The organism is Limnohabitans sp. Bal53 (genome assembly GCF_003063355.1).
Taxonomy (GTDB): Bacteria; Pseudomonadota; Gammaproteobacteria; order Burkholderiales; family Burkholderiaceae_C; genus Limnohabitans_A.
This window is the reverse complement of sequence record NZ_NESH01000005.1, coordinates 225,687-281,781: the sequence shown is the minus strand read 5'-3', so window position 1 is coordinate 281,781 and position 56,095 is coordinate 225,687. Positions and strand designations below refer to the sequence as shown.

57 protein-coding genes (2 of these 57 only partly in view) are annotated in these 56,095 nt (G+C 62.1%); 28 read left to right on the top strand and 29 right to left on the bottom strand.

Features of this window, described 5'->3' with window-relative positions; genetic code table 11:
* From B9Z50_RS14270 to B9Z50_RS14250, 5 genes are all read right to left on the bottom strand, one after another.
* Positions 1–639, bottom strand: the 5' portion of a protein-coding gene (locus tag B9Z50_RS14270) for a geranylgeranyl diphosphate reductase (protein ID WP_108365410.1). It extends 570 nt beyond the left edge of the window; 639 of the gene's 1,209 nt are visible here — the first part of the coding sequence; it begins with the start codon at positions 637–639; its stop codon lies off the left edge, out of view.
* A complete protein-coding gene (locus B9Z50_RS14265) occupies positions 636–2,018 on the bottom strand; it encodes a BCD family MFS transporter (protein ID WP_108365409.1) in 1,383 nt (460 codons plus the stop codon). Before B9Z50_RS14265 ends, B9Z50_RS14270 begins: the two co-directional genes overlap by 4 nt.
* Positions 2,015–2,971, bottom strand: a complete 957-nt coding sequence (gene chlG / locus B9Z50_RS14260; protein WP_108365408.1) for a chlorophyll synthase ChlG — start codon at positions 2,969–2,971, stop codon at positions 2,015–2,017. The genes B9Z50_RS14265 and chlG overlap by 4 nt, the downstream gene beginning before the upstream one ends.
* Before the next feature lie 73 nt (positions 2,972–3,044).
* Positions 3,045–4,433, bottom strand: coding sequence for a transcriptional regulator PpsR (gene ppsR / locus B9Z50_RS14255; protein ID WP_108365460.1), 1,389 nt, complete (start codon positions 4,431–4,433; stop codon positions 3,045–3,047).
* Between the two features lie 131 nt (positions 4,434–4,564).
* A complete protein-coding gene (locus B9Z50_RS14250; RefSeq protein WP_108365407.1) occupies positions 4,565–5,371 on the bottom strand; it encodes a B12-binding domain-containing protein in 807 nt (268 codons plus the stop codon).
* Positions 5,372–5,619: 248 nt separating this feature from the next.
* Here B9Z50_RS14250 and bchF point away from each other — a divergent pair, with 248 nt between their 5' ends.
* The 18 genes from bchF to B9Z50_RS14160 all read left to right on the top strand — a co-directional run bounded on the left by bchF (position 5,620) and on the right by B9Z50_RS14160 (position 24,568).
* Positions 5,620–6,123, top strand: a complete 504-nt coding sequence (gene bchF, locus B9Z50_RS14245) for a 2-vinyl bacteriochlorophyllide hydratase (RefSeq protein WP_108365406.1) — start codon at positions 5,620–5,622, stop codon at positions 6,121–6,123.
* Complete coding sequence (locus B9Z50_RS14240; RefSeq protein WP_108365405.1) at positions 6,120–7,403, top strand: ferredoxin:protochlorophyllide reductase (ATP-dependent) subunit N; 1,284 nt, start codon at positions 6,120–6,122, stop codon at positions 7,401–7,403. Before bchF ends, B9Z50_RS14240 begins: the two co-directional genes overlap by 4 nt.
* 16 nt (positions 7,404–7,419) lie before the next feature.
* Complete coding sequence (gene bchB, locus B9Z50_RS14235; RefSeq protein ID WP_108365404.1) at positions 7,420–9,048, top strand: ferredoxin:protochlorophyllide reductase (ATP-dependent) subunit B; 1,629 nt, start codon at positions 7,420–7,422, stop codon at positions 9,046–9,048.
* A complete protein-coding gene (locus B9Z50_RS14230) occupies positions 9,023–12,853 on the top strand; it encodes a magnesium chelatase subunit H (RefSeq protein WP_108365403.1) in 3,831 nt (1,276 codons plus the stop codon). The genes bchB and B9Z50_RS14230 overlap by 26 nt, the downstream gene beginning before the upstream one ends.
* A complete protein-coding gene (gene bchL / locus B9Z50_RS14225) occupies positions 12,850–13,761 on the top strand; it encodes a ferredoxin:protochlorophyllide reductase (ATP-dependent) iron-sulfur ATP-binding protein (protein WP_019429120.1) in 912 nt (303 codons plus the stop codon). The genes B9Z50_RS14230 and bchL overlap by 4 nt, the downstream gene beginning before the upstream one ends.
* A 21-nt stretch (positions 13,762–13,782) precedes the next feature.
* Positions 13,783–14,490: a magnesium protoporphyrin IX methyltransferase gene (bchM, locus tag B9Z50_RS14220; protein WP_108365402.1), complete on the top strand. Its 708-nt coding sequence runs from the start codon at positions 13,783–13,785 to the stop codon at positions 14,488–14,490.
* On the top strand, positions 14,487–15,944 hold the full coding sequence (locus tag B9Z50_RS14215) for a BCD family MFS transporter (RefSeq protein WP_108365401.1): 1,458 nt from the start codon (positions 14,487–14,489) through the stop codon (positions 15,942–15,944). The genes bchM and B9Z50_RS14215 overlap by 4 nt, the downstream gene beginning before the upstream one ends.
* Positions 15,945–15,971: 27 nt before the next feature.
* On the top strand, positions 15,972–16,736 hold the full coding sequence (gene puhA, locus B9Z50_RS14210) for a photosynthetic reaction center subunit H (protein WP_108365400.1): 765 nt from the start codon (positions 15,972–15,974) through the stop codon (positions 16,734–16,736).
* Positions 16,733–17,422: a photosynthetic complex putative assembly protein PuhB gene (puhB, locus tag B9Z50_RS14205; protein WP_108365399.1), complete on the top strand. Its 690-nt coding sequence runs from the start codon at positions 16,733–16,735 to the stop codon at positions 17,420–17,422. The genes puhA and puhB overlap by 4 nt, the downstream gene beginning before the upstream one ends.
* Positions 17,419–17,901 carry a photosynthetic complex assembly protein PuhC gene (gene puhC, locus B9Z50_RS14200; RefSeq protein ID WP_108365398.1) on the top strand — a complete coding sequence of 161 codons (483 nt, stop codon included), beginning with the start codon at positions 17,419–17,421 and terminating at the stop codon, positions 17,899–17,901. Before puhB ends, puhC begins: the two co-directional genes overlap by 4 nt.
* Before the next feature lie 29 nt (positions 17,902–17,930).
* Positions 17,931–19,013, top strand: coding sequence for a magnesium-protoporphyrin IX monomethyl ester (oxidative) cyclase (gene acsF, locus B9Z50_RS14195; RefSeq protein ID WP_108365397.1), 1,083 nt, complete (start codon positions 17,931–17,933; stop codon positions 19,011–19,013).
* Positions 19,007–19,792: a putative photosynthetic complex assembly protein PuhE gene (puhE, locus tag B9Z50_RS14190; protein WP_108365396.1), complete on the top strand. Its 786-nt coding sequence runs from the start codon at positions 19,007–19,009 to the stop codon at positions 19,790–19,792. Before acsF ends, puhE begins: the two co-directional genes overlap by 7 nt.
* An 8-nt stretch (positions 19,793–19,800) precedes the next feature.
* On the top strand, positions 19,801–21,372 hold the full coding sequence (locus B9Z50_RS14185) for a phytoene desaturase (RefSeq protein ID WP_199221750.1): 1,572 nt from the start codon (positions 19,801–19,803) through the stop codon (positions 21,370–21,372).
* A complete protein-coding gene (locus B9Z50_RS14180) occupies positions 21,359–22,453 on the top strand; it encodes a phytoene/squalene synthase family protein (RefSeq protein WP_108365395.1) in 1,095 nt (364 codons plus the stop codon). The genes B9Z50_RS14185 and B9Z50_RS14180 overlap by 14 nt, the downstream gene beginning before the upstream one ends.
* Positions 22,450–22,893 (top strand): BLUF domain-containing protein, encoded by a 444-nt coding sequence (locus B9Z50_RS14175; protein WP_108365394.1) that lies wholly within the window; start codon positions 22,450–22,452, stop codon positions 22,891–22,893. Before B9Z50_RS14180 ends, B9Z50_RS14175 begins: the two co-directional genes overlap by 4 nt.
* 139 nt (positions 22,894–23,032) lie before the next feature.
* The gene (locus tag B9Z50_RS14170; protein WP_199221749.1) at positions 23,033–23,680 is read left to right on the top strand and encodes a LysE/ArgO family amino acid transporter; all 648 of its coding nucleotides are present in this window, start codon (positions 23,033–23,035) and stop codon (positions 23,678–23,680) included.
* 223 nt (positions 23,681–23,903) lie between these two features.
* Positions 23,904–24,155: a hypothetical protein gene (locus B9Z50_RS14165; protein ID WP_146183222.1), complete on the top strand. Its 252-nt coding sequence runs from the start codon at positions 23,904–23,906 to the stop codon at positions 24,153–24,155.
* A 119-nt stretch (positions 24,156–24,274) separates the two neighbouring features.
* Complete coding sequence (locus B9Z50_RS14160; RefSeq protein ID WP_062403242.1) at positions 24,275–24,568, top strand: RNA-binding protein; 294 nt, start codon at positions 24,275–24,277, stop codon at positions 24,566–24,568.
* Positions 24,569–24,800: 232 nt separating this feature from the next.
* Here B9Z50_RS14160 and B9Z50_RS14155 read toward each other — a convergent pair whose 3' ends face one another.
* From B9Z50_RS14155 to B9Z50_RS14070, 18 genes are all read right to left on the bottom strand, one after another.
* Complete coding sequence (locus B9Z50_RS14155) at positions 24,801–26,198, bottom strand: PucC family protein (RefSeq protein WP_108365392.1); 1,398 nt, start codon at positions 26,196–26,198, stop codon at positions 24,801–24,803.
* Positions 26,199–26,252: 54 nt separating this feature from the next.
* Complete coding sequence (locus B9Z50_RS14150; protein WP_108365391.1) at positions 26,253–26,447, bottom strand: light-harvesting protein; 195 nt, start codon at positions 26,445–26,447, stop codon at positions 26,253–26,255.
* 12 nt (positions 26,448–26,459) lie between these two features.
* The gene (pufB, locus tag B9Z50_RS14145) at positions 26,460–26,612 is read right to left on the bottom strand and encodes a light-harvesting antenna LH1, beta subunit (protein WP_019429105.1); all 153 of its coding nucleotides are present in this window, start codon (positions 26,610–26,612) and stop codon (positions 26,460–26,462) included.
* A 104-nt stretch (positions 26,613–26,716) separates the two neighbouring features.
* Positions 26,717–27,580, bottom strand: coding sequence for a carotenoid 1,2-hydratase (locus B9Z50_RS14140; RefSeq protein ID WP_108365390.1), 864 nt, complete (start codon positions 27,578–27,580; stop codon positions 26,717–26,719).
* Positions 27,577–29,109: a 1-hydroxycarotenoid 3,4-desaturase CrtD gene (gene crtD / locus B9Z50_RS14135; RefSeq protein ID WP_108365389.1), complete on the bottom strand. Its 1,533-nt coding sequence runs from the start codon at positions 29,107–29,109 to the stop codon at positions 27,577–27,579. Before crtD ends, B9Z50_RS14140 begins: the two co-directional genes overlap by 4 nt.
* Positions 29,102–29,962, bottom strand: coding sequence for a hypothetical protein (locus B9Z50_RS14130; protein ID WP_233249884.1), 861 nt, complete (start codon positions 29,960–29,962; stop codon positions 29,102–29,104). The genes crtD and B9Z50_RS14130 overlap by 8 nt, the downstream gene beginning before the upstream one ends.
* Before the next feature lie 37 nt (positions 29,963–29,999).
* Positions 30,000–31,088 (bottom strand): photosynthetic reaction center cytochrome PufC, encoded by a 1,089-nt coding sequence (gene pufC / locus B9Z50_RS14125; protein WP_233249883.1) that lies wholly within the window; start codon positions 31,086–31,088, stop codon positions 30,000–30,002.
* Positions 31,085–32,062, bottom strand: a complete 978-nt coding sequence (gene pufM / locus B9Z50_RS14120; protein WP_108365387.1) for a photosynthetic reaction center subunit M — start codon at positions 32,060–32,062, stop codon at positions 31,085–31,087. Before pufM ends, pufC begins: the two co-directional genes overlap by 4 nt.
* Before the next feature lie 49 nt (positions 32,063–32,111).
* Positions 32,112–32,948, bottom strand: a complete 837-nt coding sequence (gene pufL, locus B9Z50_RS14115; protein WP_108365386.1) for a photosynthetic reaction center subunit L — start codon at positions 32,946–32,948, stop codon at positions 32,112–32,114.
* A gap of 83 nt (positions 32,949–33,031) precedes the next feature.
* Positions 33,032–33,241 carry a light-harvesting antenna LH1, alpha subunit gene (gene pufA, locus B9Z50_RS14110; protein ID WP_108365385.1) on the bottom strand — a complete coding sequence of 70 codons (210 nt, stop codon included), beginning with the start codon at positions 33,239–33,241 and terminating at the stop codon, positions 33,032–33,034.
* A gap of 10 nt (positions 33,242–33,251) precedes the next feature.
* On the bottom strand, positions 33,252–33,476 hold the full coding sequence (locus tag B9Z50_RS14105) for a hypothetical protein (RefSeq protein ID WP_090045565.1): 225 nt from the start codon (positions 33,474–33,476) through the stop codon (positions 33,252–33,254).
* 44 nt (positions 33,477–33,520) lie between these two features.
* Positions 33,521–33,664: a light-harvesting antenna LH1, beta subunit gene (gene pufB, locus B9Z50_RS14100; RefSeq protein WP_019425952.1), complete on the bottom strand. Its 144-nt coding sequence runs from the start codon at positions 33,662–33,664 to the stop codon at positions 33,521–33,523.
* 140 nt (positions 33,665–33,804) lie between these two features.
* Positions 33,805–35,331, bottom strand: a complete 1,527-nt coding sequence (gene bchZ / locus B9Z50_RS14095) for a chlorophyllide a reductase subunit Z (RefSeq protein ID WP_108365384.1) — start codon at positions 35,329–35,331, stop codon at positions 33,805–33,807.
* A complete protein-coding gene (gene bchY, locus B9Z50_RS14090) occupies positions 35,328–36,881 on the bottom strand; it encodes a chlorophyllide a reductase subunit Y (protein ID WP_108365383.1) in 1,554 nt (517 codons plus the stop codon). Before bchY ends, bchZ begins: the two co-directional genes overlap by 4 nt.
* Positions 36,882–36,914: 33 nt before the next feature.
* The gene (locus B9Z50_RS14085) at positions 36,915–37,922 is read right to left on the bottom strand and encodes a chlorophyllide a reductase iron protein subunit X (RefSeq protein ID WP_108365382.1); all 1,008 of its coding nucleotides are present in this window, start codon (positions 37,920–37,922) and stop codon (positions 36,915–36,917) included.
* Complete coding sequence (bchC, locus tag B9Z50_RS14080) at positions 37,919–38,872, bottom strand: chlorophyll synthesis pathway protein BchC (protein WP_108365381.1); 954 nt, start codon at positions 38,870–38,872, stop codon at positions 37,919–37,921. The genes B9Z50_RS14085 and bchC overlap by 4 nt, the downstream gene beginning before the upstream one ends.
* A gap of 37 nt (positions 38,873–38,909) precedes the next feature.
* Positions 38,910–40,121: a methyltransferase gene (locus B9Z50_RS14075; RefSeq protein WP_108365380.1), complete on the bottom strand. Its 1,212-nt coding sequence runs from the start codon at positions 40,119–40,121 to the stop codon at positions 38,910–38,912.
* 32 nt (positions 40,122–40,153) lie between these two features.
* The gene (locus tag B9Z50_RS14070) at positions 40,154–41,068 is read right to left on the bottom strand and encodes a polyprenyl synthetase family protein (RefSeq protein WP_108365379.1); all 915 of its coding nucleotides are present in this window, start codon (positions 41,066–41,068) and stop codon (positions 40,154–40,156) included.
* Positions 41,069–41,183: 115 nt separating this feature from the next.
* Between B9Z50_RS14070 and B9Z50_RS14065 the strand changes: the two genes are divergently transcribed.
* Positions 41,184–41,381, top strand: a complete 198-nt coding sequence (locus B9Z50_RS14065) for a hypothetical protein (RefSeq protein ID WP_108365378.1) — start codon at positions 41,184–41,186, stop codon at positions 41,379–41,381.
* A 144-nt stretch (positions 41,382–41,525) separates the two neighbouring features.
* On the opposite strand, the gene B9Z50_RS14060 is transcribed toward B9Z50_RS14065, so the two are convergent.
* The 3 genes from B9Z50_RS14060 to B9Z50_RS14050 form a co-directional block, all read right to left on the bottom strand.
* Complete coding sequence (locus B9Z50_RS14060; RefSeq protein ID WP_108365377.1) at positions 41,526–43,277, bottom strand: ABC transporter transmembrane domain-containing protein; 1,752 nt, start codon at positions 43,275–43,277, stop codon at positions 41,526–41,528.
* Between the two features lie 135 nt (positions 43,278–43,412).
* Positions 43,413–44,399, bottom strand: a complete 987-nt coding sequence (locus tag B9Z50_RS14055) for an NADPH:quinone reductase (RefSeq protein WP_108365376.1) — start codon at positions 44,397–44,399, stop codon at positions 43,413–43,415.
* Between the two features lie 32 nt (positions 44,400–44,431).
* The gene (locus B9Z50_RS14050) at positions 44,432–45,187 is read right to left on the bottom strand and encodes a sulfite exporter TauE/SafE family protein (protein WP_108365375.1); all 756 of its coding nucleotides are present in this window, start codon (positions 45,185–45,187) and stop codon (positions 44,432–44,434) included.
* A 238-nt stretch (positions 45,188–45,425) separates the two neighbouring features.
* Between B9Z50_RS14050 and B9Z50_RS14045 the strand changes: the two genes are divergently transcribed.
* Positions 45,426–45,800 (top strand): DUF2237 family protein, encoded by a 375-nt coding sequence (locus B9Z50_RS14045; RefSeq protein WP_108365373.1) that lies wholly within the window; start codon positions 45,426–45,428, stop codon positions 45,798–45,800.
* A 22-nt stretch (positions 45,801–45,822) separates the two neighbouring features.
* On the opposite strand, the gene B9Z50_RS14040 is transcribed toward B9Z50_RS14045, so the two are convergent.
* On the bottom strand, positions 45,823–46,317 hold the full coding sequence (locus tag B9Z50_RS14040) for an Rrf2 family transcriptional regulator (protein ID WP_108365371.1): 495 nt from the start codon (positions 46,315–46,317) through the stop codon (positions 45,823–45,825).
* Between the two features lie 128 nt (positions 46,318–46,445).
* Here B9Z50_RS14040 and B9Z50_RS14035 point away from each other — a divergent pair, with 128 nt between their 5' ends.
* The 4 genes from B9Z50_RS14035 to B9Z50_RS14020 are packed head-to-tail and all read left to right on the top strand — an operon-like array spanning position 46,446 to position 50,934.
* Positions 46,446–47,033, top strand: coding sequence for a hypothetical protein (locus B9Z50_RS14035; protein ID WP_108365369.1), 588 nt, complete (start codon positions 46,446–46,448; stop codon positions 47,031–47,033).
* Positions 47,030–48,628: a cryptochrome/deoxyribodipyrimidine photo-lyase family protein gene (locus tag B9Z50_RS14030; RefSeq protein WP_108365367.1), complete on the top strand. Its 1,599-nt coding sequence runs from the start codon at positions 47,030–47,032 to the stop codon at positions 48,626–48,628. Before B9Z50_RS14035 ends, B9Z50_RS14030 begins: the two co-directional genes overlap by 4 nt.
* A gap of 3 nt (positions 48,629–48,631) precedes the next feature.
* The gene (locus B9Z50_RS14025; protein ID WP_108365365.1) at positions 48,632–49,951 is read left to right on the top strand and encodes a DASH family cryptochrome; all 1,320 of its coding nucleotides are present in this window, start codon (positions 48,632–48,634) and stop codon (positions 49,949–49,951) included.
* Between the two features lie 11 nt (positions 49,952–49,962).
* Complete coding sequence (locus tag B9Z50_RS14020) at positions 49,963–50,934, top strand: DMT family transporter (protein ID WP_199221748.1); 972 nt, start codon at positions 49,963–49,965, stop codon at positions 50,932–50,934.
* Positions 50,935–51,040: 106 nt separating this feature from the next.
* Here the strand turns inward: B9Z50_RS14020 and B9Z50_RS14015 are convergent, their stop codons facing one another.
* Positions 51,041–53,251 (bottom strand): OsmC domain/YcaO domain-containing protein, encoded by a 2,211-nt coding sequence (locus tag B9Z50_RS14015; protein ID WP_108365363.1) that lies wholly within the window; start codon positions 53,249–53,251, stop codon positions 51,041–51,043.
* 365 nt (positions 53,252–53,616) lie between these two features.
* On the opposite strand from B9Z50_RS14015, the gene B9Z50_RS14010 reads away from it, so the two are divergent.
* The 4 genes from B9Z50_RS14010 to B9Z50_RS13995 are packed head-to-tail and all read left to right on the top strand — an operon-like array spanning position 53,617 to position 55,364.
* Entirely contained in the window at positions 53,617–53,901 is a 285-nt protein-coding gene (locus B9Z50_RS14010) for a hypothetical protein (RefSeq protein ID WP_146183221.1), read from the top strand.
* 9 nt (positions 53,902–53,910) lie between these two features.
* Positions 53,911–54,705, top strand: a complete 795-nt coding sequence (locus tag B9Z50_RS14005) for a DUF2145 domain-containing protein (RefSeq protein WP_108365456.1) — start codon at positions 53,911–53,913, stop codon at positions 54,703–54,705.
* A gap of 50 nt (positions 54,706–54,755) precedes the next feature.
* Entirely contained in the window at positions 54,756–55,052 is a 297-nt protein-coding gene (locus B9Z50_RS14000) for a type II toxin-antitoxin system RelE/ParE family toxin (RefSeq protein WP_108365359.1), read from the top strand.
* Between the two features lie 6 nt (positions 55,053–55,058).
* Positions 55,059–55,364 carry an addiction module antidote protein gene (locus tag B9Z50_RS13995; protein WP_199221747.1) on the top strand — a complete coding sequence of 102 codons (306 nt, stop codon included), beginning with the start codon at positions 55,059–55,061 and terminating at the stop codon, positions 55,362–55,364.
* Positions 55,365–55,517: 153 nt separating this feature from the next.
* Here the strand turns inward: B9Z50_RS13995 and msrA are convergent, their stop codons facing one another.
* A protein-coding gene (msrA, locus tag B9Z50_RS13990) for a peptide-methionine (S)-S-oxide reductase MsrA (RefSeq protein ID WP_233249882.1) crosses the window boundary here: on the bottom strand, positions 55,518–56,095 show its 3' portion. The gene runs 109 nt beyond the window's last position; the window shows 578 of its 687 coding nt (coding positions 110–687); the start codon falls outside the window, past its right edge; the stop codon is at positions 55,518–55,520.

Genomic DNA, 56,095 nt, shown 5'->3' with positions numbered 1-56,095 from the left:
ATAAAAGTCGGGCGAGACCTCACCTTGGTAGTACACGTCGCAGCGTGCTGCGTCGTAGCCGGGTTGGCCCACGGGCGACTCGATGATCTCGTGGTACGCAAAGACATACTTGGTTTTGTGCGCATTGGGAATGGCTTGGCGCGCCACTTCCGAGCGTGCGCCGTCGGCCCCCACCACCATGCGGGTCGACACCTTGACGGGCTGCGCGTGCTCTAAAGCCGCGTGTTCTTTGGGCGTGACCGGGGTGTAGTGCACCCACAACTGGCCACTGTCGTCGTGCTGCAACTTGTCAAAAATCGCCTGGCAACGCACCGCACCCGACTGGGCGGCGCGGTCGCGCAAATACTCATCAAACTCGTCGCGGTCCACCATGCCGACAAAGCCGTTGTCGATGGGGATGTCGACCTTGTTGTCGGTGGGTGAAATCATGCGGGCACAACGCACCTTGGCCACCAGCAGGTGGTCGGGGATGTCGAAGTCCTGGATCAGGCGAGGCGGGATCGCGCCGCCGCAGGGTTTGGTGCGGCCCTGGCGGTCGAGCAACAACACACGCCAGCCTTGGCGCACCAAATCGTGTGCAGCGGTGGCCCCCGAAGGACCTCCGCCCACCACCACAAAATCGTAATCGGTTTGGTTCATGAGCTTGACCCACCTTTGAGCAATACGGGACCGTCAAAACGCAAAGGCGCTCGCTGCCTTGCTGGCCCGGAGCGCAGGCGCGAAGCCACCGCCGCCGAGACCGCAAACATGAGCGCTTGCATGCCAAACACGGCGGCATAGGCCGTGCGTTGTTCCCCCAATAGGGCGTGGGCCAGGTCGCTGGCAGCGGTGCCGAGCAATCCCCCCAAACCAAAGGCCGCCGCTTGCGCCGCGCCCCACAAACCCATGCGTGTGCCTTCGCGGCCCTTGACGCTCCCATCCTCGCCTTCACCGGCCAGGCGCATCATGGTGGCAATCGCCGCGATCGAGAAAGCGCCGTTGGCCACACCCAAGAACACCACATTGGCCTTCAAAGGCCAATCAGCCGAGAGCGCCGAGCTGACCAAGCCAACCGTGGCCAGCGCCGACACCAGGCACCCGCCCACCATCCAGGCTTGCACCGAGCCCAAGCGCCCAGCCACCCAGCGCGAACCGGCACCGGCCACTGCCAGCATGCCCACCAGCACGCCCATGTGGTGCCAGCCCGACAGCTGAGTGGTCTGTCCCGGCGTGAAGCCGTGCACCGCGCCCGCGAAGGGCTCCAGAATCAAGTCCTGCGCGCTGTAGGCCAGCATGGACATGAACACAAACACGGTGAAAGTGCGCGCTGCAGGTTCGGCCCACACCTCTTGGAAAGCCTCTTTGAAATTTTGTTTTTGCAAGCGCTCGGTGCTCGCGCTCGGTGCCACGGCCAGCGAGGGGGCACCGTCTTTTTCCAAGCCCCACAAACACAGCGCCGTGATGCAGGCGGTGACCAGGCTCAGACCGGCAGACACCTGCAGCAGCACCTGTGGGCTGTAAGGGTCAATCAGCTTGCCCACCACCCCGGCAGTGACGGCAAAACCCACAATCATCATCAGCCACACGGTGGTGGCCGCGGGGGCCCGACGCTCTTCGGGCACGCGCTTGGCCATCAGCGCCAGCAGCGATGTGCCGCAGGCACTCACGCCCAAGCCAATCAGGCTGAAAGACAACCAGGCCAGCAGCGCGCCATAAAAAGGCTGAGAGGCCATCCACACGGTGGCCCAAGCGGCCATCACACCGCCCACGCCCAGCACCAACATGCCGCCCATCATCCAGGGCGTGCTGCGCCGCCCCTTGTCTGCGCCAAAACCCATGCGCGGACGCACCATTTGCACCGCGTAATGCCAGGCCACCAAAAAGCCCGGCAACAAAGCGGGCAGCGCCAGCTCGACCACCATGATGCGGTTGAGCGTGGACGTGGTGACCACCACCACCGCGCCCAGGCAGGCCTGGATCAGGCCCAAGCGGATGATTTGGAACCAGCCAAAAACCTGTGCATTCATCGGTGTGTTCATAGAACCCCCACGCTGCTGTGCAAGCCACTCAACTGGCGCAGGCCCCAGGCGCTGACCATCATGCCGCTGACGAACAGCGGCACGCCAAAGGCCGAGACATGCAAGGCGCGCTCAATGGGTTGGCGCAAAAATTTGAGCATCAAAGGCCCTTGCAACACCGCCAAAGCCAAGACCGCTGCCGCGTGCCATGGCAGCTGCCAGTGCAGCAGCAAAGCCGCCACCGCCATTTGCGGCACCAGCATGAACACACAGGCCATGCGCGCTGCGCCGTGTGCGCCCAGCTGCACCGGCAACGAAGCCACGCCCATGCGGCGATCACCTTCGATGGCCTTGAAATCGTTGAGCGTCATGATGCCGTGGGCACCCACGCTGTAAAGCAGCGCCAGCGCGACCGAATGCGGCCCCGGCCAGGCCCCGCCCAGCATCACGGCCGTGCCGGTCAGCCAGGCCAGACCTTCGTAACTCAAGGCGCACGCTGCGTTGCCCCACCAGCCGTTGTTTTTGAGGCGCACAGGTGGCGCGCTGTAGGCCCACGACAGTGCAATGGCCAAGCCGCAGGCCGCAAAACCCCAAGGCCCCATGAGCGTGGCCCAGACCAGCGACAGCGCGGTCCAGGCAATGGCAATGCCCAAACCCCAACGACCGGGCATGCGGCCCGAGGGAATGGGGCGGTTCGGTTCGTTGATGGCGTCCACATGGCGGTCAAACCAGTCGTTCACCGCCTGGCTGCTGGCGCACACCAGCGGGCCTGTCAGCACCAAACCCAAGAGCAGCAAAGCCCAGTGGGCACCCAAATCTTGACCCGAGGCCACCACCCCGCAGGCAAAAGCCCACATGGGCGGAAACCAGGTGATGGGTTTGAGGAATTCGGCCACCGTGCGCAAGGCGGGCCGTCTCAGCGACGGTGCAATGGCCTGGTTGTGTGGCACATGGGCCAAGGGTGGGGTGTCCATGCCCCCATTGTGAAGAGAGTTTTTAAAATGTCAACTAGGATTGACACTTAATGTCAATCCAGCATGACAACCCTCACGGTGCGTCGGTTTCTGCCTCGGCCACCATGCCAAAGCGGCGCAGTTTGACGTACAGGCTTTGGCGCGACAAACCCAGCATTTCCGCAGCCGAGGCGCGGTTGTTGTGGGTCAGCTCCAGGGCCGCTTCGATGCACAGGCGCTCGATGGTGTCCACGGTCTCGCCCACGATGTCTTTGATGGGACGGCGACCCACCAATTGCGACAGGTCGGCAAACGGGTTGCTCTGGCTTTGGGCCACCGACGCGCCGCCTTGCAAGCGGCGGTCCATGTCGCGCACAAAAAAGGCGTACATCGGCTCAGGCCGCGCCAAGCACACGGCCGACACCTCAACGGGCAAGGTCATGCCGGACAGGGTGCGCACCTCGGTGGCGAAATTGCGCACCGGCAACTGCTGGCGCAAGCTGGTGTTGAGCACCCCCCAGTCGACCGCACCGCGCAAGAGCCAGCGCTCCAAGCTTTGGCCCACCACTTGGGAAGAAGCCGTCAGGCCCAGCAAGGCCATGCCTTCTTCGTTCACACTTTTGACCAGGCCCGTGGTGTCAGTGAGCAGCCAGCCGTCTGGGAAGCGCTCCATCGCTTCGCTCAACGCGGCCGAAGTTCCGACGGTTTGCAGGGGGGTGGATACGGCCTCAGGGGTGACCAAGCGCACCAAAAACTGAGCACCGCCCTCTTGACGGAACACCGTGGCCGACACCGTCCAGGCCGAGGACAAGCCCGCGATGCGGGCAGCGCACATCTCGATGCGGCCCGTGGCCAGCGCCGTGCGCAACAAAGACTGCACCTCGCCTTGGCTTTCGCCTTCAAAACATTCGCGCACATCGCGGCCCACCAGGCGTTTGCCCGCGTCTTTGAGCAGAGACTGCGCGCCCACATTGGCCTCCAGCACGCGCTGGGTGCTGGCGTCGACCATCAACACCGCCTCGGATGAGGTGTCAAACAGCACGCGGTAGCGCGCCTCGATGTGGCGCAGGCGCAAATAGTCGCGCTCCATGGACTGCTGGGTTTCGACCAAGCGGCGCTGCAACTCGGCCAGGCTTTCCAGATCGCGGCCCATGGCCAGCAGCTTGCCGCCGGCCAGTGGCAACACCACATATTGAATGGCCACCTCGTTGCCCACTGGCGAGAGGTGGTTCACATGCCGCCAGCGCAGCACATCGGGGGCACCTTGCGAAGACAGCATTTCCTGGATCTTGCTGCGGCTTTCGCTGGTCACGGTGTCAATCCAGCGGCGGCCCACCCAAGATTGGCAGCCCAAAGCGGCCAGGGTGTCGCGCCCGGTCGACACGTCCTCGATCACCCCCAGCGGGTCCATGACCAAGGTGACATCAGACACCACCCCCAGCAACTGGGAAAAGGTGGAGGAGTCCAAAGATGGAAGCTTCATGTTGTAAACCAAACGAGTTTGAGCATCAGGAAGTTGACACTTGAATTTGTCATACAAGTATAGGCTTATATGTCAGTAAAAACGGATGGCCTTGTGGTTTCAATGTTAAAAAACGTACACAACAGGCCATATCAGCTCGCTCGAGCCGCTGCGCCAAGCATGGCTTGGGTGATGCGCGCCACGGTGGCAGGCGCATCTTCAGCCAGCACCTCGGCGGCCAGGCCCTGCAAGCGTTCGGGTGCAATAAAGGCCATGGGCCCACCGACAAACACCTGCAGCCCCAAGTTGTCCGAGCCCTCGCGCAGCTTGGGCAGCAAGGCCGCCAAGGTGTCCAGGTGTCGGTCGCTGCTCACCGAAATGCCCACCGCATCAAACCAATCCGACTGGAACAGGCGTTTGAACTCGGTCACATCCTGCGGCACGCCCACCGTCACAAGCCAGCCGGCACGCTTGAAAAATTCACTGAGCATGAGCAAGCCCATGCTGTGCTGAGCCCCTGGCTCGGTCAACAAGAGCAGGCTCCAGGGTTGGCGCTGCGAGGGAGTTTCCTGCAAAAACTCGCTGCTGAAGTCGTGCAGCAGCTGCTGCAAATGGGCCGACGCGATGGTGGACATGGCGAAATCGAGCCGGTCGGAACACCACCAGTCACCCAGCAAACGGGCACAAGGCGTGATGCCTTGCAAATAAATGTCTTCCAAGGACTTGCCTTGTCGCTGCCAGCCAAACACCACTTGCCGCGCCGCGTCCAAGCCCTGCAGGCAGGCCTGGGCCAGAATTTGGATTTGCGCCAGGTCAAGTGCCGATTTGCCGGTGAAACTGGTGCCCCCTACCAAACGGGGACCGACCGGTGCACCTTGACGCAAGGCTTCGGGCAAGGCATGACGCACACCCTCAGCCAAGGGCGGGGACTGTGCGGTTTCCAAGTTGAATTGCGCCATGACAAGCACCGATCATCAGGAGGGATACACCAGCGGCAGGCTCCGGGGCGTCGGAGTGCTCGTCGCAAGAAGTGCGTGGTGTGAGACCCAGTGAAAGCCCCCACAGAACACAGTTCCAAGTGTGATTCGCTTTTGGGTTCCTGTATCTAGTGTAAACCCTGACAAAACAAATATATGTCAATTTGTGTTGACACACTGTATATCCAGACTTACATTCATTCCAAGTCTTCGCACACACAAGGTCCCCCATGCCCGCTTCCAGCCCCCAGGTCTTGTACACGCCAGCGCAACGCGCCCGGCGTGACGCGACCGCCTGGACTTTGGTGCAAGGCATCTTGGCCCCGGTGCAATTCCTGATTTTTGGCATCAGCCTGTATTTGGTGATCAACAGCCTGCAAACCGGCGAGCACACCGACTGGGCCTTGGCCTCGGTGGTGATCAAGACCGTGGTGCTCTACGCCATCATGGTCACCGGCGCCATCTGGGAAAAAGTGGTCTTCGGCCAATATCTGTTTGCACCCGCTTTCTATTGGGAAGACGTGGTCAGCATGGGGGTGATGGTCCTGCACACCGCCTATGTCTGGGCTTGGTGGCAAGGCGCTTGGAGCGCCAACGACTTGTTGTGGCTGGCCCTGGCCGCGTATGGCAGCTACGCCATCAACGCCGCGCAATACATCCGCAAGCTGCGCATGGCGCGCCTGCAAAAAACCACCCACACACTGCCCGACACGGGCGCACAGGCCAGCACATGAGCACTGTCATCCCGATCCGAGCCGAAACTTCTGGTTGCACCGACGTTGTGCCTTTGGTCGAACGCGGCCAGCGCGAGGTGTTTTGTGGCCTGACCGGCATCATCTGGCTGCACCGCAAAATCCAAGACGCTTTCTTTTTGGTGGTGGGCTCACGCACCTGCGCCCACCTGATCCAGTCAGCGGCGGGCGTGATGATCTTTGCCGAGCCCCGCTTTGGCACCGCCATCATCGACGAGCGCGATTTGGCCGGCTTGGCCGATGTGCACGAAGAACTCGACCGCGTGGTCGGCCAGTTGCTGGCCCGCCGCCCCGACATCCGTTTGTTGTTTTTGGTGGGCTCTTGCCCTTCGGAAGTCATCAAGCTCGATCTGTCGCGCGCCGCCGAGCGCCAAAACCAAATTCACCACCCCAAAGTGCGCGTGCTCAACTACTCGGGCAGCGGCATCGAAACCACCTTCACACAAGGCGAAGACGCTTGCCTGGCGGCCATGGTCCCCGGCCTGCCCGCCAGCGCACCCGACACCGCCCCCGCCCTGATGGTGGTCGGCACCTTGGCCGATGTGGTCGAAGACCAGATGCGCAACTTGTTTGATCGCATGGGCTTGCAGGTCAGCTTTTTCCCACCACGCAACAGCCAGGCCATGCCCGTGGTCGGCCCGAACACACGCTATTTGTTGGCCCAGCCCTTTTTGGCCGATACCGCACGCGCCTTGCAGTCGCGCGGCGCACAGCATTTGGCCGCACCCTTCCCGCTCGGCGTGGAAGGCACCACCGCCTGGCTGCAAGCGGCCGCCAACGAGTTTGGCGTGGCCACCGAGGTGTTTGAACAAGCCACCGCTGCCCCACGCCAGCGCGCCGAAAAAGCCCTGGCCGTGCAGCGCCAAATGCTGCAAGGCCAGCGCATCTTCTTCTTCCCCGACTCGCAGCTCGAAATCCCTCTGGCGCGCTTTGTGCACCGCGAACTGGGCATGGATTTGGTGGAGGTGGGCACGCCCTATTTGCACCGCCAGCACATGGCCGCCGAACTCGCGCTCATCCCCGAAGGCACCCGCATCAGCGAAGGCCAAGACGTGGACCTGCAGCTCGACCGCTGCATCGCCGACGCCCCCGATTTGGTGGTCTGCGGCCTTGGTTTGGCCAACCCGCTGGAGGCGCAAGGCATCACCACCAAGTGGGCCATTGAGTTGGTCTTCACCCCCATTCAAGGCTACGAACAAGCGGCCGATTTGGCCGGTCTGTTCAGCCGCCCCCTCAAACGCCGCCTGAAGCTGGCGGCATAAGGCGCAGGAACACCCCATGCAACTGACGCTCTGGACTTACGAAGGACCGCCCCATGTGGGCGCGATGCGCGTGGCCACCGCCATGACGGATGTGCACTACGTGCTGCACGCCCCACAAGGCGACACCTACGCCGACCTGCTGTTCACCATGATCGAGCGCCTGCCGCGCCGCCCCCCCGTCACCTACACCACCTTCCAGGCGCGCGACTTGGGCGGCGACACCGCCGAACTCTTCAAAGACGCTGCACGCCAAGCCATGGCGCGCTTCAACCCTGCGGCCATGTTGGTGGGTTCGTCCTGCACGGCCGAGCTGATCCAGGACGACCCGGGCGGTTTGGCCCAAGCCCTGAAGCTGACCATTCCCGTCGTGGCCCTGGAGCTGCCCTCTTACCAGCGCAAAGAAAACTGGGGCGCGAGCGAGACCTTCTACCAACTGTGCCGCCACCTGGTGCACAAGCCTGACAGCGGAAAACCCGCCAAGGCCCGCCCCACTTGCAACATCTTGGGCCCCAGCGCCTTGGGCTTTCGCCACCGCGACGACGTCAAGGAAATCACCCAGCTGCTCAACCAACTCGGTGTCGATGTCGCCGTGGTCGCGCCTTTGAGCGCCAGCGTAGCCGACGTGCAAAAACTGGCCGAGGCTGACTTCAACGTGGTGCTCTACCCCGAAATTGGCCTGGCCGCCGCACAGTGGTTGCAGCGCCAGTTCGACCAGCCCTACACCAAGACCGTACCCCTGGGCAGCCACGCCACACGCGACTTCATCACTGAAGTCTGCGCGCTGACTGGCCTGCCCCAGCCCGCACAAGACCCGAGCAACGCACACGCCCACTGGTACGCCAAGTCGGTCGACTCGACCTACCTGACCGGCAAGCGGGTCTATATTTTTGGCGACGCCACCCACGTCGTGGCCGCCGCCCGCATCGCCAGCCAGGAGATGGGTTTTGAGGTGGTGGGGCTGGGCACATACAGCCGCGAATTTGCCCGCGAAGTGCGCGACTGCGCCAAGCGCTACGGCGTTGAAGCGCTGATCACCGACGACTACCTGGAAGTCGAAACCCAAATCAACGCGCTGCAGCCCGAGCTGATCTTGGGCACACAAATGGAGCGCCACATCGCCAAGCGCCAAGGCATTCCTTGCGCGGTGATTTCGGCCCCAGTCCATGTGCAGGACTTCCCCGCCCGCTACGCGCCACAGATGGGTTTTGAAGGCGCGAACGTGCTGTTCGACACCTGGGTGCACCCCCTGATGATGGGCCTGGAAGAACACCTGATCGGCATGTTCCGCGAAGACTTCGAGTTCCATGCCGGGGCTGCGCCCTCGCATTTGGGCAGCACGCGGCCTGCGGCAGAAAACGTGGCACCCACAGTGGCCGCACCCGTTGCTACACCTGTTGTTGTTTCAGCAGCACCGGCCCCCACCGACACACTGATCACCCACAGCGTTCAAAAGATCGCTGTCCCCGCCCAAGCCGCTTCGAACCAGGCCACCTGGAGCCCCGAGGCCGAAAAGGAGCTGGGCAAGATCCCGTTCTTTGTGCGGGGCAAAGCGCGCCGCAACACCGAGCGATTTGCCCAAGACCAGGGCGTGGCGACCATCACCGTGGAGACGCTCTACGATGCCAAAGCCCACTTCAGCCGGTAAACAGGCCTCTTCCAACACACCCCGCATGAGCGTGGTGCTGTTGACCATGGACAGCCACCTGGCCAGCGCCGCCGAAAGCGCGGCAGAGCGCCTGGCCCGTGACCTGCCCGGCCTGCACTTGCAAACCCACAGCGCCTCGGCCTGGCGCGACAGCGACAAGGCATTGGCTGCGTGCTTGGCCGCCGTGGCACAAGCCGATTTGGTCATCGTCACCATGCTCTTCATGGAAGACCATTTCCTGCCGGTGCTCGACGCCTTGCAGGCGCGCCGCGAACACTGCGACGCCATGGTCTGCATCATGTCGGCCCCGCAAGTCACGCAGCTCACCCGCATGGGCAAGCTGGTCATGGGCCGCGAATCGAGTGGCCTGATGGCCTTGCTCAAAAAACTGCGCCCCAGCGCCAAGAACAAAGACACCGGCTCCGAGACCGGCGCGCCGTCCAGCGCCGGCGCCAAGCAAATGGCCATGCTGCGCCGCCTGCCCAAGCTGCTGCGCTTCATCCCCGGCACTGCGCAAGACCTGCGCCTTTTCTTCTTGACCATGCGCTACTGGTTGGCGGGCTCTGAGCACAACATCGAGCACTTGGTCAAAACCCTGGTGCACCGCTACGCCCAAGGCCCGCGCGAGTCGCTGCGCGCCTTGGCCCAGCCAGAAGACCCGAACGAATACCCCGAGGTGGGCCTGTACCACCCGCAGATGAAAAACCGCATCAGCGAACAGCTGAGTGACCTGCCCGGCCACGGCCGCAAAGACCAGCCCGCCGTGGGCTTGCTGCTGCTGCGCTCGTATTTGCTGGCGGGCAACACCGCGCATTACGACGCGGTCATCCATTCGCTGCAAGCGCGGGGCCTGCGCGTCATTCCCGCCTTTGCCAGCGGCTTGGACGCACGTCCGGCCATGGACCGTTTCTTCAAGCAAGGCACGGGCACCAAGATCCAATCCTTGGTGTCGCTCACCGGCTTCTCGCTGGTCGGGGGCCCGGCCTACAACGACGCCAGCGCCGCCGAAGTGGCGCTCAGCGAACTCGATGTGCCCTACATCGCCGCGCACCCGCTGGAGTTCCAGTCGATCGAGCAATGGGGTGACTCGACCCGTGGCCTGCTGCCGGTGGAAAACACCATCATGGTGGCCATTCCCGAACTTGACGGTTCGATCTTGCCCATGGTCTACGGTGGCCGTCCCGGCCCTGCCGGTCAAACCTGCCACGGCTGCGACAAGCGCTGCACCTTCCCCAGCGGCCCGCGCAGCCAGGACATGTTCACCTGCAGCGAGCGCACCGAAATGCTGACTGCCCGCGTCGAGCGCCTGGTGCGCCTGCGCGATAAACCACGCGCCGACCGCAAACTGGCCATCGTGCTGTTCAACTTCCCACCCAACGCGGGCAGCGTGGGCACGGCCGCTTACCTGTCGGTGTTCCAGTCGCTGTTCAACACCTTGCAGCGCTTGTCACTCGAAGGCTACCAAGTCTCATTGCCAGACAGCGTAGACGACCTGCGCAACCGCCTGCTGCACGGCAACGCCAGCCAATACGGCACGCAGGCCAATGTGCTGCACGCCATCGACACCGGTCACCACGTCAAACACGAGCGCTGGTTGAACGAGATCGAAGCGCAGTGGGGCCCGGCCCCCGGCAAGCACCTGACCAATGGCCAATCCATCTTTGTGCTCGGCGCAGACTTTGGCCAGGTGGTGGTCACGGTGCAACCAGGCTTTGGGTATGAGGGCGACCCGATGCGCCTGCTGTTTGAAACCGGCTGCGCCCCCACCCACGCCTTCAGCGCCTTTTACCGCTATTTGCGCGACGACTACGCGGCCGACGCGGTGCTGCACTTTGGCACGCACGGCGCACTCGAATTCATGCCCGGCAAACAAACCGGCCTGTCGGCCCAGTGCTGGCCCGACCGCCTGATCGGCGCGCTGCCCAACATCTACCTGTATGCCGCCAACAACCCGTCCGAAGGTGCATTGGCCAAACGCCGTGGCGCGGCCACGCTGGTGAGCTACCTCACCCCCTCGCTCACGCATTCGGGCTTGTACAATGAACTGGTCAGCCTTCAGCAGTCGATTGAGCGCTGGCAGCAAATGGGCCCGGACCAAGCGCAGGACCGCGAGAGCCTGACCGCACTGATCCGCGAACAAGCGCAGAGCATCGACCTGGCCGTGCCGGCCACGCTGACCGATGACCCCACTGCTTGGATCGAGCAGCTGCAAAACCAGCTGCTTGAACTCGAATACGCCCTCATCCCCGAAGGCCTGCACGTCATGGGCCAAGCCCCCACCCGCGAGCAGCGCTTGGGCACCCTCAAAGTCATGGCCGACGCCATGGGCCTGACCGGCGCTCAGAACACTGCCCTGATGGAAGCCCTGGTCGACGGAGCCAGCGAAGCGCAACTGAACGCACAGTTCAGCACCGAACTGAATGCCAGCGACAAAGCCCAGGCCGAAACCCTGCGCCAGCTGGTGCGCAGCAACCGCCTGCTGGGCGAAGACCACGAAATGCAAGGCCTGATGCGGGCTCTGGACGGCCGCTATTTGCAACCCGCCCCCGGCGGCGACCTGATCCGCAATGCCAACGTGCTGCCCACCGGTCGCAACCTGCACGGCCTCGATCCGTTTCGCATGCCGTCGGCCTTTGCCGTGCGCGATGGCATGCGCCAGGCCGACAAACTCTTGGCCCGTTACCAGCAAGACCACCAGGCACTGCCCGAGACCGTGGCCATGGTGCTGTGGGGCACCGACAACCTCAAGACCGAAGGCAGCCCCATGGCGCAAGCCCTGGCCTTGATGGGCGCAGCCCCGCGTTTTGACAGCTACGGCCGCTTGGCTGGCGCGCAGCTGATTCCCTTGGCCGAGTTGGGCCGCCCCCGCATCGATGTGGTCATCACCTTGTCGGGCATCTTCCGCGACCTGCTGCCCATGCAAATTCGCTTGCTGGCCGAAGCCGCGTTTTTAGCGGCCAGTGCCGACGAACCACTCGATCAAAACTTTGTGCGCCAACATGCGCTGGCTTACCTGGCCGAGCACGAAGGCAGCACCTTGGAATGCGCCGCGCTGCGCGTGTTTGGCAACACCGAAGGCGCCTACGGCGCGAACGTGAACCAGCTGATCGACAGCAGCTGCTGGGAAAACGAAAACGAACTCGGCGACGCCTTCACCCAGCGCAAAGGCTTTGCCTACGGCCGCGAAGGTCGCCCGGTGCGCAACACCTCGGTGCTGCAAAGCGCGCTGGCCAGTGTCTCGCTCACCTACCAAAACCTCGACTCGGTGGAGCTGGGCGTGACCAGCATCGACACCTACTTCGACACCCTGGGCGGCATCAGCCGCGCCGTGCTGCAGGCCAAACACCAGCGCGACGGCAACGCGGCCGAAGCCCCGCCCGTTTTCATTGGCGACCAAACCCAAGGCGAGGGCGTGGTGCGCAGCCTGACCGAACAAGTGGCCCTGGAAACCCGCAGCCGCATGCTCAACCCCAAGTGGCACGAAAGCATGTTGCAGCACGGCTACGAAGGCGTGCGTCAAATCGAATCGCACCTGACCAACACCATGGGCTGGTCGGCCACCACGGGCCAAGTTCAGCCCTGGGTCTACCAACAACTGGCCCAGACCTTTGTGCTGGACCCTGCCATGCGCGAGCGCATGGCCCAGCTCAACCCCACCGCATCGGCCAAAGTGGCCAACCGTCTGCTGGAGGCCACCCGCCGCCAGTACTGGCAACCCGACGCCGAGACCATGACAGCCCTGCTGCGTGCCGGTGAAGAACTTGAAGACCGCCTTGAAGGCATACAAGAAGGACTCCCAGCATGATCGAAACCACCAGCATCCCTGTGAACAGCATCCAGAGGGTACGCGGCGCAGACGGCGAAGGCAGCGTGCAGTTCCAAATGGACCCCACCGTCAAGATCGGCACCGCCAAGGTGTTTGCGGTCTACGGCAAGGGCGGCATTGGCAAGAGCACCACGTCCTCCAACCTGTCGGTGGCCTTCAGCAAGTTGGGCAAACGCGTGCTGCAAATCGGCTGCGACCCCAAGCACGATTCGACCTTCACGCTGACCAAAAAACTCATGCCCACCGTGATCGACGCGCTCGAAACAGTGGACTTTCACGCCGAAGAGCTGCGCCTCGATGACTTTGTCTTCAAAGGCTACAACGGCGTGATGTGCGTGGAAGCCGGTGGCCCACCCGCTGGCACCGGCTGCGGCGGTTATGTGGTCGGCCAGACCGTGAAACTGCTCAAGGAACACCACCTGCTCGAAGACACTGACGTGGTGATTTTTGACGTGCTGGGCGATGTGGTGTGTGGCGGTTTTGCCGCCCCACTGCAACACGCCGATCGCGCACTCATCGTCACCGCCAACGACTTCGACTCCATCTTTGCGATGAACCGCATCGTGCAAGCCATTGGTGCCAAGGCCAAGAACTACAACGTGCGTTTGGGCGGTGTGATCGCCAACCGCAGCGACGCGACCGACCAGATCGACAAATACAACGCGGTCACCGGTCTCAAAACCATGGCGCACTTTCCCATGCTCGACGAGATCCGCAAGAGCCGTTTGCAAAAGTGCACCTTGTTCGAGCTGGAGCCCACACCCGCCGTCAAAGCCGTGCAAGACGAGTACATGCGCCTGGCCGCAGCCCTGTGGCTGGGGGCCGACCCGCTGCCGTCCATCCCGATGAAAGACCGCGACATTTTTGACCTGCTGGGTTTCGATTGAACGCCCTCCAGAAAGCACACCATGAACACCACCGCCTACGAACAACGCCGCAGCCAGATCGAGCACTACTTTGACCGCACCGCGGCCGATGCCTGGGCGCGATTGACCTCGAACGAGCCGGTGGGCCGCATCCGCGCCACCGTGCGCGCAGGGCGCGACACCATGCGCGAGACCCTGCTGTCTTGGCTGCCACAAGACCTCAGCGGCCTGCGCGTGTTGGATGCCGGCTGCGGCACCGGCGCGTTGGCCCTGCAAGCGGCGCTGCGCGGGGCCGAAGTGGTGGCGATTGATTTGTCACCCACCTTGGTCAAGCTCGCTGCCGAACGCATGGCCGCCGAGCACCCTACCCTGCCCGGCTCGGTGGAGTTTTTGTCGGGCGACATGCTCAGCCCCGACCTGGGTCACTTTGACCATGTGGTCTGCATGGACTCGCTCATCCACTATGACAGTGACCAAATTGCCGAAGCGCTGGCCGGTTTGGCCCAACGCACACGCGGCTCCATGGCCTTCACCTTTGCGCCGCGCACACCGCTCTTGGCCCTGATGCACAGCGCCGGCCGTTTGTTTCCGCGCAGCGACCGCTCGCCTTCTCTGTCACCCGTGGCGCACGCCGACTTGTTGCAGCGCATGCAAAACCATGTGGATTTGCAAGGCTGGCAAGGCGCGCGCATGCAGCGCGTGGCCAGTGGGTTCTACACCTCTCAAGCCTGGGAGTGGACACGCTCATGAAACTGCGCGTCCCCATGCCCCGCTGGTTCACGGCCTACGGCACGCGCTTCATGCCGTTTGCCGATGCGGCCTCGCCTGAGCTGCCCATGGCGCGCTTGCTGCGCCTGTCGCTGTTCCAGGTGGTGATCGGCATGGTGACCGCACTTTTGGTGGGTACGCTCAACCGAGTCATGATCGTGGAGCTGCAAGTGCCCGCATGGTGGGTGGCTTTGGCGGTCGCCATTCCCATGGTGTTTGCGCCGCTGCGCACCCTGATCGGTTACCGCAGCGACACGCACCCATCGGCACTGGGCCTTCGCCGCATCCCGTATTTGTGGACCGGCACCTTGCTGCTGTTTGGCGGCCTGTCCATCATGCCGTTTGCCTTGTTGCTCTTGTCCGAGCCCGAGGCTGCCAACCTGTGGGTGGGCCAATTGGGCGCATGCCTGGCTTTTGTTTTGGTGGGCGCGGGCATTCAAGTCACTCAAACTGCCGGCATGGCGCTGGCGCACGATTTGGCCAGCGACGACAAACGCCCCCGCGTCGTGGCCTTGCTCTACAGCATGCTGCTGGTGGGCATGATCGCCAGCAGCGCGGTGTTCGGCCTGTTGCTGGCCGACTTCAGCCCGCAAAAACTCATCCAATTGGTGCAAGGCTGCGCCGTCATGGTGGCGGTGATGAACCTGGCCTCGCTGTGGAAACAAGAGGCCCGGAGTGCCAAACGCGGACGCCGCGAAGCCGGGGGATTTGCCAGCAGCTGGCGTGACCTCTTGGCGCAACCGCAGATGCGCCGCTTTTTGTGGACCCTGGCCCTGGGCACTTTTGCCTTCAACATGCAAGACATCGTGCTGGAGCCTTATGCGGCCGAGATCCTGAAGCTTGACGTGGGCGCCACCAGCGCCCTCACGGCTTTGAGTGCCGGTGGCGCTTTGTTGGCATTTCTGTTGTCAGCACGCTGGTTGTCGGGTGGCATGCATGCCTGCCGCCTGGCCAGTTTGGGTGTGCTGCTGGGCTTGCCCGCATTTGCCATGGTGATTTTTTCGGGCCCGCTTGAAGCGGCCTGGATGTTTCGCATCGGCGTGGGCCTGATCGGTTTCAGCGGCGGTTTGTTTTCGGTGGGCATGCTGGTCACGGCCATGGGCATGGCAACAGACGGCAGCCCGCTGGGCCACTTGGGCGGTCTGGTCATCGGCACCTGGGGCGCGGTGCAAGCCACCAGCGCAGGCGCGGCCATGGCGCTGGGCGGGGCTTTGCGCGACGGCGTGTCGGTGCTGGCCATGTCGGGCGCTTTGGGCGAGGTGCTGGTCACCCCCATCACCGCCTACAGCTTCGTTTACCACTTGGAAATGTATTTGTTGTTTGTTGTGCTGGTGGCCTTGGGCCCGATGTTGCGCGCGAGCCGTTTGGCCGCGCGGGCAGAGGTCTTGAAAACCGGCACCCCCCAACCCTTTGGCCTGGCGCAACTGCCGGGCTGATGCACCGATTTTTTGAAGGAGACAGCCATGGAAACAGGCGCAATCACCCAGTACATCGATGTGGCCCAAATCGTGTTGTACATGTTTTGGGCATTCTTTGCGGGTCTGATTTACTACCTCTTGCGTGAAAACCACCGCGAGGGTTACCCCATGGATTCGGGCCGCGAAAACGGCCCCAAGATCGATGGATGGCCCCCCGTGCCAGAGCCCAAGGCGTTCAAAACGCAAGACGGTCACACCTACTTGTCGCCCGACTTGGCACGCCCCGATGGTGAGTACAGTGCGCAGCCCACACACGGCTGGAACGGCGCACCCCTGGAGCCCGTGGGCGACCCCCTCTTGGCAGGCGTAGGCCCGGGTGCTTGGGCCATGCGCGCCGACATCCCCGATGCCGACCCGCACGGTCACCCCAAAATCGTGCCCCTGCGCGTGGCAACTGACCACTCGGTGGCCAAACAAGACGTGGACCCGCGTGGCTTGCCGGTTTGGGGCGCTGACAAGGTGGTGGCAGGTACCGTGGTGGATCTGTGGGTCGACCGCATGGAGATGATGTTCCGCTTTGCCGAAGTGCAACTGGCGAACTCGGACAAGCGCGTGTTGCTGCCGATGACGTTTGCCCGCATCAAGAAAGATGGCACCCATGTGCAGGCCATTTTGGGCCACCAGTTCGTGAACGTGCCCCAGACGAAATCGAACGAGCAAATCACCTTGCTCGAAGAAGAAAAAATCACCGCCTACTACGGTGCGGGCACCTTGTATGCGACCCCTGAGCGCCAGGAACCCATCATATGAGAGCCACCCACGAACACGAGTGGGAAGCCGCACCCGGCCTGCCCAGCGCCCTGCCTCAGGGCGAGCGTGTGGTCTGGCAGGGTGCGCCCGACTGGAAACGTCTGGCGATCCACGCGTTTCATGTGCGCAAAATTGCGCTGTACTTCGCGCTCATGCTGGCGGTGCAAGTCATTAACCTGACGGCCCCAGACAACGGTGTGGGCTGGAAGCCCTTGGCAGAAGTCGACTGGAAACCCCTCATGGTGGCTGCCAGTCTCTACACCTTGGCCTTGGCGCTGCTTTTGGGCACGGCTTGGATGTCGGCACGCGGCACGCTCTACACCCTCACCAACAAGCGTGTGGTCATGCGCATCGGTATTGTGCTCACGCTGACCTTCAACCTGCCCTTCAAACGCATCGCGAGCGCTTCTTTGAAGTCCCAAAGTGGAGGCACAGGCGACATCGCATTGGCTTTGCACCACGAAGACCGCATCGGTTGGTTCCACCTTTGGCCACACCAACGCGCCTGGCACATCACGCGGCCACAGCCCACTTTGCGCTGTTTATCAGACAGTCAAGAGGTTGGCCAGCTGCTCCTGAGCCTCTGGCGTGCCGAGCATGCGGGTCAAAGCCTGCACTTAGAGGGATCTGCCTCCAATGCGCAGGTCAGCAACCCCAACCCACCCAACCACGGCATGCTGGCATGAACACCCTGCCCAAGCACGACTGGCAGCCCAGCCGCCCAACGCCACAGACCCAAGGCCTGAACCGGCCCATGGCCTGGATCGGCGTGATGCTGCTGGCCATGCTGGTGGCCGTGGGCCTGGCCCGCTGGTCGGGCCTGGACCCGCGCACACCCGACGCCGCCGTGCAGTGGCAGCGCGACCTGCAGTTTCGCGATATGCCCAGCGGCGACATCGCCGTGCTGGACCACCGCACCGGCCAACAAGTGGCCCTGTTTTCTGGCGAGCAGGGCTTTTTGCGCAGCACCTTGCGAGCGCTCGCCCGCGAACGCCAGCGCGAGAGTCTGGGCAAAGAAGCCCCCTTTTTGTTGATCGGCCGCACCGACGGCCGCCTGACCTTACAAGACCCCAGCACCGGCCAGCGCATTGACCTGGAGTCCTTTGGCCCCAGCAATGCGGCGGTGTTTGCCAGTCTGAGACTGGCCGGGCCCACAGCCCCCTGACCTTGAATTTATCTTCACCGGAGAACCCCATGACCGCCACTGTTGTCCACACCATAACAACCGCTGAAGACGCCAACAAAAAGGCCGTGCACGACGACATGATCAGCCCGCGCTTTTACACCACCGACTTTGCGGCCATGGACCGCATCAACATCGAGCCGGTGCGTGCCGAGTGGGACAAGATGATGGCCGAGTACGAAGGCGACAACAACCACGACCACTTCCAGCGCGACGAAGCATTCGCAGGCGAAGTAGCCGCCGGCATGGCCAGCCTGTCGCCCGAGATGCGCCAGGAATTCATGGACTTTTTGGTGAGCTCCCTCACGTCGGAGTTTTCTGGCTGTGTGCTCTACAACGAGATCCGAAAAAACGTCACCAACCCCGACATCAAGCAGCTGATGACCTACTTGGCACGCGACGAATCGCGCCACGCCGGCTTCATCAACCTGTCGCTGCGCGACTTCAATCTGGGCATCGACCTGGGCAACTTGAAGCGCACCAAGAAGTACACCTTCTTCAAGCCCAAATACATTTATTACGCGACCTACTTGTCCGAAAAGATTGGCTACGCACGCTACATCACCATCTTCCGTCAGCTCGAAAAGCACCCCGAAAAACGCTTTCACCCCATCTTTCGCTGGTTTGAGTTGTGGTGCAACGACGAGTTCCGCCACGGCGAGTCTTTTGCCTTGATCATGCGCGCCAACCCCAAGTTGCTCAGCGGCGGCAACAAGTTGTGGATTCGCTTTTTCTTGCTGGCCGTGTACGCCACCATGTACGTGCGTGACCACACCCGCCCCATGCTGCATGAAGCCATGGGTCTGGATTCAAGTGAATACGACTACCAGGTGTTCCGCATCACCACCGAGATCACCAAGCAGGTCTTCCCGCTGGCTCTGGACACCGACCACCCCGACTTCCGCCGGGGCCTGGAGCGCCTGTTTGCCTTGTCGCAAGCGATGGAAAAAGCCAAGGCTCGCGGTGGCGTGGCCGGTAAATTGCAGCAAGGCGTGTGCGCCGTCAAAGCCGCCGCCACCTTTGCACGCCTGTACTTCATGCCAGTCATTGCCCAAGACCTGTCGCCCCAGGTCCGTATGGAACCGGCATGGTGAATGAAGTCGTCTGGGCTTGCGTTTTCACGGCCCTGTGCTGGTGGCTCGGCACGGGTGTGATTTTGTGGCTCGACCGGCTGCCCGCGCGCAGCTTCCGTTTCAGCCTGGCCGGTTGGACGTTGCTTTTGGCTTTGAGTTTTTGGGGTGTGGCCCACAGCATGCAAGAGGTCAGCGTGTTCAACGCCTACCTCGCCTTTGGCAGCGTGATCGTGATGTGGGGCTGGCACGAGCTGGCCTTTTTGACCGGTTGGATCACCGGCCCGCGCAAAACGCCATTGGATGTGGGCGCCACGGGCTGGCCACGATTTGTGCAGTCGGTGCAGGTCATGCTCTACCACGAGCTGGCTTTGTTGGCCAACTTTGCCGTGTTGTGGTGGATGCAATCGGGTCAGGTCAGCCATGTGGCCATTTGCACGTTTGCGCTGCTGTGGTGCATGCGTCTGTCGGCCAAACTGAATTTGTTTTTTGGCGTGCCGCAAAACGGCGCGCAATACCTGCCCGATCACCTCAAGTACTTGGCCAGTTATTTCCGGACCACACGCGGCATGTCGCTGTGGTTCGTGCTGTCGATGGGCGTGGCCATGGGCACCTGGTTCTGGCTGGTCTGGCTCGCCCAGCAAGGCGCGGTGGCCATCACCACCGGTTGGGTCATGCTGGCCACTTTGCTGGGCCTGGCGATTGTTGAACACGTCATCATGATTTTTCCTTGGCCACTGGAGCGGCTGTGGGGTTGGGCCATGGGCCAGACCACCAAACCGGCTTTGACCACACCCCCTTGAAGGCCCCCATGAACACCACCACCCATGCTTACCGCACCGAAGGTTTCGGCATCCCCGTCTCGCCGCAAGGCCCAGAGCTGGGCGCCCCGTCCAAGCTGCGCCAGCGCCCGGTGGCGGTGGTCATTGGCAGCGGTTTTGGCGGGCTGGCCGCCGCGATTCGCCTGAGCGTCAAGGGCTACGAGGTCAAGGTCTTTGAAAAACTCGACGCCCCCGGTGGTCGCGCCTATGTGCACCACCAGGACGGCTTCATCTTTGATGCGGGCCCGACCATCATCACCGCGCCCTTTTTGCTTGAAGAGCTGTGGGCGCTGTGCGGCAAAAGCTTTGCAGACGACGTGAAACTGGTGGCCATGGACCCGTTTTACCGCGTCCGTTTTTCAGACGGCACCTGGTTTGACTACAACGGCGACCCCGAGCACATGCGCGCCGAAGTCGCCCGCTTTGAGCCCTCTGACCTGCCTGGCTACGAACGCTTTTTGGAAGAAGCCGAGCGCTGCAAGACGCTGGGTTTTGAAGGCATGGGCGACATGGCCTTTGACAAGGTCAGCGACCTGATGGCCGCCATCCCCGACTTCTTGCGCATGGGCGCTTGGCGCAGCCTCTACAGCCTGGTGGCCAAACACATGCGCAACGACAAGCTGCGCATCGTGATGAGCTTTCACCCCCTGCTGATCGGTGGCAACCCCTTTGCCGTGACCTGTGCTTATGCGCTGATCAACTCGCTGGAGCGCACCTGGGGCGTGCACTCGGCCATGGGCGGCACTGGCGCGATTGTGAAAGGCCTGGTCGGCCTGCTGGAAGAGCGTGGTGTGCCGCTGCGCTGCAACGCACCCGTCACACAAATCCGCATCGAAAACGGCCGTGCCTGTGGCGTCGAATTACAAAACGGCGAGTTCATCGCCGCCGACATCGTGGTGAGCAACGGTGACACCGCCTGGACCTACAAGAACCTGGTGGCCCCCGAACACCGACGCGTTTGGACCGACCGCAAGATCGCTCAAGGTAAATACTCCATGGGCTTGTTTGTCTGGTACTTCGGCACCTCCAAACAATACAAAGACGTGCCTCACCACATGATGGTGCTGGGCCCGCGCTACAAAGGCCTGCTGCAAGACATTTTCAAGAAGCACAAACTGGCCGACGACTTCAGCCTGTATTTGCACCGCCCCACCGCCACCGACCCCTCGCTGGCACCCGAGGGTTGTGACACCTTTTATGTGCTCTCGCCCGTGCCGCACCTGGACAGCGGCACCGACTGGCCTGCCTTTGCCGAGACCTACCGCTCAGCGATTGCCGAGAGCCTGGAGGCCAGCGTGTTGCCAGGCCTGCGCGACTGCATCGTGACCAGCAAGGTCAGCACACCACAAGATTTTCAGGACAACCTGTGGTCCTACAAAGGCGCGGGCTTTGGCCTGGAGCCGCTGCTGCTGCAAAGCGCGTGGTTCCGTCCGCACAACCGCAGCGAGGATGTGCCGGGCCTGTTTGTGGTGGGTGCCAGCACGCACCCGGGCGCAGGTGTGCCAGGGGTGTTGATGTCGGCCAAAGCTTTGGAATCGGTGGTCCCCCATGTCAACGTCTGAACGCACACCCAACGCCGTGAGTTTGCAAGAACTCGACTTCGATTCACAAGACCTGCAGGCCTGCGTGGCCATGATGCAAGGCGGCTCCAAAACCTTTTTTGCCGCCAGCCGCTTGCTGCCGCCTCGCGTGCGCACAGCCGCCATCGCGCTCTATGCCTTTTGCAGAGTGGCCGATGACCTGGTGGACGAAGCCGCTGCGGGCGAGACCCCGCTCGATGTACTGCAAGAGCGCCTGGACGCCATCTATGCAGGCACCCCGCACGACCATGTGGAAGACCATGCGCTGAGTCTGGTGGTGCAGCAGTACAAACTGCCGCGCCATTTGCTGGACGCGCTGATCGAAGGCTTTGCCTGGGACGCGGGTGGCCGCAGCTACGACAGCATCGAAGACCTGCACGCCTATGGCGCCCGCGTGGCGGGCAGTGTGGGCGCGATGATGAGCTGGATCATGGGCCCACAAAGCATGGACACCCTGGCCCGCGCCTGCGAGCTGGGTGTAGCCATGCAGCTCACCAACATCGCCCGTGACGTCGGGCACGACGCCAGCATCGGCCGCCTGTACCTGCCGCGCCGCTGGCTGGTGGAAGCCGGTGTTCAGCCCGAAGACTGGATGGCGCAGCCCAGCTTCACCCCAGCCATTGCCAGTGTGGTGGCGCGTTTGCTCGACGAAGCCGACCGCCTGTACAAACAAGCACATTCGGGCATTGCCGCCCTGCCGCCCGACTGCCGCGCCGCCATCTGCGCGGCCAGCATGATCTACGCCGAAATCGGCCACCAGCTGCGCCGTGAAGGCCTGGACTCGGTCAACAAACGCACGGTGGTCAGCACCACACGCAAGCTCATGCTGCTGGCCAGCGCCTGGACCCAGGTGCACTGGATCCGCGTGGCCGACCACAGCCCCGCGCCGCTGGCTGCCATCGTAGGCCTGGTGCAAGGCTGCCGCGACGCCGCCCAGCAAACTGGCAACAAAGCGTATTTCCCCAACCGGGCCATGCCCCAGCGCGTGGCCTGGATGCTGAACCTGTTTGAGCGCCGCGAAACCGAGCGTCTGGACCGCAACGCACTGCGCCAAAACCCATGAGGGTGCCCAGCCACAGCATCAACGTGCGCCTGCTGTACGTGAGCCGCGCCGTCGGTCCACAAACCACGACGATGACCACGAGCATCCTGGCGCAGGCGCAAGCCAACAACCCTGCGCAAGGCATCACCGGTGTGCTGTGTCAAGGTCAGGGCTTTTTCTTGCAGGTCATTGAGGGCGAACGCAGCAAGGTCAACGCGCTGTACCGCCGCATCAGCGCCGACAAACGCCACCAGGACGTGGAGATCCTGCACTGCGAAGAAATCCACGAACGCGGCTTTGGCCAATGGTCCATGGCCCTGGTACACCTGTCGGTAGACGACCCTATGGTCAAACTGCACCACCCCGACTTCGACCCCTATTCCGCCTCAGGCCCACAGGTCATGCAGCAGGTGCTGGACTTGCTGGAATCGGGGCAGCCGATTCGGTTGCCTGCGGCCTGAGGTGCTCGACAATACTGAACAACAGCAGCTGCTTTCATCGACCCGACTTGGATGCCCGTGCGTCCCCTCCCATCAGAGTCAGCCCAACCCGGCACAATCCCCCCTTTCGAATTCTTTCGCGCCCTAAAGGGCGCATCGCATGAGTGTGCTGTCAAGTGTTGCAGGGGCCTGGCCTGTTTTTGTCCAAGGCCTGTTTTTGGGCCTCGGCCTGATCGTGGCCATTGGGGCGCAAAACGCTTTTGTGTTGCGCCAAGGTCTGCGCCGCGAGCATGTGGGCAGCGTGGTGGCCTTTTGTGCGGTGGCCGACGCGCTGCTCATCACGGCAGGCGTGTTCGGCATGGCGCAAGCCCTGGGCGACAGGCCTTTGCTGGCACGTGGTCTGGCTTTGGGTGGAGCGGCGTTTTTGGCCGTGTATGGCTGGCGCGCGCTTCAGCGGGCGCGCCAGGCCAATGCGCTGGATGTGACGAACACGGGCCAGGGCCTGCGCCGTGGGGCGGCGCTCGCGCAAGCGGCGGCTTTTACCTTGCTCAACCCACATGTGTATCTGGACACGGTGCTCTTGGTGGGCAGCATTGGCGCGCAGCAGCCCGCGCCGCTGCAAGGCTGGTTTGCGGCCGGGGCCAGTGCGGCCAGCTTGCTTTGGTTCAGCGCATTGGGCTTTGGGGCGCGTTGGCTGGCCCCTTGGTTTGCACGGCCACGCGCTTGGCAAGTGCTGGACGCGCTGATCGGTGTGACCATGTGGGTGCTGTCGCTCTTGTTGGTGCGCCACGTGGTGAACGGGCTTTGACGCCTTTCAAACTGTCGGAAATAAAAAATTTGACTTTTATTTCATTTGGAAATATAATCACTGCTTGTTCTGCAATACCCGCGTGAACAACACGCAGATGGCTCACAAGGCGTCTGCATTGGCATCGATTGACTTCGAACACCGTCTCCTGTTGAGCTGCAGGCCTCGGCATTTTTCTCACAGCTCTGCGCAAGCCCCTGGATGGTTTGCGACTCGATTGATTTTGATTTCCCCGATTACCACCCGCACGGGCTCCCCGGTCGCTTCGCCCTCGACACACCCTTTTTGCACCGGCCTCGGCCGAACAACAGCCGCCACGGCTTTGCGCCAGGCTCGCCCTGCTCTGCAAGGCTTGGACCTGACGCCCGCCCTGCACCACACGGCTTGTGCTTTCACCCAACATGCTGCGCGCCGCGTTCTCGACACCACGCGCGACTGGCTGCAAAACAGCCCCAGCCCCGAACAAATGCGCTAAGGCCTCACGGCCCTTGGCGCGTTTCCCTGCGGCTTCTGGGCATTTGCCAAGAATCCGCTCTTCCCTGCATGTCGGCTTCGTTTTGAAGCCGCCACGCCACCTCTCTGAAAGGCTCAACCATGAGCAGCAAAATTTACGTGGGCAACTTGCCCTACACCATCGACGACGCCAGCTTGCGTCAAAACTTTTCTGAATTTGGCGGCGTGATGTCGGCCAAAGTCATGATGGACCGCGACACCGGCCGCTCCAAAGGTTTCGCCTTTGTCGAAATGTCCAGCGCCGAAGAAGCCCAAGCCGCCATCACCGGCCTGAACGGCATGTCGGTCAGCGGTCGCTCGATCGTGGTGAACATCTCCAAGCCCAAAGAGCCGAGCACCGGCTACGGCAGCGGTTACCGCGACACACGCAACTGATCTGTTTCAGTCGCCCACAAAAAAGCCGCTTCACAGCGGCTTTTTTGTGGGTGGGGCTTTTTCGAAGTCCCCGTGCCATGGGGCGCTTCACTTGCGTGGGCGCTTGGGGCGGTTGAACCAGTTGGCCAGCATGAACAGGCAGAAAACCACGAACATGATGATGAGGATGTGTTTGATTTCCATGGTGAGTCCTTGGGTTGCGGGGGGTAATCTTGAGGGAAGTGGGAAATAATTATGCAGAGATGGCGGGCGGGCGTACAGCAACGGGCGCAGAACGCAGCAAAGGTCCCATAGCCCACAGGGTCATGCCCAGCAAAAGGATCTCGATGGCGTAGACAGCGGAGTAGCCCATGACGGGGGTGCTGATCAGGGCCACGCCGTCGCGCACCAAGCCGCCTGCGGCCATGCCCACACCCGCAGCCGTGGCCTGCACGGCGCCCCAGGCGCCCATGGCCAAACCGATCTGACCCGGTGGGGCCAGCTGCATGGTGGCCGTGAGGGTGCCATGTGCAAACAAACCACCGCCCAAGCCAATCAAGAATATGCCCAACACAAACAAGGCGGGCATGGACAGAGGGCCGGAGGCAATCACGCAGACGAAGGCGGGCAAACCCACCCAGGCCCCCCAGCCGGACATGCGGTAGGCATCGCCACCGCGCCCCAACACGCGTGAAGCCCAGGCAAAACCCAGCAAGCCGCCCAGCGCCAAGGTGGCCGAGAGCAGCGTGGTGCTGGACACGCTCATGTGCAAAATCTCGCCGCCATAGGGCTCGAGCAACACGTCTTCCATGGTGAAGGCCATGGTGCCCAAACCCACCGCCAACAAGCGGCGCAAAGTGTTGGGCCCTTGGCAAAACAGCTGCCAGGCTTGTGCGAAGGTGTGCTCGATGGGGGTGCCGGGTTTGCGCAGTCGGCTGCGCGGCTCTTGCTTCCAAAGCGCGATCACATTGAGCACCAAGGTGGTCACGGCCACGGCCTGCACCACACGAATCAGCTGCCCAGGGCTGTAGTCGTGCAGCAAATAGCCCAGAACCAAGGCGCTGCCGATCATGCCGATCAACTGCATCACATACATGAGGCCTACCACTTGGGGCTGGCGCTCTGGCGGGGCCAGGTCGGTGGCCAGGGCCAGGCCTGCAGTTTGCACGGTGTGCATGCCCAAGCCCACCAACAAAAACGCGCCAGCAGCGCCGATCTGGCCGACCCAGGCCGGTGCCTGGCTGGCTTGCCCGGCACCGGCCAGCACCAAGAGCGCAAACGGCATGATGGAAAAGCCGCCAAACTGCAGCAAGCTGCCCATCCAGATGTAGGGCACGCGCCGCCAGCCCAGTTGCGAGCGGTGGTTGTCCGAGCGAAAACCAATGAGTGCGCGCAAAGGCGCAATGAGCAATGGCAAGGCCACCATGAAGGACACCAGCGTGGCGGAGACTTTGAGCTCCACGATCATCACGCGGTTGAGGGTGCCCACCAGCATGACCATGGCCATGCCGACAGAAATTTGAAAGAGCGACAAGCGCAGCAAACGCGACAGCGGCAAATCATCGCTGGCGGCGTCGGCAAAAGGGAGAAACCGAGGGCCCCAACTGGCCAAAGCCATGCCCCAGTTACTGCGATTTTTGGTGGTATTCATAAGTCAAGAGAAAGACCAGGCGCTTGCGCGCCTGGCCGTTCGGGCTTGCACCCTTTACTTCTTCACCGCAGCATCCGCAGCAGGCGCCGCAGCGACCACTTTGGCACCACCGTTGAGGAAGTCTTTCACCCAGGTGGTGTTGGTTGTCAGGGCCAAATGCACGCTGAACGACGAGATCGCCACAGCCGCAATGAACACCGGAATACCCACCGAAGGTTTCACCACACACCACATTTTCGAGTAGATCATGATGAATCTCCTTTACTTGAGCCAGGGTGAATAGATGTAGGCCAGCAGATGGGCAAATGCGGCAATCATGCCGAAGATCTGCGTACCCTGGATGAGATTGCGGTGAATCTCTTCCGATTCGGCCTCGGTCAGTCCCGTTGGCCAGACTTTGTCTGAGTTAGACATAGTTTTCTCCTTGCAGAAGACGTGCACGGCCCGCACGAGGGCTATTCATGGCCACCACGGCCAGGAATGGGGTTGACTTGAAATTTTGTTCAAGTTTGTTCATCTCAAGCCCGCCTGGGCATGCGCCAAGGCAGCATGGCTTGAACCACCGGTGACACCAAGCGCGGCACCGACAGGGTTTCGTGAAAGGCGAGCAAAGGCTCACCCGCGTGATCAAATTGCAGCAAGGCACGCTGGTAAAACGGCGTGTCTTCGAGTTGTTCATGTACACGCACGCCTTGCGTGCTGCGCATGCGGCGGTCGATTCGCCAGCCCGTCTTGGACAGGCGCTGCGCAGGGGGCGTGGCAATGGGCTCGACCGTGCCTTGCGGCGTGAAGCGCAGCGACAAGACGCGGTCTTCGGTGCCGGGCGCTTGCATGTCGTAAAACACCACGGTGCTGCCATCGCGTGTGCGGGCGCGGGACCAATCCCAGGTGTGAAAACCCTGGTCCACCGGTTCGTCACCTTCGTTGGAATCCAAGTACGCGTGGCCTTGCCATTTCAGATCGGGGGCGTTCAGATCCACTTCGATGCGCGAGCTGGGCGCCAGCGGCCCCCAGCGGTGCTGGGCATTCGCATCAAGTGGTGTGGAGTAGCCAAACAATTGCTGAGGCCAGAGCTTGATGCGGCCGCGTACGCGCCGCGGGATGGGCACACACACCTCGTCGATGTCGATGAGAAGGCAGTCGCCGTCCCAGCTCAGTTGGCTCGGACCGATGGTGAACTGGCGGGCGCTGCGGGCGCAATGGCGCTGACCGCGCTCGGTCATGGCCCAGCGGCTCTGGCCTTTGCTGTAGATGGCCACGTTCAGGGCGCAGTGGTTGTCGGCATGGGCTTGGCCTCGCCCACGCGCCCAGGCGTAATAAGGTGAGAAGACACTGCCCACAAACGCAATGAGGGTGATGCCGTGTTGGCCGTCGTCACTCATGGCGTCGACATACCACCAAAGGTAGCCCCCGTCTGGAACCTGCTGGTCGAAGCGAGGCTCGCCATCAGCGCCTCGGCCGCCCGCTGCCCGGACAAGGCCGCCATCGGCACGCCCGGCCCCGGGTGCACGCTGCCCCCCGCCAGATACAGGCCCTGCAGGGGTGTGGTGGAGCCAGGTCGGCTGAAGATGCTGGTCCACCCGTGCGTCGCCTGCCCGTACAGAGCCCCCCCGCTGGCCGGAAAGCGCCGATGAAAATCCTGAGGCGTCGTTCGCAGACTGTTGCTCGTTGTGGGTTGCAGGTGCAGGCCCAGTTGGCGCAGGTGCTGAAAGGTGTGCGTTTGACATTGTTCTAAAGCCTCCTCGGTGATTGCGCTGCCATCACCGCAGGCGGGGGCGTTGACCAAACAAAAAATGCGCTCGGCCAGGCCGGATGCCAGCTGCGCAGGTCGGTCTTGTGCACAGACATAGACCGTGGGCTGCGCGGGCAAGCGCTGGCGCTCAAAGATGTCTTCGAACTCGCTGGCGTAAGTGCTCTGAAAAAACACGTTGTGCCGGTCCAGCGCCACGCCGTCGGCGGGGGTGTGCATGGACCACGTTAAGGCCGACAGGGAGCGCGGCGGCGCGTCTGTTGGCACAGCGCGGCGCACCTCGTCACCCAACAAGCCTTGGCGCAAAGCGGCGGCGTCGCCATTGAAGATGACGCGCTCAGCTGGTAAAAATTCGCCCGACTCCAAGTGCACACCGCACACGCGGCCTTGGCGCTGCTCGATGCGCTGGCAGGTGCTGTGGTAGCGAAACACCGCGCCTTTGCGACGGGCCACACGGGCCAGTGCTTGGGCCATGCCGACCATGCCGCCTTCAACCGACCAGACCCCGTCCATCTCAACTTGGGCGATCAACATGAGCGTTGCGGGAGACTGCCAAGGCGATGAGCCGCAGTAGGTGGCGTAGCGTGCGAACAATTGGCGCAAACGCGGGTCTGAAAACTGGTGGCCGAGCTGCTGCCAGAGGCTGCGCATGGGGCCGAGTTGGGCCAACACGCCCAAGCCTTTGAAGCCCAGATCGCCCATGAAGCCGCCCATGCTGGGGCGCTGGGCGCGGATCATCGGGCCTTCGAGCGTGGCGTAAAGCTGGCGGGTGGTCTTGCAGAAATCACGAAAGCGCCGGGCTTCGTCGCCACCCGACCAGGCCGCAATGGCGGCTTCGCTCTCGCGTGCATCGGCCGACAAATCGAGTTGGCTGCCATCGGGCCAGAAGTGGCGGGCGAGCACATTCAGCGGCGCGATGCGCATTTCGGCCTCGACGCTGGTGCCCACGCTGCGCAGCAAGTCGTCAAACACCCAGCGCATGGTGAACACGGTGGGGCCGCTGTCGATGTGCGCGCCGTTCACCTCGCGGCTGTGCACCTTGCCGCCGGGCGCACCCGAGGTTTCGACCACGGTGACATCAAGCCCTTGGTGCGCGAGCGCGATGGCGCTGCACAAGCCGCCCATGCCTGCGCCCACGATGACCACGCGGTGCTCAGACATGGCTGACCTCCAGGCTGGGCACACCGGCCAGGCGGCTGCCGGCCAGCGCTGCATCGGTGGATGCGGTGCTCTGAACGGCCGTGGCAGGTGCTTCGAAGCTGCGGCCTTGCCAGGCCCCAGCCATCTGCAGCACCTGCATGCGCACGAAAAGCGATTCGGAAAAAAACTGGTGCTTGTACGCAGCCGCACTGGCCACCTGGTGGGCGCCTTGGCGGGCGTATTGCAACATGGCTTCTGTGTCCTGCCAGAGGCTGAAGGTGCATTGACGCACCAAGGGCGCTTCGCCCAGGCCCATGGCCAGCAGGCAACCGGGGGCTTGGCTCAAGTCGGCTTGCGCGGCTGGGGCATAGCGCCAAAACGCCATGGCCTTGGTGGGCACGATGCTGGCGCGGGTGAGCACGGCAAACGGACCGCTGTGCGGCCGGCCTGCCAAGCCCAGACCAGGTTCGGCCTGATCGCCAGACAGGCCCAGGGCTTGCGCACTGCTCGCTTGCCAAGCTTGTTTGTCCCAATGGCCCCGGGCCGATTGCACGGACAACACGCCTGTCCAGCACTCGCGGGCGCGGCTGCGGTAGGCCTGCACAGCCGGGCTGTCCAAAAAGTTCAAAGCCAAATCGAGGTGGCTGAAAGTGCAGATCAGGCCCTGGTGCGTGGCACTGGGGCGCAAGCTGAAACCGCCACCATGGCCACTGCCCATGACCTTGACCATGGTCAGGCCGGGCACGTCTTTGTAGGGCGTGGCCCCGGCCACCAGACGCAACCAGCCCCAGCCCTGGTGCTGGCGCAAAAAATCGGCCAGCAACACCACCACCACACCGGACAGCGGGTCATGAAGTGAAGGAAGTGCGTCCATGACGGGGGGCCGGTGAGGGGGCGAAGGCTGTGCGCGACTACTTGGAGGCTGTAGCGGGTGCTGATGGGGCTGCCGCCACCTTGGCCGCAGCCAAAGCAGGTTTGAGCAACTCGGGGAAGTCCTTGGCCATCTGTGCGCCGTTGAGTGGTTTGTAAGCACCTTGGTGGCAAGTCGCACAGTTCATCTTGGCCACGTCACCCAGAGGGCCCTTGCGGTGCGCCGGGAAGACTTCGGTCAAAGGCTCCATGAAGGTCAGGTTCAGGTCCCGCGCCATGCGAATGCCATGCCAAGCGGTCACGCGCTGTGGTGGGCTGTTTTCCCAGTTCTGGAAGGACTGCGTGTTGTGGCAATAGGTGCAGTTCACGCCCAGCGAAGTCGACATGTGCGTCATCAGGCCATAGGTCCACTCGGCTTGCTTGATCGACTGGCGGTTGCCCGATGGCAAGGCCGTGGGGCCGTTCACACGGATGTTTTGCTTGTCCAGCAAAAACGGCGTGAAGGGGTCGTTGGGCAGCGATGACAAATTGACCACGGCCGAAGGCTCGTTTTGTCCAGCCTTGTCGCCCATGAAGTTCGAGCCATAAGGCTGCGGGTTGGACTTGAACCAGATGGCGCTGGGCACCGGCTCGCCACGGTGGCAGGTGTAGCAGGTCACCCCGGTCTGGGCCACGTGGGGCTGCCAGTCGGCGTTGATGTGCTGCGTCATCTCGACCATGCGCCGAGCCACCACTTTGGTGTATTTGCTGTCGTCTTCGAAGTTGGGCAAAGCGTGGCAATAAGCGCAGCCTTCGTTGGGCGCGACCCAGCTGGTCATGGAGACCATCAGGCGGTTGAAATCGCCCACGCTCAGGTCACCCAGAACCTTGACGTTCTTGTAGACCTGCGAGGCCTTGGGGCCATCAGACCCCGCAGAAGGAATGGCCACAGGCGGCTGGTTCTTTTCGGTTTTGACTTCGAGCAGGCGGGCGTTGTAGACCTGCACCATGCCGGTGCCCCGGTAGCCGCTTTGCACCGATTCGGGAATCGGGCGTTCGCAACCGGCCAGCACCAGGCCAGCCATCGCCAGGCCCAAGCCTTTGGCCATTCGGCCTATCCAACGGGATGGGTGTGTGGTGTTCGGGTTCATGGCTTGCCTCCAGTGCTCAGCGCGGGGTCAGCCATCGCTGGAAAAATTTCGGGGTACGGTGGTGCCACGCCATGCTTGATGGCCCACAGGTACCAGTTGTCGACCACGGTGCCGGTCAGCAAGATACCGATGCCGCCGGTGATGGGGCACAGCACGGCGAACCACCAGGCCCAGCGGTGAATCGATTCCATGGTGGCGTTGAAACCCATGGTCCAGCGCCAGAACAAGGCGGCGCGCTCAGAGGCCGTACCGCGGTCGGTGATCTGCTCGATCTCGCGCTCACCACCGTAACGGGTCACGGCCAAAATGGTGGCACCGTGCATGGCAAACAACAAGGCTGAGCCGTACAAGAACACGATGGACAGCGCATGGAACGGGTTGTAGAACAGGTTGCCATAGCGCAGCGAGAAGGCCGCCGTCCAGTCCAGGTGGGAGAAGATGCCGTAAGGCACAGCCTCACCCCATGAACCCATCAAGATGGGGCGGAACAAACCCAGCACCAAGAACAACCAAATGGCTGCGGCAAACGCCCATGCAATGTGCAGGCCCATGCCCAGCTCCACCGCGCGGCGGTAAGTGCGCGCCCACCAGAACATGATGGAAGCCGTGAGGAACAAGCCCACAATCAGGAACCAACCGCCCTGGTTGAGCGGGGGCATGCTCAAGCCATAACTTGGGGGTGGCGGCTCCAGCGAGAGCCAGAACAACTGGCGCACGAATTGAATCGGGTCATAGTTGACCGAGGCCAGCATGTTCATGCCGATCAAGGTGAAGGCGATCAAGCCACACACCAATGAGGCCAGACCCAGCCCCCCCAGGTAGATCGGGCCCAGCTGGGCATTGCCCAGCTTGCCGATCCAGTAATTGATCACAGGTTGTCCGGTGCGCGGACTGTTGCCGTGACCCAGTTCCACCCCGTGGTGCACTGGACCCACGGCTTGCACCGTGGTGAACAGGTTTTGATAATCGGCCATTTGCGGTACTCCTCAATTCTTCAGGTTCGGACGCGTTTTGTCATCCGACTCAAACAGGCCACTGAGACCAGATCGGCAGGTTCAACCACCAGCTCCACCACTCGGGCCAGCCACGGCTCCAGAAGGGGCCACTGAGCACGATGCACAGGGCGCTGAACAAAACAGCCGCCAGTGCCAAGAACAGACCGACTCGGTGGATGCCCAATGTGCCCACCGAATAACCGATGAAGTCACGGAAGAAGGTGTCTTCGTGCTCGGGTGTCTTGACCACGGTGCCCGGTGTGGGGTTGGTGGAAGAAAGAACCAGGCCACCGTGCAGCGACAAGGCAAATACGCTGGCAAAGAAGAAACTCACGGCGATCATGTGTGCCGGGTTGTAGTGAAAGTGCAGGTACTGGTAGCCCACGTTGGAGACCCAGTCCAGGTGGCTGTAGATGCCATACGGAAAGCCGTGGCCCCAAGCGCCCATCAGCACTGGACGCACCACCACCAAAGTCACGTAGGCAGAGATGGCCACGCCGAAGGCCACTGGGACATGAAAGCCCATGCCTAACTTGCGGCAGATTTCGACCTCGCGCATCATCCACGAGCCGAAGGCGCCAATGGCACACACCGTGATGAGCTGCCACAGGCCGCCTTCCATCAGGGGCGCAAAGCGCAGGCCGTACGACAGATCAGGCGGTGCAATGCTGATCTGCCAAATGTTCCAGGTCGGGCCTTGTGAGGCGCCCCACAAGATGAGGGCCGTGCCCAGGAACGAAAAGAACAAGGTTGTCACGCCGAAGAAGCCGACGTAAAACGGTCCGACCCAGAAGTCGAACAAGTCACCACCCAGCAGGGTACCACCGCGAACACGGTACTTTTTTTCAAAACTCAGCATGGCCATGGTAGGGTCCTCCTGCTTCAGTGGATCAACAGATGCCGCATTGACGCGAGGTCAATTGCGGCAACTGAACGACAAGTCCTGGATCAGGACTTGGGCAAGGCGAGCGAAGCCACCGAAGTCGGCAGCGGCGAGTTTTGCGCCGATGCAGCGACTGGCTTTTTCGCGCCGTCGAGCCAGTTGAATTTGTTGGTGCTGAGCAAGATGAGGTGAATCATCGCGGCCAGGCCAAACAAGAAAATGCCCTGCAATACCATGGCACGCAAAGGGTCGTAAAGTCGCCAAATTCTCCACATGGTGAATCTCCTAAATGATGTGGGACATGAAGGTGTACACAGCAGCCTTCACACCCTGACTCATGCTCTTGGCATCTTCTGCACCAGGCAGCAGATCCCGCCAGTGAACGCCGACCAGTTTGGCCAGTACGACGACCACAAACAGGCATCCAAATCCGATGAGGAAAATGGACCAGTAAGCGGGAGACTCATCCGCACGCGAATGGGCCTCATTGAGGTGGGTTGTGTTGGACATGACAGTGACTCCGTCAATCTATGGATGAAAAAAGAGGCTCTGAATCAGAACCAGGGACGCCACGCCCAGACCAGGATGTGTGCCAGCACAGCAACTGCTGTGAAGCCCACGGTGCCCTGCATCCAGTAGTGGTGGAACTCCTGGGCTTCCTCATCGGTGAGTCCGGAAATTGATGTCTTGGTGGACATGTTTTGCTCCTGTTAACGAGGCCTTGCGACCCGGGTTGCGCACAGCCCGCGCAGATGGGCATCCGCAGCCAAAGGCCACGACATCGGATAAGCGGCACCGCACGAGGCGGCACCTGCTGTTGTGTTGTTGGGGGCGTGGCTCATGCCGCAATCCCCAGTCCCAGTTCGCGGCTGGCCGCGTTCACATGGGCTTCGGTCACCTCGCTGTGGCCTTGGGCCTGCGAGAGTTGTTCGGCCTGATCGCGCAGTCGCTTGGCCGCTGAGATCTGCACCAGCACCGGCTGGCTTTGCACCACATCGCGCAGGCGCTGCTGGGCCTGGTCTTGCCAGCTGGCGTTGGGGGCGACCACGCCACGTGCTTGGGTCGCTTCAACTTTGTCCATCTCGGTGCCCAGCGGCAGGATGTGGAACAGCGCATCGAACAGCGCGTTGCACACTTCCTGGATCAGGTAGCTCGCACCGCTGTAGCCCATGAAGGGCGTGCCGGTGTGGCGCCGGATGATGGCGCCGGGAAAGGAGGCAGGAATGAAGGCCGCGCGCATGGGGCTTCCGCCAGAGATCTCGCTCAGGTACATGCGCTCGTTGTAGCTGCCGAACATGATCAAGGGCGTTTGCGTTTTGACCAGCTCGCGCACTGCGGCGTTGTCGGTTTTGTTGCCGGCAGTGCGTGACACGCTGAAGCGGCAGGGCAAGCCCATCTCGTTTTCGAGGAAGTTTTTCAGGCCGCGTGAATAGGTCTCGCCCGCCACCACAGCAAAGCTGGCGGTGGCAAAAAAGTCTTGTGTGACCGAGCGCCACAGGTCCCACATGGGCTTCAAAGTGGTGTGCTTTTCGCGCTCGATGAAAGGCTCTGGGTCCAGATGCAGCAACTCGCCTAATTTGCGCAAGAAGTTGGTGGTGCTGTGCAGGCCAATCGGCGCTTGCAAATAGGGGCGCTCCAACGCCTCGCACAGCATGCGGCCAAACTCGCGGTACATGCAAATGTTCACATCGGCTTCGACCAGGCGCGACACATCGGCCAAGTGACTGGTCAGCGGAAAGACCATGTTGACGTCGGCGCCGATGCCTTGCACCAGGCGGCGGATTTCGGCCAGATCGCTGGGGCTGTTGAAGGTGCCGTAGCAAGGGCCGATGATGTTGACGCGGGGCTTTTCGCCCACAGGACGTTCTTCAAAAGGTTTGCGTGCAGGCACTTTGCGCAGACCGTATTCGCTCCACAGCCAATACATGGCGCGGTTGGCGCACTGCCACTGGTCTTCGTCGATGGTGCGGGGCAAAAAGCGCGCAATGTTGGTGCCTTCAGGTGTGACACCGCCACCAATCATCTCGGCGATTGAGCCCGTCACCACCACGGCGGGCAGTTCGGGGTCGAGCGTGGCATGCGCCCGTTTCATGGCGCCTTCCGTGCCTTCGCGGCCGAGCTGCTCTTCGGCCAGACCCGTCACCACAATCGGCAACTCGTGCGGGGGCAGCGCATCGGTGTAGTGCAGCACCGAAGTCACCGGCAAGTTTTCGCAGCCCACCGGGCCATCGATCACCACCTGCAGGCCTTTGATGGCGGTGAACACATACACCGCGCCCCAGTAACCGCCTGCGCGGTCGTGGTCGAGGATGAGCGGCGATTTGGGTTTGGCCACGGTGCTGGGGGGTGGAGTCACTTGGTTCATGAACCCATCTCCTCGGCTTTGCGCTTTTTCAAGAGCTTTTCAATTTGGCGGCGGGTTTCGGCCTTGAACTCGGGCCGGTCTTTGGGCACCGACTCCCAGACGCCTGCGGCGTGACCTGCGCCCACATCGCCAAAGAAGTCTTTCATGGCGTCAAAGCGGGCCTGGTTGCCCATGGCCGCTTGCACCACTTGCACCAGCGATCCGGCACCGGCCACCCCCATCAGGGGACGGGCTGAAATCAAGTTGGTGAAGTACAAGGACGGCACGCTGTTTTGCTTGGCGATCTGCACCACCGGGGTGGTGCCAATGGCCAGCTGCGGCCGGTATTCGTACATGGCGTTGAGGTCTTGCTCCAGCGAGGCACGCATTTGCACCTGCACGCCCTTGGCTTGCAGCCAAGCGATGTCTTGTGCGTTCCACTCGGTGGCGGGGCAAGCCGAACCCACGTAGCGCAGATCAGCCCCGCACTCGACGAGCAGACGGCCCACCAGCAACTCAGAGCCTTCGTAGCCACTGAGCGTGATGCGGCCGGAGATGGGCTTTTGCATCAAGAGCCCACGCATTTGGGCCAACGACTGATTGCGCGCCACATCGATTTGCGCCTGCGCGATGCCTGCAGCCTGACCGATGTTTTGCAACCAGTCTTGTGTGCCTTCGAGGCCCACAGGAGCCGAGCCCACCACAGGGCGACCCGCCGCTTTGAATTCACGCACGCTGGCGGTGTAAAACGGGTGGATGGCGGCGGCCACCGAACAATCGAGCGCGGCATACAACTCGCGCCACTCGCGGGTGGGCACCACCGGGCCTGCGGCCAGACCCATGGGGGCGAGCATTTGGCCGATGATGACCGGGTCGGCCGGGAACATCTCACCCAGCAAAGCCACCGTGGGCTTGTCACCACGACCGGCGCGGGGCGCGGCCACCGGACCGCTCATGATTTCTTCGCGGGCGTATTTCAGCATCGCCCCGGCCAACACGTCTTTGGCTTCGGCATGCGTGGGCACACCAAAACCGGGCACATCGATGCCGATGATGCGCACGCCATTGATCTCTTTGGGCAGCAACTGCAGCGGCACGCCGCTGGCGGTGGGCACACACAGGTTGATGATGATGACGGTGTCGACCTGACTCGGATCGGCCTCGGCGTGCACCGCTTCGCGGATGTCTTCAAACAGCTTGCCCGTGACCAGCGACTCGGAGTTGAAGGGCACATAGCCCACGCTGCGGCGTGCGCCGTAAAAATGCGATGTGAACGTCAGGCCGTACACGCAACAGGCTGATCCCGACAAGATGGTGGCGGTGCGCTTCATGCGCAATCCCACACGCAGCGAGCCAAAGGCCGGGCACATGCTTTGCGGCTGGTCGTGCGGACCGGCATCGGGTTGGCGTGGGTAGTCGCGGGCGTACTGGTCGAGCACCTCGGACTTGCCCGCCTCTTTGGCGGCGGCCACCATGGCCTCGGTGCCGGCGTGACAACCCATGCCGTCGACTTGCAGCCCTGCGGGGTTGGGGGCGTCGGTGCTAGGATGAATCGGGATGGTGCGTGTCATGGCCTGTTCCTGTTGGTGTGTCTGCAGCGGCGTTCAGGCCGCGTCGTAGACGACTTCCAAAGAGGGCTTGATGTCTTCGTGCTTGCCGACCATGTCAAACACGGTGGCAGGCTCGAGCACCACGTTGCGACCCACCACGTCGGCGCTGAACAGACCGAGCAACTGGTCTTGGGTCTGTGGCTTCGGACGCATGGGCGGGGCTTCGGCCACATTCTTGGCCAACTCGGCAAACAGCGGGCCCCACTCGCCATCGGGGCGGCCAATGATTTCGTAGCTGGCGCTCTTGCGGCGGATGTCTTCGTTGGCCGGAATGGCGGCCAGCACCGGAATACCGGCGTTGGTGGCAAAGGCCTGGGCTTCGCCCGTGCCGTCGTCTTTGTTGATGACCATGCCGGCCACGCCCACGTTGCCGCCGAGCTTGCGGAAATACTCCACCGCCGAGCACACGTTGTTGGCCACATACAGCGACTGCAAGTCGTTGCTGGCCACGACAATGACCTTTTGGCACATGTCGCGGGCAATCGGCAGGCCAAAGCCGCCGCACACCACGTCGCCCAAGAAGTCGAGCAGCACGTAGTCAAAACCCCAGTCGTGGAAACCGAGTTTTTCGAGGGTTTCAAAGCCGTGGATGATGCCCCGGCCGCCGCAGCCGCGACCGACCTCGGGGCCACCGAGCTCCATGGCAAACACGCCGTCGCGCTTGAAGCACACGTCACCAATGCTCACGGCCTGGCCGGAGAGCTTCAGGCGCGAGGAGGTCTCGATGATGGTAGGGCAGGCTTTGCCGCCAAACAGCAAACTGGTGGTGTCGCTCTTGGGGTCGCAGCCGATCAGCAGCACTTTTTTGCCCTGCTGCGCCATCATGTAAGACAGGTTGGCCAGCGTGAAGCTTTTGCCAATGCCGCCTTTGCCATAAATGGCGATGATTTGTGTCTCTTTGGTCACCTCGGAGGTGCTCACGGCGTCGGGCTCGACGTCGGCCTCGCGGCGCAGCACTTCAACGAATTTGATGGGCTGGGTGGTGGTGGTATCTGTGTTCATGCGGTGGCACTCCAATCAAGGATCATCTTGAGACAGCTCGCATCTCCGAAGGCGGTCTCGTAGGCAGAACCAGCTTGCGTCGATGGCTGGGTGTGGGTGATCAATCCGTCGAGCGACAAGCGGCCGGTGTGCACCAGCTCGTTGACGGCCAACAGGTCCGGACGCTTCCACTCGGCGGCAATGCGCATGCGCGCTTCGCGCATGAAGGCCGGGGCGTAGGCAAATGAGAGGTCTTGTTTGTAAAAACCGGCCAGCACCAGCTCGCCACCGGGGCGCAGGCGCTGAATCAGGCCGTTGAGCAGGCTGCCGTCGCCGCTCACGTCGTAAATGGTGCGGTAATCGCGGCGCGGGTCGTCTTGCGGCTGCACCACGGTGTAACCCTCAGCCCCAGTGGACCGCTCAGCCTGGGTTTCCCACACGGTGGGTGCTGGCAGGCCCGCTGCCACCGTCAAGCGCGCCAGTAGGCGGCCCATGACGCCATGGCCCACGATGAGTTCAGGGGCTTCAAACGGGTCTTGCTGCCCACCGCCTGAGACCGCGTGGTAAGCCGTGGCGGCCAGCGCCAGCAACACCGATTGCGCGCCCAAGTGTTCGGCCACGGGCACGACCTTTTGCTCGGTCACCACCAAGCGCGACGCTGCACCACCAAAGAGGCTTTTGACCCCAGTGAAGCAATTGGCCCCCGGCACAAACACGCGCTGACCGGCTTGCATGCCGGTGTCGGAGGCGGCACGGACCACACGGCCCACGGTCTCGTAACCAGGCACCAGCGGGTAGCCCATGCCCGGGAAAGGCGGCATGCTGCCGTCCCAGAGCATGCGCTCGGTGCCGGTGCTGATGCCGCTGAACTCCACGGCCACATCCAGCTGACCGGCTTGCAGTTCAGGCAAGTCCAGGGCCTGCAAAGACAGGTGCCTGGGGCTGTTGAAGACGACGGCTTGGGATTTCATGATTGTATTTTTTGCTTTACATCAACACATGTCAAAGTTAATTGACACTTTTCCCGGAAACCAAGGGTAAACACTGAGATTTACGCCCCACAAGGATGCGTGCGTGGATGGGCATGGCGTTGGGCACCAGCTCCACATGGGTGAATCCAGCCTCTTGCATCATGGTTTGCAGCTCTTGTGGGGTGCGCAGCCGCCCTGCCCCCATGGCCAAGAGGTAAAAATGAAAATAAGCATCGACCGAAGCCTCCGGCTGCCCGGCTTCTTCGTCGGGTTGGGCCATGGGTTCGGCCAGCAACATGACACCCCCCACGGGCAAGGCGGCATGGGCTTTTTGCAAAATCTGCCGCACCACCGCATCAGGGTGGTCGTGCGCCACGCGCACCAGGGTGATCAGGTCCGCCCCTTCGGGCAAGGGGTCGTCCAAAAAACTGCCAGGATGCAGGCTCACGCGCTGCGTCAAACCCTTGGCCTGCAGGCCTTCGCGGGCCAGCGCCAACACAGGAGGCAGATCGAACATCTTGAACTGCAGGTGCGGCGCATGCGCGGCCAACTCGCTCACAAAGCGACCCTTGCCTGCGCCGACGTCGAGCACGCAGCGGTGTTCGTCAAAAAAGTAGGATGACAAGATCTCCTGGACCACAAAGCCTTGCGAGGCGGCCATGAGCTGCGAGTAGCGGGTGAACTTATCCACCTGCTCTGCGGGCATGACCACAGGGGGTTTTTCGTGGGCGTAGGGCCAGTACTCGGCCATGCCACCGCTCCAGGCGTTGTTCAAGAACTGCACCGGGTCTTGCATGTCTTGGTAGAGCAAATGGTTGTGCTCGATCATTTGGGCGATGCCCTCGTGCTGCGCCAGCGGCACGCCCAACGGCCCCAAGCCAAAACGGCCTTGGCTGCGGCGCTCCAAAAGGCCCAGCGCCACGGCCGAGAGCAGCAATCGCTGCAAAACGGCCGGAGCCAGTCCCGTGCGGCGGGCCAGATCGGTCAAGCTGGCAGGGGCTTGGTGCAAGGCACGAAACAGGTCCAGACGCACACAACCGAGCAACACTTGGCTGTGCACAAAACCGGCCATCAAATCAAACAACTGGCGGGTGCGGCGGCGGGTGAGCCAGCGTGTGAGTGGATTGCCCAAAGACCAGCGGTACAGGCCAGGGTGCGCATACCAGCGCTCGAGGCGGGCCTGCCAAGCGTCCTTGAAAGTGGGGGCTGTGTGGGCCTGCAAGGCGGCCAGATCCAGTGGTTGTGACATGCGGCTTCCTTCGCGTCTGGCAGCTGGGGAACTCAATGCGCCGCACCGATGCGGGCAGGAGCAACGGCCGGGTGGGTCTTGAAATAGCCTTCGCACAGAGCCTTGGGCACCAGGCGCTCGGCTTCGAGCTGGACCAGTTGGCGCAACATGTCGCGGCACGAGCAAGCCGGAATCGACGAGGCGGCCTGCTCGATCAGGTGGTCAAAGTGGGCAATGGCCCCATCCAGACCCAGCGCTTGGGCCGAGCTGGGTCGGGCGTGCAAAGCGTCCTGACCAGCAGGTTTGCCCAATGTGGCGGCGTCGGCAATCACGTCGCGGATATCGTCGGCCACTTGGTAGGCCTCGCCCAAATAAGCCCCCAATGGGGCCCATGGCTCGGGCTCGTAGCCGCAGCTGAGCGCACCCGCACAAGTGGCAGAGACGAACAAAGCGCCCGTTTTGGCGCGTTGGTACTGACCCAGGTCAGCGCTGGTCTCGCACTCCCAAGCTTGCCCGGCCACGATGCCGTTGGGCAGGCCCACGCCGGTGGTCATGTTGTCCATCAATGCGATCAGGCGCTCGGGCCGTTGCGCGCCCGCTTGCAGCAAGACGCGGTAGGCCATGACGATCAGGCCGTCACCGGCCAGCAGCGCCAGCGGTTCGCTGAAGGCCTTGTGCACCGTGGGGCGGCCGCGCCGGGTGTCAGCGTTGTCAAAGGCGGGCATATCGTCGTGCACCAAAGAGGCGCAATGCATCAACTCCAGCGCCACGGCGGCGGCGTTGGTCAACTGGGGCGCATCGTCACCACAGGCGGTGGCCACGGCCATGCACAACTGTGGGCGGATGCGGGCGCCACCCGAAAACACCGCATGCCGCATGGCGGCCACCAATCGGGAGGGCGAGCCCACACCGGCGGCTTGCTCAAAATGGGAGCTCAAAGCGTGTTCGGCACGTGACAACAGACTCATGGGACCTCCGAAACGGAAGATCTGTCAACACAGGCTGACAGGCATGAGTGTCAATATAACCTGATAATTGATACTGTCAATCTTTATTGACACAACACACACGGAAGGTCAAGCCATGGGAATTTGGTTGGAACTGGGCATTTTTGGACTGGTCTTCGTGTTTGCCTTTTGGCAAATGCACGATGTGCGCAAGGCCCAAGAGCAAACACGCCAGCAGCGGGCGCGGGAAAAAGCAGCGCAAGAAGCGCGTGATGCGCAGGATCAGGAAGCGGCTGCCAAGCAAGCGACAGACGAAACCGACAAAAAATCGTGAGCCACGCGCCTGTGCCAGAAGGTTTCGGGGCGTGTGCCACGCCCATCGCCCACGGGGTGGGCTCCTACATTCACTTGCTAAAGCGAACCCTTGTGCGTGGTGCGTTTCGGGACGTGCCGGGCCTATCGGCTACGGGGTGGGCTCCTACACAGGGCTGAACTGCAGCGCCGCCAGGCTGGCGTAGAGGCCGCCTTTGGCTTGGAGTTCGGCGTGGGTGCCTTGCTCCATCAGGCGGCCGCGCTCCAGTACCCAGATCACATCGGCCCGTTGCACCGTGGCCAGGCGGTGGGCAATCACCAGTGTGGTGCGGCCCACCATGGCTTTGTCAAGGGCGGCCTGCACCATTTTTTCGCTTTGGGCATCGAGCGCGCTGGTGGCTTCGTCGAGCAGCAAAAGCGGCGGGTTTTTCAAAATAGCCCGTGCGATCGCGATGCGTTGGCGCTGCCCACCTGACAGGCGCACGCCCCGGTCGCCCAAATAGGTGTCAAAGCCTTCGGGCAGTGCGCGGATGAACTCTTGCGCATAAGCGGCCTCAGCGGCGGCATGCACGTCTTCCAGGCTGGCATCGGGGCGGCCATAGCGGATGTTCTCGATCACCGTGCCCGAGAAAATCACGGGCTCCTGCGGCACGATGGCCATGCGCTCGCGCAGGGCGTGCAGGTCCATTTGATCGATCGGCACACCGTCCAAGACGATGCGGCCCAACTGCGGGTCGTGAAAGCGCATCAGCAAATCGAACAAGGTGGTTTTGCCCGCACCGCTCGGGCCCACCACGGCCACGGTCTGTCCGGGGTGGATCTGGCCAGTGAGTTGGTCCAGCGCCCAGGTGTCAGGGCGAGACGGGTAATGAAAGCGCACCGACTCCAGCTGCAAGGAGGAGCCGCCTTGCGGCCAGGGCGCTTGTTGCGGCTGGGCGGCGATCTTCAGATTCGACTCGGTGTGCAGCAGCTCCATCAGGCGCTCAGTGGCGCCGGCTGCACGCAGCAAGTCGCCATACACCTCGCCCAGCACTGCAAATGCGCTGGCCAGCAAGATGACATAAAACACCGTCTCGCCCAACTGGCCGGCTGTGCTGGTGCCCGCGCGCACGGCCAGCGTGCCCATGTAAAGGCCCCAAAGCAGCACAGCGCTAGAAGCCATGATGATGAAGCCCACCAGCACGGCGCGGGCGCGGATGCGGCCCAAGGCGGAGCTCAGTGCGCGCAAGGTGGAATCCACAAAGCGGCGCGTTTCTCGGCCCTCGGCGGTGTAGCTTTGCACCACACTGATGGCGTTGAGCACCTCGGAGGCGATGGCGCTGGAATCGGCCACGCGGTCCTGGTTGGTACGCGAGAGTCGGCGCACGCGGCGGCCCAAATAAACACTCGGGAAAATCACCGCCACCAGCACCGCCACCACCTGCAGCATCAGCACCGGATTGGTCCACACCAACATGATCAGCGCCCCAGCGCCCATGACCAGGTTGCGCAAGCCCATCGAAAACGACGAGCCCACCACGGTCTGCACCAGCGTGGTGTCGTTGGTGAGGCGCGAGAGCACCTCACCCGACTGCGTGGTCTCAAAAAAGGCCGGGCTTTGTTTGAGCACATGGCCGTACACCGCGTTGCGCAGATCGGCGGTGATGCGCTCGCCCAGCCAACTCACGGTGTAGTAACGCCCTGCAGAAAACACCGCCAATGCCGCAGCCACCCCAAACAGCTGCAAGAAATTGCCCGACAACTGCTCAGCTGGAGCGCCACTGGCCAGGCCTTGGTCAATCAACTGGCGCAAGACCCAGGGAAAGGCCAGCGTGGTGCCTGCAGCCAGCAAGAGGAAAAGGGCCGCCACAGCCAAAGCCACGCGGTAAGGCTTGAAAAAAGGGGCGAGGCCCGAGAGCGATTTGGGAGTTGCAGCCATGAACGATCAAAAAACCAGGAAAAAACGGGGTAGCTTGTCAGCCCGCCAAGCATAACGGCAAACCAGCGGCTGTCCATGTGCTGAGCGCAGGCATGGACTCAGGGCCTGCAAAGACCGACTGCTGCTGAGCCCGCTTCACAAATCGATCACCACATTGCCCACCGTCTGCCCCGCTTCCACGGTGCGGTGCGCCTGCGCCACCTGGTCCAGCGCATAGCGCGCCCCGATGCTGTGCTGCAACTGCTCGGCAGCCAGCATGCCCGACAAGCGCGCCACGGCCGTTTGGCGGTCAGCGGGCGTCAGGTCATAGACCAAAAAAAACTTCACACCCATGGACTGGAACAGCCAGGGCCGAAACGGGAGGGGGACTTCCAGCGCATTCGAGCCGTAGCACACCACTTGGCCGTGCGGGGCCAAAGCACCTTCACTGGCCCAGGCGGCGGTGGTCGAGAAATCCATGTCGATGATCACATCGGCGCCGCGCCCTTGCGTGAGCGCCTTGACGCGCCCCGGCACCGACTCGGTTTTGTAGAACACCGCCTCTTGCATACCCGCAGCGCGGGCGTGCACGGCCTTGGCCTCCGAGCCCACGGTGCCAATCACCCTGCCCCCAGCCAGCGACACCATTTGCGTGATGTAGTGGCCCACCGCCGACGAGGCCCCGGTAACCAAGACCGTCTGCCCGCGCAAATCGCCCGACAGGCGCTCGGCCAGGATGACGGCCTGCACCGCCGTCAGGCCCGGAATGCCCATGCAGGCGCCTGCTGCAAAGTCGACACCTTCGGGCAGGGCCACAGCCTGCGCGGCGGGCAAGGCGATGTATTGCGCGCAGGTGCCCATGGGGCGCTGCCACTGGCCGTTCCACACCCACACCCGCTCGCCCACGCGCGCAGAGGACACCCCTTCGCCCACGGCCTCGATCACGCCTGCGCCATCGCTGTGCGGCACAACCAGCGGATCGTTCACCGGCCGGGCGCGGCGCGACTTGACATCCGAAGGGTTGACGCCCGAGGTGGCCAGACGCACCAGCACCTCACCGGCTTGCGGGCTGGGTGTAGGCAAATCGCCCACCTGCATCACGTCTTGGGCTTCGCCGTTGTGGCTGTACCAGGCTGCTTTCATGAAAGGTCTCCTTGAAAATTAAAAAGGCTTGATCAGCGCCAGCCGTCCCACAAGAGCTTGCAGCCCGTGAGGAACATGCCCAGCCGAATCAGGCGGTAAAACAAATCGGGCTGGATGCGACGCGCCAGCCGCACACCCATCCACACCCCCATGGGGGCCAAGGGCAAGAGGACCAAAGAGGTCGCGAAGTTGCGCCAGTCCAGCAAGCCCAACCAGGCATAAGGCACCCACTTGGCCATGTTGATGAAGAAAAACAGGTACGCGAGCGTGCCGGTGAAGAGGATGGGCTTGAGCTTCAGGCGCATCACATAAGCGTTGACCGGCGGCCCGCCCGCGTGCGCAATGAAGCTGGTGAAGCCCGAGGTGATGAGCAACAAGCCGCCCAGCCAGCGAGGGGGCGGCGGCCCGTTGGGGGCGGGCTTGAAGAGCATTTGCTGCGCCAAGAACAGCAAGGTGAAAGCGCCCACAATGGCCGCCACTTTTTGGGCATCCAGCAACTTGAACAACAAGGCCCCCAGCACAATGCCCACCATGGCATAGGGCACCATGAAGCGCAGCAAGGCCTTGTCCACGTCCTTGCGAAAAGCGGCCATGCCCAGAAGGTCCATCACCAGCAAGACGGGCATCAAAATCGCAGCAGCCTGCGGCACCGTGACGGCCAAGGCCATCATGGGCACGGCCAGGGAGCCAAACCCGGCCCCAAAACCGCTTTTGCTCAAACCCAGCAGCAGCACGGCTGGCACAGCGATCAGGTAAAAAAATGGGTCGGTGATGAGCGGGAAGTTCATGGGCGTGCTGTGGGTTGAGGCATCTTAACGGTCCGCAGAGCCCCGCCCTGTCGCGCAGTTGGAAGGCGGATTGACCGCTGTGTAGCGCCAGATGGATATACCAGCTCTAGACATCCGGACATTCAGGCTTCGAGATCGAAAGACCCTGTACTTTGTGAAGCCTTTAGCCTGCGAGACAGGCGGCTTGTAACGACGCACACACAATACGCCTCCCATCATCACTTGCTCTTAGACACCCATGACTCGCTCCGGTTTGAACGTTCTCGGTGGCGAATTGATCCCCTGCTCTTATGACCCCCTCACGGGTTATTTCAGGGACGGCTGCTGCAACACCAGCGACGAAGACGCAGGCACCCATGTGATCTGCGCCAAAGTCACGCAGGCTTTTCTGGATTTTTCACGCTCGCGTGGCAACGACCTGGTGACGCCCCGCCCCGAACACCGCTTTGCGGGCCTGAAAGCGGGTGACCGTTGGTGCCTGTGCGCGCTGCGCTGGCTCGAAGCCTTTCAAGCCGGGGTGGCCCCGCATGTGGTGCTCGAGTGCACCCACCAAAAAGCCCTGCAGTACGTGACCCTGGAGCAACTGCGCGAGTTCGCTTGGGCCCCCCACTGAGAAAGCCGGCGGGGCGGAGGGCTCACATCATCATGCTGAGCTGGAACACCGAGTTGGGCGCGCGCGGCATGATCGGTGCGGGCAGGGGCTTCAAACGGAACTGACCCAACATGGAGGTGACGCGGGCATCGCGCGGCATGAAAGGCACGGCCACATCGGACAGGGTTTGCGCCTGAAGCAGGGCTTGCATGTTGCTCTGGATGTCGCTTTCCAGGGACTTCATGGGGTGGTCGCCATCGGGGTACAGGGCGTCGAAGCTGTGGATCTCTTCAAAGTGCTGAACCACGTCCCACAAACTGATGTCTTCGGGATTGCCGCGGATCTGGTAGCCGCCACCCGGGCCGCGGTGCGCACGGATCAGGCCTGCCTCGCGCAGCTCTTTCAGAATTGATTCGGTGTACGAAGACGACAGACTCAGGCCGTGGGCGATCTCTTCGGTGGTCACGGGCTTGACCACCGCACGCGAGGTGATGAACACAGCGATGTCAAGGGCTTTGACGGTTTTCTTCTGGATCATGACGTTCTCCGTTAACGATGAGATATTCTATGACCAAGCAGTCATAAAACAACTCATAATTTTGAAATAGCCAAAAATTCATTGAACATGCCTGAAATAGCACTACAAATCCTTGGGGGCCGGGCCCTATGAAACGCCATGTGGCCGCCGTGGTGGTGGCACTGACCAGCTTGCTGGTGGTCGACAGCCATGTGGACTGGGTGCATCAGGACGGCATGCGGCTGTTGGAGGTGAATGGCCAACGCTGGGATGTGCACGGCTGGGCCGCCGAGCAATGGCTGGCGTTGCGCCGCGATTGCACCCCTGTGAGCCGCTGGCCTGGCAACAACCCTTCAGAAAACGCCCCGGACAGCCCCATCGCCCGCGCCGTGCTGACTGCAATCCAGCAGCACAGCCTGCCCGACTCACAAAGCGCCCGTTGGCTGCAACTGCAACAACTGGGCGACTGGAGCGTGGCCGAGGTGGCGTTCGACGTCCTCAAGCCCACACTGGTGGTTTTGCGCCTGCAAGCGGGCCAGTGGCGTGTGCAAGACCAGGCGGTGTGGAGCGGCTCCACCGCGCCTTGGCACAGCGGCGACTTTGTGCGCCGCTACCTGCGCCAGCAGGCACCCGGTTTGCCGCAGGCGCTGCTTGCTTGTATGTGGGTCGACCCAGCGCGATATGGCGCGGGGCCTGGCGGATTGGGCCCCGTTTCAGCCCTCGGGGTACAGCCATGACGTACCGCGTCGTCTGGTTCAAGCGCGACCTGCGTCTGCACGACCATGCGGCGCTGGCGCACGCCGCCACACAAGGGTCGGTGCTGTGCCTGTACATCGTCGAGCCTGATCTTTGGGCGCAGCCGGATGCGGCCTTGCAGCACTTTGAATTTGTACGCGAAACTTTGACCGAACTGCACCACGAACTGCAAGCACTGGGCGGCAGCTTGCAGGTGCGCGTGGGGCCTGCGGTGCAGGTGCTGGCCGCGCTGCACGCGCAAGCGCCTTTTGCCGAACTGGTGGCCCACGAAGAAACCGGCAACGCCTTTACTTATGACCGCGACCTGCAAGTGGGCGCGTGGTGCCGCAGCGCGGGTGTGGGCTGGACAGAGTGGGCGCAGTTTGGCGTGGTGCGGCGCCTCAAAAGCCGCAACACCTGGCAAGCCCGCTGGGAAGCGCACATGGCCGCGCCTCAAGCAGTGCTGCCTGAGTTACGCTTTTATGACGCGCCTGAAAATTCCGGCCCCGAAGTGATGACACCGCCACCCGGCCTGCAGCACAACCCACCTGATCGCCAGCGCGGTGGCCGTCGCTTGGGGCTGGAGACCTTGCACAGTTTTCTGGATGCACGGGCCTTGTCGTATCGGGGTGGTATCTCCTCGCCGCTGTCATCGCCCACCGCCTGTTCTCGCATTTCGACCTACCTGGCTTATGGCTGCATCAGCATGCGCGAGGTGGTGCAACGCACCCGCGCAGCGCTCGATGCCTTGCCCCCACAAGCGGGCAGGCACAAGGCCGGACTGATCGGTTTCATCAGCCGCTTGTATTGGCATTGCCACTTCATCCAAAAGCTCGAAAGCGAGCCCGAGATCGAGTGGCGCAACATGCACCGGGGTTACGACGGCCTGCGCGAAGACGGCTGGAACGACGCCCACTTTGCAGCCCTGACCTCGGCCCGCACCGGCTGGCCCATGGTGGATGCTTGTGTCGTCATGCTCTACCAGACAGGCTGGCTCAACTTCCGCATGCGGGCCATGCTGGTGTCGGTGGCGGCTTATCCGCTGTGGCTGGACTGGCGGCCCGTGGGCCATTGGCTGGCCACGCAGTTTCTGGACTACGAACCCGGCATCCACTGGAGCCAGTTGCAAATGCAGTCGGGCACCACCGGCATCAACACCACACGGGTCTATAACCCGATCAAACAAGCGCAAGACCACGACCCCAAAGGCATTTTTGTGCGCCGCTGGCTGCCCCACATGCGCCGTGTGCCCGACACCTGGTTGTTCGAGCCTTGGCTCATGCCCCCTGAAGTGCAGCGCGACTGCGGCCTGACGGTGGGCAGCGGACCCGACGACGACATTCCCCTGCCCGTGGTGGACTTGGCCGAGGCCACGCGCCAGTCCAAAGCCGCACTGCACGCCCGCCGGGCCGAACCCGGTGTGAAAGCGGGCAAAAAAGCCATCGTCGAGAAACATGCCTCGCGCAAACACGGCACTGGCCACCAACGCGACGTGTTCACCCGCGACAGTGACTCACCCAAGACCGGCCGCCGAAAGTCGGCAAAGACGACTTCACCCGATACACCACCCAGCAACCAGCTGGGCTTTGACTTTTAAACCATGCGCACCACCCTTTTCTGGTTTCGAAACGACTTGCGCCTGCACGACCAACGCGCACTCCAGCAAGCCATAGCCCACGCCCAAGCGCATCAGCAAGCGCTGCTGCTGGTCTATGTGCACGAACCGGTGCAAGACGATGACACCGCCTGGGGATTTCGCCGCATGGGCGCGCACCGCAGGCGCTTTGGGGCCGACACCCTGCAAGACTTGCAAACTTCATTGCAGGGCCTGGGTCAGCGCCTGATGTTGCTGCACGGCCCTGTGGGCGATGTGCTGCCCGCCTGCGCACGCCGGGTCCAAGCAGACACCGTGTTTTGCGAAGACATCGCTGCGCCCGAAGAAGAAGCCCAAGTGCAAGCGCTGATCAACGCGGGCCTCAACGTCAAAACGCTGTGGCAGTCCAGCCTGATCGAACCCAACGCCCTGCCCTTTGCGGCCGAAGACATGCCGCAGGTCTTCACCGAATTTCGCCAGCGCATCGAATCGGCACGGCTCCAGCCCTTGGCACCGCTGCCCGCGCCCACCCAGCTGCCAGCGCCTCCGAGCGACGGCTTGACCAGCTTGCCCGGCTGGACGGAAGACCCCTTCACCCTGCAGCAAGCCCAAACCGAGGGCGATGCGCATGCACGCTCGAACTTTCCATACACCCAAGCGCATTGCCGGGGTGGCGAGACCAGCGCTTTGGCCCACCTGCACAGCTACCTCACCCCACCGTGGCCCGACCGCTACAAACAAACCCGCAACGCCCTGCAAGGCCAGAACACCAGCAGCCACTGGTCGCCTTGGTTGGCCACGGGCGCGCTGTCGGCACGCCGCATTTGGGCCGAGCTTCATGCCTACGAGCAACAGCACGGCAGCAACGACGGCACCTATTGGCTGTGGTTTGAGCTGCTGTGGCGCGACAACTTCCGCATGCTGCACCTGCAACACGGCCCGCAACTTTATGCGGCGCGGGGCTTGTCGAACTTGCCCAAACCCTCACACTTTCCCAAAGACTTTCAGCGCTGGTGCAGCGGCCAAACCGGCGAGCCCATCGTGGACGCGGGCATGCGCGAGTTGGCCGCCACGGGTTTTACCTCCAACCGCATGCGCCAAATCGTGGCCAGCTTTTTGGTGCACGACCTGTCTTGCGACTGGCGCGCAGGCGCGGCCTGGTTCGAATCGCAGCTGGTGGACTTTGACGTCAGCAGCAACCAAGGCAACTGGCTGTACGTGAGCGGGCGCGGCACCGATCCGCGTGCGGGCCGGCGCTTCAACCCCGCCAAACAAACCCAAGACCACGACGCACAAGGGCGCTATCGGCAAGTTTGGCTGGCCTGATAATTCAGCCCATGCCCCATCACATCACCGCCCTGACGGGCGGCATTTTCTTTTCCTTGGCGGCCGGCATGCTGTGGGGCCTCGTTTTTGTAGGCCCGCTGCTTCTGCCCGACTACCCGGCCGCCTTGCAAACCTTCGGACGTTATCTGGCCTTTGGCCTGATCGCCTTGCCTCTGGCCTATATCGACCGCGCCGACATCCGGCGTCTGACCCGCAGCGACTGGCTTGCAGCGCTCAAACTGGCAGCGATTGGCAACGTGCTGTATTACCTGTTTTTGTCCAGCGCCATCTTGCGCGCAGGTGGGGCGTTGCCCACCATGATCATTGGCACGCTGCCCGTGGTGATTGCCATCGCCGCCAACTTGCTCAACCACCAGCGCGACGGGCGTTTTCCGTGGCTGAAGTTGGCACCGCCACTGGCGCTCATTTTGTTGGGCATCGCCTGCGTCAACCACGTGGAGTGGACGGCCCTGGTGCAAGACCCTGCAGCCGACACCACGCGCTATATCACCGGAGCCGCGTTGGCCGTGGGCGCGGTGGTTTGCTGGACCTGGTACCCACTTAAAAACGCCGACTGGCTGCGCGGCCACCCCGATCGCAACCCGCGCATATGGGCCACAGCGCAGGGCATCGCCACCCTGCCGCTGGCCTTGCTGGGCTATGCCGCCTACTGGCTCTGGGCCAGCGCCACCCAAGACCCCTTGCCCATGCCACTGGGCCCTCGCCCTTGGGAGTTTGTCGGCCTCATGTTGGCCATCGGCCTGCTGGCCTCTTGGCTGGGCACCCTGTGCTGGAACGCCGCCAGCCAACGATTGCCCACCGCGCTGGCTGGCCAACTCATCGTGTTTGAAACCCTGGCCGCGCTCAGCTACGCGTTTTGGCTACGCGGCCAGTGGCCCGAGCCGCTCACGCTGGCTGGCATTGCACTGCTGGTGATGGGCGTGATTGGTGGGGTGCGGGTCAAGGCCAAGACATCCAATTGATCGGGCATTGACATGCTGCTTCGCAAAAGGATCGATGTCGGGCCATCAAGACCTGACGTTCCTGGGGCAGGCACAGACACGCGAAGTACAGCGGGGAGTCACACCGTCAATTCAAAGTCTGCTTCGCAGCCGCACGCGCCCGCGCCGCGTGCAGTTTTTTATAGCTGTCGAGCAGGCGCTGATGGCGGTCCAAGCCGTCCAGCTGCAGGCTAGTCGGCGTGAGGCCATGAAAACGAACGCTGCCGTCCACCGAACCAATGGCCGCATTCATGCGCTCGTCGCCAAACATGCGCCTGAAGTTCCGCTCGTAATCTTCTAAAGCCAAGTCCTCGCCCAGCGTGACTTCCAGCACCACATTCAAGGCTTGGTAAAACAAACGGCGCTCCACCGTGTTGTCGTTGTACTGCAGGAAAGCACCCACCAGTTCGTGGGCTTCTTCGAGCTGCTGCAAAGCCAGATGAATCAAGAGCTTGAGCTCCATCACCGTGAGCTGCCCCCACACCGTATTGTCGTCAAACTCGATGCCGATCAGGGTGGCGATGTCCAGGTAATCGTCGAGCTCGTTGTTCTCCAAGCGCTCCAGCAAGGCCTCCAGCGCTTCGTCATCCAAGTGGTGCAGATTCAGCACATCAGCGCGGAACAACAGCGCTTTGTTGGTGTTGTCCCAAATCAGGTCGTCAACCGGGTAGACCTCGGAATAGCCCGGCACCAAGATGCGGCAGGCGGTGGCGCCGAGTTGGTCGTGCACCGTCACATAGGCTTCTTTGCCCATGGCCTGCAAGATGCCGAACAGCGTGGCGGCCTCTTGCGCGGTGGCATCGGCTCCCTTGGCAGAAAAGTCCCACTCCACAAATTCAAAGTCCGATTGCGCGCTGAAAAACCGCCACGACACAATGCCGCTGGAGTCGATGAAGTGCTCCACAAAGTTGTTGGGCTCGGTCACCGCGTTGCTGATGAAAGTCGGCGCGGGCAAGTCGTTCAGGCCCTCAAAACTGCGGCCTTGCAGCAGCTCGGTCAGGCTGCGCTCCAGCGCCACTTCCATGCGGGGGTGTGCGCCAAAGGACGCAAACACACCGCCGGTGCGCGGGTTCATCAGGGTCACGCACATCACCGGGTACACCCCGCCGAGCGACGCGTCTTTGACCAAGACCGGAAAGCCCTGCGCTTCCAAAGCCTCGATGCCGGCCACGATGCCGGGGTATTTGGCGAGCACATCCTGCGGCACGTCGGGCAAGGCCATTTCGCCTTCCAAGATCTCGCGCTTGACGGCCCGTTCAAAAATTTCTGACAGGCACTGCACCTGCGCTTCGACCAGTGTGTTGCCCGCGCTCATGCCGTTGCTCACAAACAGGTTTTCCACCAAGTTCGACGGGAAGTACACGACTTCCCCATCGGACTGGCGCACATAGGGCAGCGCACAAATGCCGCGCGAGGAGTTGCCCGAGTTGGTGTCGAACAGGTGCGAGGCCTTGAGCTCGCCGTCGGGGTTGTAAATGGCCAAGCAATGCTTGTCCAACAAACCTTTGGGCAACGCGTCGCGCTTGCCCGGCGGGAACCAACGCTCGCGGGGGTCGTGCACAAAGTCGGCTTGCGCGATGTCTTCGCCAAAAAACACGCCCGCGTAAAAGTGGTTGTTGTTCAGGCGCTCGATGTATTCACCCAGCGCCGAGGCCAAAGCGCTTTCTTTGGTCGAGCCCTTGCCGTTGGTGAAGCACATGGGCGAATGCGCGTCGCGGATGTGCAGCGACCACACATTGGGCACCAGGTTGCGCCACGACGCGATTTCGATCTTGATACCCAGGTTGGCCAACACCGCCGTCATGTTGGCGATGGTCTGCTCCAGCGGCAAGTCCTTGCCTGCGATGCGGGTCTGCGCTTGCGCATCGGGGTTGAGCGAGAGCAAAGCTTGCGCGTCGGCGTCCAGGTTGTCCACCGCTTCAACGATGAAAGTGGGGCCCGCTTGAATCGCCTTTTTGACCGTGCAGCGGTCAATCGACCGCAAAATGCCGACCCGGTCTTTTTCAGACATGTCGGCTGGCAACTCCACCTGGATCTTGATGGTCTGCAGGTAGCGGTTGTCGGGGTCCACGATGTTGTTTTGCGACAGGCGGATGTGCTCGGTGGAAATGCCGCGCGTCTCGCAATACAGCTTCACAAAATACGCCGCGCACAAAGCCGACGAAGCCAAAAAATAATCAAACGGCCCCGGTGCCGAGCCATCGCCCTTGTAGCGAATCGGCTGATCGGCCAGCACGGTGAAGTCGTCAAACTTGGCCTCCAGGCGAAGTTTGTCGAGAAAATTGACTTTGATTTCCATGCTGTGCTTCCGGGAAATAGATGTGCCACCAGCAGGTGGGGATGAGAAAAATGGTGTGTAGTTTGCCTGAGCTGGTAGGGCTCGGGTTGGGGCGCTGCCAATTGGTCGTGCAAGTGAACACCGACAAGCAAGCTCCAACCACCAACCGGCCAACCCCTCACAATGCGACCCTTTGGCACAGTTGATCGCGCCTGTGCTTATCCGTTTGCAGCAGACCTTAATGTTAAAACGTTAAAATAAACACTTAAGTTTTATATTTTTAACATCAGGAGCAAATGGAAATGGACAAATCAAACCCATCAGCAGCGGTCCTTTGGTTTTTGAGCTTATGCGCTGCCAGCGCCATGGCCAATCCAGCTGATCAAATGCAAAAAGCAGTCAAAACCGGTGGTCAAGCCAGCAGCAACGCCGCCGCCAGTGCCGGGCACAGCTTGGTCGCTACAGGTCAATTGGCATCAGGGGTTGTCGCTACGCCATTGCTCGCCAGTGGTGCCATTGCGGTCGGCGTCGGTAGTGCCGCATTACATGCAGGGGACTCGCTGATGAGCGCAGCAACCAGCCCAATTGGCACCCCACTGCCTGTGACCGATGAAACCATTTCCATCATTGCGCCCAACAAGGCTCTGCAACAGCCCGCTGCCAACAATTGATTGCCCAACATGCGTCAACTCATCCTCTGCATTCTGAGCCTGTGCCTGTGGGGCACATCCGTCGCAGCACCGGGGTTCAGCTCAGCCAGCCTTGGGGGCGGCGAAACTACTCACTTCAAAGCCGATGAGATCATCACTTTTGCCAAGAAAGTGGAACGTACTCTGGCCAGCAAAGGTGCACACGTGGCCATCCTTGCCCGCATGGGACGCCCACTGTCGGAGATGCCACGGGGTATGCACTTCACACATGTTGCCTTCGTGGTGTACTCAAAAATCCAGACCGCCGATGGCCGAACGCTGCCCGGCTACGCCATCCACAACCTTTACCAATACGACGATAAACCCGACAGAAGCCGTCTGGTGCTGGATTACCCCGTGGACTTCTTTTCTGGCGTGGCACACATGGAGGCGGGCATCCTGATCCCATCCGCCGAACTGCAACAACGCCTCATCAAAGTGATCACCTCACCCGCCTATGCGGCACTGCACGAACCACGCTACTCGGTCATTGCCAACCCCTACAACGAAGGCCGCCAGAACTGCACCGAATTCGTACTCGACGTGATCAATGCCGCCATCTACCAAACCTCTGACATCAAGCAGCTCAAGCAAGTTTCTCAAAAATACTTTGTTGCCCAACCCGTTGAAGTGAACCCATTCAAACTCATGCTGGGCGCGGTCTTCAGCGCCGAAGTGGCCACAACAGACCACCCCGGCAAGCCCGCAACCGCCACCTTCGAGCGCATCAGCGACTACCTGCTCAAGTACGACCAAGGCGCGGAAGCTTTGACTGTCAAGCCTTAGACCAGCATTGAATCAACCACGCAATTCGTGAACAACTGATTACAATCAACATGTACACGATCAAACGCATGCCCGAGTTTGATGAGTGGCTGGCCAGCCTGCGAGACGGCATGACACGCATCCGACTGACCCGACGGCTCGAAAAAGTTCAGCGCGGTTTGCTGGGCGATGTGGCCCCTGTGGGAGAAGGCGTCAGCGAAATGCGGGAATTCTTTGGTCCCGGCTGGCGCATGTATTTCGTCGAGCGGGACGGCATGCTGATCGTGATGATTGGCGGTGGAGACAAGTCCACACAATCCGAAGACATTGCCCGCGCCATTGCATTGAGCAGAACCATCATGGAGTGATTGAGCATGACCCGAAAAATCAAAGCCACCGATCTGCCAGACTTCGACATGGCAGAACACCTCAAGACCGATGAGGACGTGGCCAACTACCTGACGCTGGTTCTGGAAGAAAACGACCCCGCAGAGTTGACCCACGCTTTGGGCACCATCGCCCGCGCACGCGGCATGACCGAAGTCGCCCGAGCGTCGGGCCTGACCCGTGAAGCACTCTACAAAGCACTGCGCCCCACATCGCATCCGCGCTTTGACACGATTTCCCGAGTCTGCACCGCACTGGGGGTGAAGCTGGTGGCGCAACCGGTGCAAACTTAAGCCGCTTGCATTTCTTTGCTGGCGCTCTTGACCCTGGAAATCAGTTATCGCACTTTGCTGCAACCCGACCATCTTTCAAAAAATAGCCCGGTGGGGAGACTGGTGTGTGTCATTGAACGGCCAAGGCCACAGAGCTAGCGCAAACGAAGGGCCTTAACCCCAGAGCTTTTTGACCCGCGCGTCCCGACCACAACTCAAGCGATAGTAGCTGTAGAGCAGCGCGTTCTTCTTGTAGTAGTCCTGGTGGTAGTCCTCGGCCAAGTAAAACGCTGAGCTGGGCGCCAACTCGGTATGAATGGTGCTGAATCGGCCGCTCTTGATCAAGGCGTCGCGGCTGGCTTCGGCGGTGGCGCGTTCGGCCTCATTTTGCCAATAAATCCCGCTGCGGTATTGCGGGCCCACATCACAAAACTGCTGGTCTTTGACGGTCGGGTCGATGTGCCGCCAAAAGTAGTCGACCAACTGCGCGTAACTCACTTGGCTGGGGTCGTACAGCACCCGCACCGCCTCGGTGTGGCCCGTGTGGCCGGCGCTGACTTGCTCGTAGGTGGGCTGGGGCGTTTGGCCAGCCGTGTAGCCCGACTCAACGGCCACCACACCCGCCAATTTCTCAAAGTCGGCCTCGATGCACCAGAAACAACCACCTGCAAACAAGGCGTAAGCCATGGGCTTGCCGTTGACCACGGGCGCCGCCGCCACCTCGGTGGGCGTGGTCTGGGCCGCAGGGGCTT

Coding starts and splice junctions, on each gene's coding strand:
- B9Z50_RS14265 (WP_108365409.1), bottom strand. CDS start 2,018: ATGAACACACCGATGAATGCACAGGTTTTTGGCTGGTTCCAAATCATC.
- chlG (WP_108365408.1), bottom strand. CDS start 2,971: ATGGACACCCCACCCTTGGCCCATGTGCCACACAACCAGGCCATTGCA.
- ppsR (WP_108365460.1), bottom strand. CDS start 4,433: ATGAAGCTTCCATCTTTGGACTCCTCCACCTTTTCCCAGTTGCTGGGG.
- B9Z50_RS14250 (WP_108365407.1), bottom strand. CDS start 5,371: ATGGCGCAATTCAACTTGGAAACCGCACAGTCCCCGCCCTTGGCTGAG.
- bchF (WP_108365406.1), top strand. CDS start 5,620: ATGCCCGCTTCCAGCCCCCAGGTCTTGTACACGCCAGCGCAACGCGCC.
- B9Z50_RS14240 (WP_108365405.1), top strand. CDS start 6,120: ATGAGCACTGTCATCCCGATCCGAGCCGAAACTTCTGGTTGCACCGAC.
- bchB (WP_108365404.1), top strand. CDS start 7,420: ATGCAACTGACGCTCTGGACTTACGAAGGACCGCCCCATGTGGGCGCG.
- B9Z50_RS14230 (WP_108365403.1), top strand. CDS start 9,023: ATGCCAAAGCCCACTTCAGCCGGTAAACAGGCCTCTTCCAACACACCC.
- bchL (WP_019429120.1), top strand. CDS start 12,850: ATGATCGAAACCACCAGCATCCCTGTGAACAGCATCCAGAGGGTACGC.
- bchM (WP_108365402.1), top strand. CDS start 13,783: ATGAACACCACCGCCTACGAACAACGCCGCAGCCAGATCGAGCACTAC.
- B9Z50_RS14215 (WP_108365401.1), top strand. CDS start 14,487: ATGAAACTGCGCGTCCCCATGCCCCGCTGGTTCACGGCCTACGGCACG.
- puhA (WP_108365400.1), top strand. CDS start 15,972: ATGGAAACAGGCGCAATCACCCAGTACATCGATGTGGCCCAAATCGTG.
- puhB (WP_108365399.1), top strand. CDS start 16,733: ATGAGAGCCACCCACGAACACGAGTGGGAAGCCGCACCCGGCCTGCCC.
- puhC (WP_108365398.1), top strand. CDS start 17,419: ATGAACACCCTGCCCAAGCACGACTGGCAGCCCAGCCGCCCAACGCCA.
- acsF (WP_108365397.1), top strand. CDS start 17,931: ATGACCGCCACTGTTGTCCACACCATAACAACCGCTGAAGACGCCAAC.
- puhE (WP_108365396.1), top strand. CDS start 19,007: ATGGTGAATGAAGTCGTCTGGGCTTGCGTTTTCACGGCCCTGTGCTGG.
- B9Z50_RS14185 (WP_199221750.1), top strand. CDS start 19,801: ATGAACACCACCACCCATGCTTACCGCACCGAAGGTTTCGGCATCCCC.
- B9Z50_RS14180 (WP_108365395.1), top strand. CDS start 21,359: ATGTCAACGTCTGAACGCACACCCAACGCCGTGAGTTTGCAAGAACTC.
- B9Z50_RS14175 (WP_108365394.1), top strand. CDS start 22,450: ATGAGGGTGCCCAGCCACAGCATCAACGTGCGCCTGCTGTACGTGAGC.
- B9Z50_RS14170 (WP_199221749.1), top strand. CDS start 23,033: ATGAGTGTGCTGTCAAGTGTTGCAGGGGCCTGGCCTGTTTTTGTCCAA.
- B9Z50_RS14160 (WP_062403242.1), top strand. CDS start 24,275: ATGAGCAGCAAAATTTACGTGGGCAACTTGCCCTACACCATCGACGAC.
- B9Z50_RS14155 (WP_108365392.1), bottom strand. CDS start 26,198: ATGAATACCACCAAAAATCGCAGTAACTGGGGCATGGCTTTGGCCAGT.
- B9Z50_RS14150 (WP_108365391.1), bottom strand. CDS start 26,447: ATGATCTACTCGAAAATGTGGTGTGTGGTGAAACCTTCGGTGGGTATT.
- pufB (WP_019429105.1), bottom strand. CDS start 26,612: ATGTCTAACTCAGACAAAGTCTGGCCAACGGGACTGACCGAGGCCGAA.
- B9Z50_RS14140 (WP_108365390.1), bottom strand. CDS start 27,580: ATGAGTGACGACGGCCAACACGGCATCACCCTCATTGCGTTTGTGGGC.
- crtD (WP_108365389.1), bottom strand. CDS start 29,109: ATGTCTGAGCACCGCGTGGTCATCGTGGGCGCAGGCATGGGCGGCTTG.
- B9Z50_RS14130 (WP_233249884.1), bottom strand. CDS start 29,962: ATGGACGCACTTCCTTCACTTCATGACCCGCTGTCCGGTGTGGTGGTG.
- pufC (WP_233249883.1), bottom strand. CDS start 31,088: ATGAACCCGAACACCACACACCCATCCCGTTGGATAGGCCGAATGGCC.
- pufM (WP_108365387.1), bottom strand. CDS start 32,062: ATGGCCGATTATCAAAACCTGTTCACCACGGTGCAAGCCGTGGGTCCA.
- pufL (WP_108365386.1), bottom strand. CDS start 32,948: ATGGCCATGCTGAGTTTTGAAAAAAAGTACCGTGTTCGCGGTGGTACC.
- pufA (WP_108365385.1), bottom strand. CDS start 33,241: ATGTGGAGAATTTGGCGACTTTACGACCCTTTGCGTGCCATGGTATTG.
- B9Z50_RS14105 (WP_090045565.1), bottom strand. CDS start 33,476: ATGTCCAACACAACCCACCTCAATGAGGCCCATTCGCGTGCGGATGAG.
- pufB (WP_019425952.1), bottom strand. CDS start 33,664: ATGTCCACCAAGACATCAATTTCCGGACTCACCGATGAGGAAGCCCAG.
- bchZ (WP_108365384.1), bottom strand. CDS start 35,331: ATGAACCAAGTGACTCCACCCCCCAGCACCGTGGCCAAACCCAAATCG.
- bchY (WP_108365383.1), bottom strand. CDS start 36,881: ATGACACGCACCATCCCGATTCATCCTAGCACCGACGCCCCCAACCCC.
- B9Z50_RS14085 (WP_108365382.1), bottom strand. CDS start 37,922: ATGAACACAGATACCACCACCACCCAGCCCATCAAATTCGTTGAAGTG.
- bchC (WP_108365381.1), bottom strand. CDS start 38,872: ATGAAATCCCAAGCCGTCGTCTTCAACAGCCCCAGGCACCTGTCTTTG.
- B9Z50_RS14075 (WP_108365380.1), bottom strand. CDS start 40,121: ATGTCACAACCACTGGATCTGGCCGCCTTGCAGGCCCACACAGCCCCC.
- B9Z50_RS14070 (WP_108365379.1), bottom strand. CDS start 41,068: ATGAGTCTGTTGTCACGTGCCGAACACGCTTTGAGCTCCCATTTTGAG.
- B9Z50_RS14065 (WP_108365378.1), top strand. CDS start 41,184: ATGGGAATTTGGTTGGAACTGGGCATTTTTGGACTGGTCTTCGTGTTT.
- B9Z50_RS14060 (WP_108365377.1), bottom strand. CDS start 43,277: ATGGCTGCAACTCCCAAATCGCTCTCGGGCCTCGCCCCTTTTTTCAAG.
- B9Z50_RS14055 (WP_108365376.1), bottom strand. CDS start 44,399: ATGAAAGCAGCCTGGTACAGCCACAACGGCGAAGCCCAAGACGTGATG.
- B9Z50_RS14050 (WP_108365375.1), bottom strand. CDS start 45,187: ATGAACTTCCCGCTCATCACCGACCCATTTTTTTACCTGATCGCTGTG.
- B9Z50_RS14045 (WP_108365373.1), top strand. CDS start 45,426: ATGACTCGCTCCGGTTTGAACGTTCTCGGTGGCGAATTGATCCCCTGC.
- B9Z50_RS14040 (WP_108365371.1), bottom strand. CDS start 46,317: ATGATCCAGAAGAAAACCGTCAAAGCCCTTGACATCGCTGTGTTCATC.
- B9Z50_RS14035 (WP_108365369.1), top strand. CDS start 46,446: ATGAAACGCCATGTGGCCGCCGTGGTGGTGGCACTGACCAGCTTGCTG.
- B9Z50_RS14030 (WP_108365367.1), top strand. CDS start 47,030: ATGACGTACCGCGTCGTCTGGTTCAAGCGCGACCTGCGTCTGCACGAC.
- B9Z50_RS14025 (WP_108365365.1), top strand. CDS start 48,632: ATGCGCACCACCCTTTTCTGGTTTCGAAACGACTTGCGCCTGCACGAC.
- B9Z50_RS14020 (WP_199221748.1), top strand. CDS start 49,963: ATGCCCCATCACATCACCGCCCTGACGGGCGGCATTTTCTTTTCCTTG.
- B9Z50_RS14015 (WP_108365363.1), bottom strand. CDS start 53,251: ATGGAAATCAAAGTCAATTTTCTCGACAAACTTCGCCTGGAGGCCAAG.
- B9Z50_RS14010 (WP_146183221.1), top strand. CDS start 53,617: ATGCAAAAAGCAGTCAAAACCGGTGGTCAAGCCAGCAGCAACGCCGCC.
- B9Z50_RS14005 (WP_108365456.1), top strand. CDS start 53,911: ATGCGTCAACTCATCCTCTGCATTCTGAGCCTGTGCCTGTGGGGCACA.
- B9Z50_RS14000 (WP_108365359.1), top strand. CDS start 54,756: ATGTACACGATCAAACGCATGCCCGAGTTTGATGAGTGGCTGGCCAGC.
- B9Z50_RS13995 (WP_199221747.1), top strand. CDS start 55,059: ATGACCCGAAAAATCAAAGCCACCGATCTGCCAGACTTCGACATGGCA.